Below are 54,541 nucleotides of genomic sequence, written 5' to 3'. Positions count from 1 at the left end.
AGACCGGCAGCACATGGACCCCGTGGACCTACCTCACGGTCCGCCCCGGCAGCCTCTCGTAAGCGGGAACACCTCAGACAGTTGCTGGGCGGTGCGGTTGTGCGTCCTCGGACAAGAAGATCTCGTCCTCTCCGAAGTCCGGGGCCTGGAAGGGCGCGGTCGTCGGAGGCGGTGATACGGCGGTGGAACGGCGAGGTTGCCCTTCCGGAGCGGAGAACAGCGACGTCGGTTCGATGAGAGGTCTGCCTTTCGTTACAGGTCCCCGACGGGGCCTGGCGTGCCGTGACCGGGCACGGCGGTCCTACAGCTAGGTCATTTTGGCGTACACGTCATGGGTGACCTGGCCGCCCACGGCGAAGAGCTTGGGAGCCGGTGTCCCTAGGCTGTCGGCAGCGAAACGTCAAAGGCCCCGGAGTAACCCGGGGCCTTTGACCTGTGTGCACTCGGCAGGATTCGAACCTGCAACCTTCTGATCCGTAGTCAGATGCTCTATCCGTTAAGCTACGAGTGCTTGTTCTCTTGTTTTCTGTCTTCGCTCCCGGCCCTTCTGGCCCGCTCGCGGCGACAGGAAGAACATTACATGACTGCCGCCGCCATGTGAAATCCGTTAGGTGCACCCCTTGTGACCTGCGGAAACGCCATATCTGAGCGGTCTTGCGGGCAACGGTTGGCCGGCTGTCGGGAGGTGGTGCCCGGCGGTCCGGGACGCCGACAGGCGGTAGGAGTTGCCGGGATCACAGCTGGGCGAAGGCGCGGCAATACGGACCCGTAAAACGAATCAGGGAGCCCAGACCGAAAATGGTTGAGCTCCCTGAGTCAGGTGCGGAGGCGGAGGGATTTGAACCCTCGATGGGCTTTAAGGCCCAAACCGCATTAGCAGTGTGTTGGGGTTCGTCTGACGGCGTCGGCCGTGGACTCCTCCAGACGTTCCGCCGCAGGTCAGGCCCATTTCGCCATCCGGCCCCGTTGATCCTCGCCGGAACGCGTATCGGCCTCTTGGTGCCATCGCCGTGCCATCTGTGCCAGCACCCGAGGCGCCCGAATGTCGCTACTTCTTGGGGTCGTTGGCACGTCCCGGCGGTCGGCCGCCTTTGCGTGCTCGGCGCTCGGCGATCTCCTGCTCGGCGCGTTCCAGGTCTGCCGCGTCCTCGTCGGTGCCGTGCTCCCGAATGCGGTCTCTCATGTGGTCGAGCAGATCCTTCGTGCGGTCCGTCTCAAGCCGCTCACAGACGCGCCCGTAGGCCTTCCAGAGGGGTTCGGGGACCCGGATCGGCTTCGCCGTCGTGTGCCGCTTCGGCCCCGCCTCGGGCTGCTCGGTCATCGCTCTCCCTATCTCCGTAGACACACGGATCCTCCCATGGGTCTTGTGTATCTACAAGGTTCCGGATACTCTGTATCTACAAGGTTCGGTCATCCGGAAACGGAACGGCCCCGGCTCGGTGCTACCAACACCGGCCGGGGCCTGACGGAACAACCTGATCTCGACAGGAGTCCGCTGTGACGCATCCTTCCATTCGCCGTGAGCGCCGCGCCAACCGCCGCTCGCTCCGCGCCACCCTCCGCCTCCGCGCCGCCGCCGGCCGCCTCGCCACCAGCTGCCACCGTCGCCCCCGTTCCCTCGCCACCGTCGCCATCGCCTCCGGTGTCGCGAAGGACGCCGTGACCGGTGTGGTCAACGGCCTCCGCTCGGTGGCGAAGCGGCTCGACGTCTCCCCCGCCGCGCAGTCCCGCACCCGCCGTACCGTCCAGGGTGGCCGCGCCCACCAGACGCGCGCCGTCGGGCACTGGACGCTCGCGCAGGTCGGCCGCCTGGTCGCCGCCTACCGACCGCGTAAGGCCGAGTACGTCGCCGCCGTCGCCCTGATCGCCGCGTTCGCCGGGGGTGCCCGGTGACCGCCACCCTCAGCCCCGCCGCCCACCGGATCATCGGCCAACTCAACGCCAACCACACCGCGAACACCGCGGCCGGGCTCGGCAGCCCCGCCCTGGACGACTTCCACAACCTGGTCATCGAGCTGATCGCCGAGGCTGCCGACCCGAAGGCCCGCATGCGCGAGATCGCCGATCTCATCGCCAGCCACCGCACGGCCAGCACCGGGGGTGCCCGGTGACGAACCAGTCCGAGACGGCCCGCACACAGCGGGCCGTCCCCGGCCGGCGTCTCATCGCCGCCGGGATCATCAGCCGCAAGGTCACCGTCCGGATCACCGAGGCCGGCGTCACCGGCACCATCCGCAAGGGGGTCCGCCGATGACCGCCACCGACATTCCCGAGCCGGTCCGTGACCTGCTCGCTGCGATCAGCGAGACGCTCACCCTGCCCGACCCGGCAGGCGACCGAATGGACCTGGTCCGCTACGAGGGCTGCATCTCGGAGCGCGTCCACCTGATCCAGCTCGCCATCAGGGACGTCCTCAGCGGCAAGGCCACGAATGGCTTGGAGTGGGAGGCCGCCTTCCTGCGAAAGCAGAGCACGGCCCGGCCGCCCCGCTACCGGACCTCCGAGGAATACCTTGCGGACCTCCGCGAGATCGCCAGCGGGGGTGAGACCCGGTGAGCACCGAGCCCCGCACCGTCACCCTTCCCACCGAGGACTTCGGGGACGTCACCCTTCCCGAACCCGCCTGGTGCGCCGGCCACCAGCACCACGACCCCGAGACACAGCGGGCCGACCTCATCCACGCGGGCCACCTCGTCGAGTGCGTCTACCTCGGCAGGGACCTGCTCGCTGCGGAGATCGTGCAGTCCCCCTTCGCCACGTCGTCCGCCCCCGAGCTGGGCGGCCGGTCGGCCGGCGTCTCGGTCTTCCCTCTGGGCAAGACCCTCAGCCCGGTCCAGCTGTACGACCTCGCCGCGGCCCTCGACGGGTACGCCGACCGGCTGCGCGACATGGCCGACCAGCTCGCCCGGATCCTCGACGGGGGCACGCAGTGAGCCGCACCTCGCACGTCCGCCGTCCGACCGAGCGCGCCGCCATCCGTGCGGCCGCCCGGTCGGCCCGGCCGCTCCCGCCCGTCCCCGCCCTCATGGCCGCGCTGATCGAAGCCAACGACCGGCGTGACCGCGAAGGCGTCCAGCTGTGCGCGCACCGCATCGTCCGCACCTCCGAACCCCAAGTCGGTGAAGCATGAAGCACGTCAAGAAGGCAGCCCCCTGGGTGCTGCCCAGCATCCTCACCGCGGTCGCGGTCGTGTGGGCCGTCGCTGCAATCGGCGGCATCCTCACCGCCACCGCCCAACCCGCGTTCGCCTACAGCGTCGCCGTCCTCTACGACGCGGTGTGGCTGTACGCCCTTGCGCAGGAGACCGCGCACCGCCGGCAGGGTTCCAGTGCTCGGCTGCCGGAGGTCATCGGCTGGGTGTTTCTGCCCCTCACTGTGGCGATCCTCGTCACGCGCGGGCTGCTCGCCGGTGACGTCCTCGCCGCGGTCGTGGGCGGTCTGGTCCCCGTCCTCGCCAAGATGACGCTCGTCATGGCGATCGACCGGGACCGCACCCGGATCAGCCCGAGGGCGCAGGCCGCCATCGACCGGACCCGTGCCGGCACCCGTGACCGGATCGCCGTGTCCCGTGCCGTCGCCGCGGCACGCGCCGACGAGACGAAGGCCGCCGCCGAGATCGTGAAGGCCTCCCGGGAGGCTGAGGCGGACGCCATCACCACCACCCACGACGCCTACGAGAAGTACGCGGAGATCGTTGACGGTCACCCCGTGCCGGACTGGCACACCGACCTGCCCGCCCTGGTCTCCGACCACGACCTTGAGGCCCTCCTCGCCGGGGGTGTGCCGGATGCTGATTCCGCAGGTGGCACGGGGGAGTTGGCTCTTCCCGGCACACGTGACGGTCACGGTGGCGGCACACCCCCCGCCGAGGACCGGTACAAGGCTCTCGGGATGCTCGCCGCCGAGCTCTACGCGACTGATCCGCCGCCGTCGAAGCGGAAGTTCCGGGAGGCGATGCGGGCGGCGATGAACGCGCGCGGCCTAGTCGGCGGCTGGGATGCGATCGATGCCCTGTACGACCGTGAGAAGGCTCTCGCCGAGGGCGGTGAGCCGTCGTGAAGCCGCTCCTGTTCGGTGCCGTCCTGGCCCTGCTGTGGGTCCTGTTCCCGTCCGTCGTCACGCTGGCCGCCGCGGTGGTCCTGGCGGCCGCGGTGAAGGCCGTACCCGCCGCCGTCGTCCTCGCCCTGCTGGCCCGCACGCTGCTGCCCCGGCTGTGGAGGTGGGCGCGATGACCGAGCCGTCCAACGTCCCTGAGCCGTACCGCTCCTACGTGGTCCCGGCCGCCGAGCAGGCGCCCGCCCACCACCGGCCACCGAACGTCCTGTACGACCAGCAGGGTCGACCGGTCCACTTCACCATCGGCCAGCCCCCGCCCCCGGTCGTGGTGCAGATGCCGGTGCAGCAGGGCCTGTCCCCGGAAATGCAGCGGCTGATCATCATCACGTTCCTGATCCTCGCCGTAGTCGTCGTCTGCACGGCCGCCGTCTGTGCGGTCGTGGTCCTGGTCGGCGGCACGCTCATGGGGATCATCGGCACCGTCTCCGCCAACGCCCCATTCGTGGGTGTCTCGCTGGCCGGGGTGATCCTCGCCGCCGGTTGGGCCGCCTCGAAGATCCGGCCCGTCGTGAAGCGCAAGACCGACTGACCTGCACTTCCGTCCCACAGACCTCCTTCAAGGAGGTCTGTCGGGCGGTGGAGCCGGACCGTCCGGCCCGCCACCAGGAGGATCACGTGACCCGAGCACAGCACCTCGCCCTCGCCGACGCCGCCGTCACCAAGGCCGAGCAGCTCGCCGACGCCGTCGAACACCTCGCCAAGAAGACCGACTGCACCGGGGACGCCGTCGCCGCCCTCGCCGCGGCCGGCTCCCTCTGGAACGACATCGCCAGCACCCACACCGCCCTCGCCGCCGCCCTGCTCACCGAGGACGTGCGGACGCCGGAGCAGGCCCATGGCTGAGCCGAAGCTGACGCTCGCCGACCGGCTGGCCATCGCGCGGATCGAGGCCCGCGGGGTCCGCCGCGCCATGGCCGGTATCACCGTCCAGCCGGACGTAGACCGCGACATCGAGCGGGTGAAGGAACGCGCCCGCAAGCGCCAGGCCGAAACGAAGTAGCGCCCCCGGGGCGGCCGCCAAGGCCTGAGAAACCGCCGGCCGCCCCGGGTCCCGGATCCGCAAGGCAGCACGCCACGAACCACGGAGCCACATCATGACGGACACCGCACCCGAGCGGGTCAACGGGCACACCGCACCCGCGGTCTCCCTGCTCAAGTTCGCCCCCGAACAGCCACCCACCACACCTGTCCCCGAGCCAGCGGCTCCCGAGACGGAGCGTGCGCCCCGCCGCCGGGTACGCATCGACTCCCTGCGCCGCGTCGTCGTCGAGGCCCGCGAACACGACTCCTACCGCGTCGTCGTCCGCCACGGCTCCTACCTGCTCGGCGGGGCCCGCGTCCTCACTCGGCGTGCCTGGGACTCCCGCACCACCGCCCGCCACGAACGGTTCATGCGAGCCGCCGAAGCAGCAGGTCAGGAAGACGTGGCCCGGGACTGGGAGCAGCGGGCGTACATCTTCCGGCAGTCCCGGCACCGCCGGCGCATGGAACTCCTCCAGCTGGCCATCAACGCGCCGAAGGCCCTGTTCATGGGTACCGCCACCGGCGCCGGGATCCTGCTCGGCCTCGGGATCCTGCTGGCCTGCGCCAACCACGACGCCCACGACGTCCTCGCCCCGATCAACGCGGTCATCGAGTTCGTCGCCTGGGCCGCGTTCATCGCCGGCGTCGTGTGGCAACCGGTCCTGTACGCGCTGCCGTGGCTCGCCCTCACCGGCGTATGGGCTGTGGGCAGGCACCGGCAGACCGCCCCCACGTGGGCGCTCCCCTCGGGTGGTGAAGGCCGCGACGTCGTCCCCGACGAGGGCGCCATCATCAAGGCCCTGGGCAACCTGGGGATCGCCCCGCTGAACAAGGCGCTCAAGGACGGTTGGCAGCCGCGGTGGGAGCAGCCGACGACCAGGTCCGGGAACGGGTGGCACACCCAGCTGCAGCTTCCGATGGGCGTCACCGTCGAGATGATCGCTGCGAAGAAGTCCGTCCTCGCGCACAACCTGCTGCGCAAGCCGGTCGAGGTGTGGCCGACCGAGCCCCCGAAGCAGCCCGGCACCCTCGACCTGTGGGTAGCCGACCAGGGCTCCCTCTCTGGTGCCGTACCTCCGTGGCCGCTCCTGCACGAGGGCGTCACCGATTACTTCAAGGGCGTGCCCGTCGCCGTGTCGCAGCGCGGCGAGCCCATCATCGGCAAGCTCATGGCGGCCAACTACATGGTCGGCGGCATCATGGGTTCGGGTAAGTCATCGCTGGTCATCGCCCTGCTGCTGGGTGCGATCCTCGACCCGCTCGTCATCGTCGAGGCCTACGTCATGGCGTACAACACCGACTACGACCCGCTGAAGCCACGCCTGCGCACGCTCGTCAAGGGCGACGACGACGAGGACATCAAGGCCGCCCTCGACGCCCTGCGGGAACTGCGCGACGAGGTCACCACCCGCGGCAAGTTGCTGGAGGAACTCGGCGACGGAGCCACGAAGGTGACCCGCGAGCTGGCCCTGAAGGACCCGCGGATGCGGCCCAAGGTCGTCGTGTTCGACGAGTGCCACGAACTCTTCATGCACAAGGAGTACGGCAAGGAAGCCGCCGAGCTGGCCATCAAAGTCATGAAGAAGGCCAGGAAGACCGCCATCACCCTCGTATGGGTCACCGTCTCCCCGACCGCGGACAGTCTCCCTCGCGACGTCACGAGGAACACCTCCCACCGGGTGGCGTTCGCGGTCGGTGACCACGTCGCCAACGACGGTCTCCTCGGCTCCGGCCGTCACAAGGCCGGCGTCACCGCGACCACGCTGATCCCCGGTGAGGACGTCGGTACCGCCGTGACGGTCGGGTTCAGCAGCAAGCCGTTCGAGGTGGTCCGAGCCCACTACGTGGCCCGCGACCCGGACACGGGCGTCGACGAGGTCACGCCGGTCGTCGAGCGGGCGATGGCCCTGTACGACGGCACCACCGCCCCGGAGGCACCCGCGTTCGAGGCGGTCGACCACCTCGCCGACATCCTCACCGTGCTCGGTGCAGCACCCCGTCTGCGGACGCAGGACGTCATCCACCGGCTCACCGACCTGAACCCGACGGAGTACGGCGACTGGTCGTTCCGGGACCTGCGCCGGGTCCTCGACGAGTGCGGGCACGGCGAGTACAAGACCGGCGGCGGTGTGATGCACGTCAGTCGGCAGCGGATCGTGGACGCCATCGCCGACCGGGAGGACGACGATTTCGAGGAGGGAGGCGCCGAGGACTGAGGGAGTTCTCCCCACCCGCCTCCCTGCCCCGCCTCCCTGTACATGAGCTGCGGAAACGCCCATTCAGGGAGGCAAGGGAGGCACACTCCGTGACAGCGGAGAACCCTGGAAACCGGCGCTTGCGCCTCCCCTGCCGTGCCTCCCTCCCTGCGTGATACATCTGATGCCCGACTTGGTGGGAGGGGAACGTATGCCGTACGCCGAAGACCCGAAGCGGCTGGCGCGCCTGCTGCGAGACCTCGCAGACGCGCTGGAGGCCACCGGGGTCAACCCGTCTGGAGCTACCAACGAGCGGCACCTGATGGACGATGCCCGGTCTGCTGCTCGTGAGCTGGACCCAGACACTGGACGTAGGAAGCCCGGCGGGTTCGCCAGCTTCTGAGCTCAGGCTGCGGCGGCCTGCTCTCTCAGTGGTCCCAGGTGCGCGGGCCGCCGCCGCGCCACTCGATCAGCCCGGACGCCTCGACGTACGACTCGTCGACGTCCTCGATCCCGGCCCGACGCAGGAACTCGGCGACGTCCCGCAGCCCGTACGCCCGGCCGAGGATCTCCCCGTCGACACGCACCCGCCGACCGCCGGCCTCATCGGGCGGGTACACGATCACGGGCATCACAGAAGCCATGTCGCCAGCCTCACCTCGGAGGGCGCGGTACGCATCCGCACCCATCCGGCCGGGCGACGAGAGCCGTGCCAAGCAAGTGCCATCACCGCTCAAACTCGCAGCTCATAAGACCTCACATCGCATCCCCTATGCGGTTAGAGGGTCCCCGGCGGGCGCCTCCGCGGGGCACGTAGGCTGCGCGCCGTGTCCACCTTCAACACCGTATTCCCCGTCGCCACCTTCGTCCTCGGCGGCGCGTCTTCCTACATCCGCGACTACGTCACCGAACGCCGCCAGATAGCCCGCACCGTCAAGGCCCTCCGCGACGACCGCGCCAAGGCGATCACTGACCGCCGTGAAGCGTTCGAGCTGGACAACCTGACCAAGCTTGCCGCCACCCTTCAGCAGCTGGGGCGCGCCTCGACTCAACTGCACTTCGCTGATCTCCCCGACCGAGACGAACCGCGGGTGTACGGCGCTGGCCGCATCCCGACGGACCTCGGCGAGCAGCTGCGTGTGCTGAACACTGAGGTGCATCTCCAGCTATCCATGGTCCTGGGCACGCAACTCCGGGAGCAGGTTGCCGAAGCGTGCAAGGCCATCAACCGGACGGCGATGCTGGCGGGTGCCGACCCGACGGACGCCATCCTTGCCCACGAACGCGCGGTGACGGAGCTGGACGCAGCGATCACGGCTGTCGCCACCCGGATCCGGGAGATCTACGTAACGGCTGGCCCGCCCGCCCCGTAGCAAGTCGCCGCGTGTTCGCCCCCGTGGGTCACAACCCGGACACACGGCTCGCACACGACAGATCGACGCGGAATGCTCGGCCCCCTACCGACTCACCCAGGGGGCACCGTGGCCAACTACAGCGACGTACAGAGGGCAGTGCGGGTCGAGAAGTTCCGCATCTGGTTCGCGTGGGTTTCCGGCGGAATCATCATGCTGATCATCGCCAACGCCACCAAGAACATCTCCATCGTCAGCGTGATCACTCAGGTGCTGCTGGTGGTCCTCGGCGTCCTGTCCACGATCGCCGCAGTGCGGATGACGAATGCCCTCAACCGAAAGGCAGAGGCCGCCCGAGGGGAGGTCCTCGGCGAGCAGTAGACGGACCCAGGGCACCGACGTCTGCGCTCGCCTCGGCGCCCTGTTGCCAGGGCGACCTGAGCAACTACGGTGCCCGCCAGTCTCACCTCACCGAAGGGACACACGCCATGACCAGGCGACTGTGGAAGGTCGGCACCAACTCCGGCAACGACGGATGCCCCACCCTGTACACCGAGCCCGGTACGGACACCTACGTCGTACAGGGCGACCCGATCACTGATCCTGCCGAGCTGGAGCAGCTCGACCTCGCCGAGGGCGAGGCCGCGGTGACCGTGCCGCGCGAGCTGCTCGCGAACTTCGGTCCCAAGGAGCCTGTCCACGTGCCCCAGCCGATCAGCTTCGCCGAGTTCGGCGGCATGTTCACCACGCTCCGGCACTCAGCCTGGCGGCTGGAGACCCGTGGCCGGTACGCCGAGGACGAGGTCACAGACACCTACCGGCAGTTCGCCGCCGGCCAGCCGGTGACGTGGGACCTCGAGGACCCGTGGTGCACCAACCGGCGCGCGCAGACCGCGGCCGGCAAGCGGTTCGAGCGGGTACGGATCCTCGACCAGCCCCCGACCGAGGGACAGCGCTACCTACTCGACAACGCCCGCCGCAACACCGCCGTCGGCGAGACCATCCGCGTCCTCACCCGCGGCCGCGCCGAGGAACTCGGACTGCCCCGGGAGGACTTCTGGCTGTTCGACACCCGCACAGTGGCCCTGCTCCACTTCGACGAGCAGGACGTCATGACCGGGGTGGAGCTGGTCACCAACCCCGTCGAGGTGCTCCGGTACGTGCAGGCCCGCGAGGCTGCGTGGCACTTCGCCGTGCCGTACGACCAGTTCAGCGGGTAACTTCCCAAGGGTGAGCACGGACTTCCAGCAAGCCCGCGAGGCGCTCGGCCGCCGGCTCCGTGAGCTGCGCGGCCAGCGCACGCAACGGGACCTGGCGGCCCTGCTGGAGTGGCCGCAGGCCAAGGTCTCGAAGCTGGAGACCGGCCGGCAGACCGCCACCCCGGACGACGTCACCGCGTGGGCCGAGGCTGTAGGCGCCCCGGAGGCGGCCGGGGAACTCACCGCCCGGCTCCAGGGCCTGGAGACGCACACACGGTCCTGGCGGCGCCAGCTGCGGGCCGGACACCGGCCCGTACAGGACGTCCTCACCATCGAGTACGAGCGGTCCACCGAACTCAGGGCGTGGCAGGGCTCCATGGTCGTCGGGATGCTCCAGACCCCGGACTACGCCCGGCACGTCTTCACCCGCTTCGCCGAGCTCCAGCAGTCCCCCAAGGACGTCGAGGACGCCGTCAGGGCCCGTGTACGCCGCCAGGCGCTGCTGTGGGAGCCGGACCGGGTGTTCGACATCCTCATGTGGGAGGCCGCGCTGCATGCCGCTGTGGCACCCCGCGAGGTCCTCGCCGCGCAGATGGACCGGCTCATGTCCGTCATCGGCCTGGACACCGTCCGGCTGGGCATCGTGCCCCTTGGCGCGCAACTGGGGATCCCGCCGGCCAACGCGTTCTGGCTGTACGACGACCGGCTCGCGATCGTCGAGGACTGGCACGCCGAGCTGTGGCTGGACGACACGGACACCGTGGCCGTGTACCGGCGGGTGTGGGACACCCTCGCGGCCGCTGCGGTGTACGGGACGCACGCCCGGCGCCTGATCGCGAGGGCGCGCGCCCAGGTCTCCGACCTCGCGTGAGCATCACCGCGAATCAGCCGAACCTCCGGGCGAATATTCGCGAATCAGACCGGGCGCTGATTCTCGCCCGTCCCTAGCTTTCCGGTCATGGCCCAACCCACCAGCACTGCCCTGCGGTACGAGGCCGGCGATACGTGGCTTTCCAGTTGTGCCCCGCACCCGGAACTCGTACGTGAAGCCTGGGAGAAAGACACCCTGGCCCCCATAACGTCCGGCGCCCACTGGCTCATCGCCGAAGCCCGGCTCGTTTACTCGATGCCCGCCCTCACCCGCATCCCCGAGGGGCAGCGCGGCCCCGTCCTCGCCGACAGCCAGGGCGATAGCGCATGGTGGCTGGTCCCCCTCGACGCCGCCGAGGAGCTCGCCGACGTCCGGGCGGTGTCCGTCAAGCCGCCCGGCTGGAGCCTGGACTGTCCGCCCTCCGGCCGGATGCTGTTCGGCCACTTGTGGCTGAACCACCCGGACGGGACGGGCGTTCTTACCGACCCCGCCGTCCTCGCGGCCGCGCTCGGCCCGGGCGGCTACAGGTTCCGGACGGGGGTGCAGGGATGACCGCAGACGCGACCATGACCGAGGCGCAGGACCGCCTTGCGCCGGACATCGAGACGATGCGCAGAACCGCGCACCGGTTCCTCGCCCCGGACGCCCGCCCCATCCCCACCGGCGACCTGGTGACGCTGCGGGCCACCATGCGCGGGCAGCTCGAGGAACTCATCCCCACCATCGAGGCGATGACCCGCGCCTTCCCGGCCGGCGACATCCCGAGCGCGTGCGCGCTGGCCGGTGTCGGGGAGGCCCGTATGCGCCTCGGCCTGCGCCCCGGCTTCAACAGTCCCGGCCAGATGACGGTGGCGATGAAACTCGCCCGATCCGTGAACGCCCTGTGTGACCACTTCGAGAACCTGCGCGGCCGGTAGTCCACCCCGCCTCTCTGAGACGGCCCGAACTCCCACCCAGCTCCCCGCCGGACAGGTCGAGCAGCCAAGCAAGACTCCCAACTACCAGGAGGAAACACGGAATGACCATCGCCCCCGAACACCCGACCCGTGTGGGAACACCCGAGTTCATCGAGCTGGAGATCACGGGCCGCTGCCAACTCACCTGCTCGTCGCACTGCTACGCCGAAGCGGGCCCGACGCGCGACCATGGCAGCATGACCGCCGACGACTGGACGCGCGTCCTCGACCAGGCCGCCGCCGGCGGAACAAAGACCGTGCAGTTGATCGGCGGCGAACCCACCCTTCACCCCGCCTTCGCCGAGCTCGTCGAACACGCCCTCAGCGTCGGCCTGCGGGTGCAGGTGTTCAGCAACCTCTACCGGGTACGGCGCGAGCACTGGGAGCTGTTCTCCCGCCCCCTGGTGAGCCTGGGAACCTCGTACTACTCCGACGACCCCGCCGAGCACGACGCGATCACCGGCCGGACCGGCTCCCACGACTCCACCCGGGCCAACATCGCGGAAGCCGTCCGCCGAGGGATCCCGGTGAAGGTCGGCATCATCCATATGCGGGACGGCCAGCGCTCGCAGGAAGCCCTCGCCGAGATGCGGGAACTCGGGGTGCACCGGGTGCACATTGACAACGTCCGCGCCGTCGGCAACGCCGCGAAGGCGGGTATCCCGATCCCGTCCACGTCGGAGTTGTGCGGGCGGTGCGCGGACGGCAAGGCGGCGATCCTGCCGGACGGCACGGTCACGCCCTGCGTGCTGGGCCGCTTCCTGCCCGCCGGCGACGTCAAGGCGGCCTCCCTCGCCACGGTGTTCAGCAGCTCCCGGTGGGAGCAGGTCGCCGCGAGCATCCCCCGCCGACACCGGTCAGCGTGCACGCCGGACGAGGACTCCTGCATGCCGTCCCCCGGAAAGCAGCTCACCGCCTGCAACCCGGACCAGGACGGATCGGACTGCTCCCCGGCCGAGACGCCCGCCTGCGAACCGTCGTATGACGACTAGGAGACCCGATGGACTGGGAGACTCACGCGCGGCGCCTGGCGGCCGACGTGGTCCGGCCCGACTCGCGCTGGCATGAACCCCTCGCCGGCACCCCGCGGCATGTGTTCGTCCCGCGCTGGTGGGAGAACCTCGACGGAGCGTGGGAGCTGCGCGACGGCACGGCCGATCCCGAGGCGTGGATGCGGGCGGCCTACGCGGACCGGACGCTGGTGACTCGGGTTGGCCCGGTCCATGCCGACCGCGCCGAGCTGGGGACCACCGCAGAGGGGAAGCCCACGTCGTCGTCGACGCTGCCCGGCCTGGTCGTCTCGATGTACCGGCACGCGATGATCACTGATGAATCACGGGTCCTAGTGACGACCGGTACCGGCTATGGCACGGCGCTGCTGTGCCAGCGGCTCGGCGACTCGGCGGTGACCAGCGTGGACGTTGACCCGCACCTGGTCGACGTCGCCAGCGAGCGGCTCACCTCGATCGGCCTGAACCCGCGGATGGCCAGCACGGATATCACGGGGCCGCTGCCCGGCTCGTTCGACCGGATCGTGTCCACGGTGTCCGTACGACCGATCCCGGCGTCATGGCTGGGTGCGCTCCGTCCCGGCGGCCGGCTCGTCACCACGATCGCGGGGACCGGGCTGGTCCTCGTCGCGGACAAGACGCGCGACGGCGGCGCCACGGGCCGGATCGCTCCGGACGCGGCCGGCTTCATGCGCACCCGCCACGGTGACGACTACGAACACACCACGGTGGAGGTGTGGGAGAAGGCGCAGGCGGCCGACGGCGACCAGGTGAGCACCAGCCGATATCCGCTGCTGTACGTGCCGGACTCGTGGGAGGTGATGTCGATGCTCGAACTCCTGGCGCCGGGCATCGACCACCGCGTCACCCAGCAAGGAGACGAGCGGACTGTGTGGATGCTCCACGGTGACGGCTCCTGGGCGCGCGCTACCACGGCCGGGTTCCTCGACTCGCCGACGGTGCATCAGGGCGGCCCGCGTCGGCTGTGGGACGTCCTGGAGAAGGTCCGGCACCGGCTCAACCGTGAGGGCGGTCTCCCGGTTTACGGGGCCCGAGTGTCCATTGATCCGGACGGCACGACCACCCTCACGCGCGGGTCATGGAAGGCCACTCTGTAGCCCCCCGATCGCCCGCCCGTCTCCGCACCTCATTTCCAAGGAGCGGGCGGGTTCCTGGCCCCGGCCGAGCGCGTCCGGCCGGGGCTGCCCCATGCCTGAACGGGCCTGTGCGCCTCGTTCCCGACCTCCCGGAGGAACTCGTGCCCGACAGCCACTCCGAGGGCGTCGAGGGGCCGCTGACGCCGTTGCAGCGGACCCGCGTCGACTTCGCCCGCGCGGAACTCCTGCGCATCCGCGAAACCGATCTGCCCGAACTGGACGAGGCGCACCTGATCCTGCTCGTCGAGCGGCTCCGCGGCCGTCTCGATGACGTGCTCACCGTCCTCGACGAGATGGCGTCTGCGCCCTGAACGCCGCGAGGGCCCCGGCCGGTACGCAGATACCAGCCGGGGCCCATTGGGCACTGGACGCGCCCTCGCTCCTTACGGTGTTTTGCGGCCTGCCAGGACCAGCTGGACGTTGCCGCCGCGGACGCGGATGGATTGCCGCATGATCTTCAGGAATGCCTCTTGGATGGCGGAGTCGCCACCGCGTGGCGGCACGATCTCCACCTCCACCCTGATCACCTGCTCACGACCAGGCGCTGCCCCGGGGCCGTATGAGCGCCTGCCATGTGACCCGGTGAGCATCGACGCCCACGGCGCGTCCACCATTCGCCGACTGTCCGGGTTCGACAGCACCCGGGAGCCGACCGGCAGGTCCAGCAGCTCCGGGCCGTGCTCGCCCACCCAAGTCAGATCCGACCGCAGCCCACCCGAGGCGGCCGCCCCGACGATGCCGCCCGTGGCCTTACCCTTCAGCGCCTTGGAGATCAGTTTCTCCATGGTCTTCGCCAGATTGGCCATGGTCTTTTCGAGCTTCTCCTGCTGCTTCGTCAGCCGGTTCACGCTCGCCGTCTGCGACTTGATCGCCGCCGCGTACACACTGTCGGCCGTCGTCTTCCCCGCGCTGCCGGCCGCCGAGTTGATCTGCCCCTGCAAGCTGTTCAGCGACTTGATCTCCGACGACGACGCGCCCAACAGCGCGCCCGCGGTCTCCAGACCGCCACCGGAGACGCCCGCCTCGCCGATCTGCTGAATCAGACTGGAAGACAAGCCCTTGGCCTTGAGCTGCTCCAGCGCGCTGGCGAACGCGGTGTCCTTGTCCCGGCTTGCCGTGAGGCCGCCCATGATGGACGCCACCGTCGGCGTGCTGTCACTGGCGCCGGAGGTGATGTTTGCCGAGGACAGGATCCCGGACTTCACCGACGAGGCGAGCTGGCTGGAGGCGTCCTTGAGGCTGCTGAGCTTGTCCTTCGCCGACGCCAAGCTCTTGGTCACCGAGTTCAGCTGCTTCTCGTAGCTGATCAGCGACTTCCCCACCGAGCTCAACCGGTGCAGCAGCGACGACTCCGTCCGGCCGGTGAACGCCGCCCGGATCTGTGATGCCACCCCGTTCAGTGCCGACACCAGCGAAGAGACATCCCCTGGCGCGCCCAAGTTCTTCTCGAACGGCGTCCTCTGGTAGCCGGCCATCCTGCCGAACGAGCTGATCCCGAAGCTGCTCCCGAGCTGTCCCCGGGCGTCCTTCATCGCCTGCGGCATGCCGCCCTTCGCCAAGCGCGCGACCGGCAGGCGCCCCTCGTTCAGGGCGTCCATCATCTTCACGCCGTACTTCCGCACGGCCGCGGCCTTCATCACGTACTCGGTATTCGACACCATCGACTCCGCGCCGGAGGCGAAAGTGGCATAGATGCTGTCCGAGGTACCGCTGCCGGGCCCCTGGACGTAGCCGCCCTCATCGAAGTGCTGCACCGGGCCGCCACCCGCACGGCGCAGCAGGCCGCCGTGCGCGTGGCCGCCCTTGGGTAGCTGCACACCAACCGAGCTGTCGCCGGACTGGACTTTCTTGTAGTACTCGGTCGTGTAGACGCCGATGCCCACCGTTTTGCCGTGCATATTGTCGACGGCGTTCTGCACGTTGTTGATCGCGGACAGTGCGGCGCCGGTAGTCGCCGTGATTTTGACGCTGCCGCCCTTGAGGTGCTGGACCTTGAATCCGAACGCTTCCAGTACCGTCTCCGCGGTCTTCGACAGCGTCGTCAGCGTCACCGACTTCGCGCCCGGCGTCTTCTTGACCGCCGCGTTGAACGCATTGAGGTCCTGCTCGGCCGTCTTCTTATCCACGCTGAACTGGAACTTCTTAGCCGCAGGGGCCTTCAGTAGCTCATCCGCGAGTGCGGTCGCCTGCTTCTTCGTGTCGCCCATCGCCTCCGCAGTGTCGATCAGAGACTGACGGCCCTGCTTGTAGACCTTGTCGACCTTGTCCCACGCGACGTGCTGCTTGTTCATCTTGTCGACGTAGTCCTCGGTCTTCGCCGCCAGCTGGGAGAGGACGTCGCGGTTCTTCCGACCAGCGTCCGAGTTGAGGCTGAGGGTCTTGCCGTTCTCCTTGACCGCCTTCGATGCATCCGACATCGCCTGATGGAACCCGGTCTCCGCATCGAACGCCGCGCGGTGCACCGCGTTCAAAGCCATGATCGACTGCTCAAGGCCCTTCGCTGCCTGGCTCTCCGCGTCGAGGGCGGCCTGCGTCTCCACGGCCTTCTGCCCGAACAAGCCCATGCTCTCGGCCGTGAGCTTCTGCTCTGTCGCCTGGCTCGCCAGCGCGGCCGTGTACCCGCCGAGCTTGCCCTTCAGTTCTGTCGCCGTCATGCCCTGCTTCTGCATCGCCGCGGCAGTGTCGTTGAACGCAGCCTTGGCCAGGTCTGCCTTCCCGCCGTTGACCATGTTCACCAACGCCTGGTCGACGGCGTCCAGGTCCTTCTTCGCCTTCGCTACCGGCGTGGAGTCCATGCCGATCAGGGACGTGAGGAACTGCTGGGTCTTGTCCAGGTTGGACGGGCGGGCGAGTGTGCGCAGGCTGTCAGCGAGGCCGCTCAGGTCCGCGCCGTACGCCCGTACCGCCTCACCGCTGACCTTGCCCGTGTCGCCGAGCTTCATCAGCGACGTCGTCATCCGGTCGACGTCCGGGGGCGCCTTCTTCCCCATCTCCGACAGTTTCGTCAACCCCAGCGCCACCCCAGCGAGGACGGCGATCACGACCGACGCCTTCGCCACCGCGCCCAGCTCCATGAATGCGGCTTTCAGTCCGGCGACGCCGCCGCCGGCCGCGGCGAACGCCTCACGCATATACATGGCCTTGAGCGCCACCCCGTCGAAGATGCCTTGCATCGCGGCCACGGCCTTCCCGCCGGCCGACCAGAGCATCGTCGCCGCGGCGGCGACCTTCATCGCCGCGGACACGGCGACCGTGGCCGCTAGCAGACCGCCCAGGGCGGCGGCCGCGCCGATGGTGGCCGTCTTGTGCTGGAGCATCAGGTTGACGAATGACTGGACAGGCGGGATGAGCTTGTTCCCGACCGTGATCATCAACGCGTCGAACGACGCCTGAAGCGCCTTCGTCTGGAACGCGAACGTCTTCTGCGTAGCCGCCCACGCGTCCCCGAACTTGTTGGCACCAGCAGTCAGCGCCGGGTATTTCGACTCGAACTTGTCGAACGCCCTGACCAGCACGTTCAGGCCCGCTCCCGCCTTCCGACCAAACGCGTCCGTGATGATCTGGCCCTGCTGGTCGGCGCTGATTCCTGCCTTGTGCATGCGGCCGACCAGGTCCTCCATCGCGAGCTTGAGGCCGCCCTTCTGCATGTCCTTCGCGAGGGTGTCTTGCTTCAGGCCCAGCTTGTCGAGGGCTTCCTTGGCGGTGGAGACCGGCTTAGCCAGAGCCATCACCGACATGCGGAGCTGCGTGCCCGCATTCGCGCCGCGGATATTGGCGTCGCCGAACGTTGCGAGGGCGGCGCCTACATCCTTGATGCCGAGACCGAAGCCGGCCACCGTGGCGACCATGCCGGACCCGAATGCGGACGCGAGGTCCTGCATTTTCATGTCACCGGTGCCGACGGTGGCGTTGAGGACACCCATCGCCTTGTCGAAGTTCTCTACACCCGGAATGTTGGCGGCGACAGCGGCGGTGAGAGCGTTGGTGACGTCGACCAGGTTCGCGTGGCCGACCGTGGCGCCCTTCGCGGCGGTCTCGGTCAGCTTCAGCGCCTTCTGGCTACTGATGCCCATCGACTCGAAGTTGGACTCCACGTGGTACAGGGACTCGGCGAGCGAATCCGGGTCCTGGCCGACCTTCCCGGCGAGATCGAGGACGCCCTTCTTCAGGCCGGCCATCTTGTCCTGCGCCACACCCGCCTGCGTGTGCAGCAACGTCATGCTGGAGTCGAACTTGCTGGCCATCTTGACCGACTCGACACCGATCGCAGTCAGGGCGCCCCCGGCGATCAGCGCGGTCTTGTGGAAGGCCCGCATGCCCGCCCCGGCCTTGTTGACCTCGGCGTTGACACCGGCCATCGCCGGTCCGGTCAGGTTCTTAGCCGTGACCAGGATCTCCACAACATTCGGAGACACGATTCACCTCACCCCGCCAGCCGCCGACGACTGCCCCTCATGCAGCAGCACCGCCGCACACACAGGACACAGCCCCGCCACCAGAACCCACGACCCGAGCTCGACCGCGACCGGTCGCAGCAACGCCGGATCCACCGCCCCGTTGCAGCGCCCGCACTCCGCACCGATGTCCCCGTCGAGCATCCCCTGCACCGTCTCGGCGACCACGCGCTCCATATGGCAGTCCAGGCAGCGGCCATAGCCCTCAGTGCCTCGCACGTAGCCTGCACCGCAGCGCCCCCGAGACAGGTGCGCGCACTGCCGCAGGTCGCCAGCAGCCAGCTGCTCGGCCACGCCATCCACCCACGGCGAGTCCCCCGGCGTGTAGTCAGAGACCACCAACACCTTGATCCCGTCATGCAGACCACGAACGAGACGATCTGCTACCGCCCGCCGCCCGGGGCGACTCACGCGAGCCCTTCGGCGGCTCACCGGCCGCTGCCCGTCTCCAGGAACGCCACAGCACCGTCCAGCAGCCTCAGCCGCACCCGCCGTACATCCGCCCGCATCTCCGGCCGAGCCCGCCACCTGCGCACCGTACGGCCGCTCACGCCGACCTCGGGCCCGATCTCCTCCGTGGGCCGGCCCATCGCCAGCAGCACCGCCGCCCGCATCCTCGGGGGCAACTCCGTGCGTCCAAGACTGTCCATTGTTGTCCACCTCCTACAACAAGAGTAGAGGTGAAACCGCTCATTCACGGATGCGACAACTCATTGCTTTGTAGAGACTCCACAAACACGGCAGTGCCCGACCTCCCCACAGGAAGATCGGGCACCCACAACTGACAGACCAGTCAGTACGTCGCCACCCTCAGAGAGGGCAACTCCGGGAACTTCCGGACCTCCGGGGACTCCAACCCCGACAACAGGCCGTCCTCGCGTTCCTCCGGCACGATCCGGCCCATGTTGTACTGCAACACCCCCGCCATGTAGTTCGGCTGGGGCAGCCGGGCCTCCGCCACCTGGAACACGACGTGCGCCAGAACCGACCCGGAACCGGCCGTGTGATGGACGTCCCCCTTCACCTTCACGACCCCGCCGACGAACGTGTCAGCGCCACCCGACGCACCCGAAGCGTCCAGCCCGAGCGAGGACAGGATGCCGGCGTGACGGACCACGACCTCGTCATACGCCTCCGTCTGCCGCATCAGCTCCACAAGCGCCCGCTGCGCCGCCGTGGCCGCGTCCTCCAGCTTTCCGCGTGCCGCCTTCACCTCCTTCCCCGCCGCAGCGATCTCCTTCGCCGCAGCCTTCTCCAACTCCTCCCGCGTCGCCGCCGACCGCTCCGCCGCCACCTGAGCCTCGAACGCCTCCCGCAACTCCCGTACGTTCGCTCGGCACTGAGCCATCCGCTTCAGCGCGCCCGCCAACTCCGCAGCCTTGACTGTGCTGTTCGGCGCCGCCATCAACGCCTCCTCAGCCGTCGCCCGCCCGCGTTCGGCCTCCGACACCTCAGCCTCAGCCGCGGCAACCTGCTCTTCACTGATCGTGATCACTACGTCCTCCATCATCCTGATTTCCGATAGCCACCGGCACACTGCCGCCCGCGCTACTTCACACCCCCGGGAATACGCACAGGCCCCGAGCCGCCGGCGGCCCCCGCCCGCGTCGCGGCCTCGTCGACCCACACCAGCCCGGGCCGCTCACTCCCGCCCCTGCTCAAGGCGCCAGTTCAACGCCAGCACCGCCACCCCAGCGACCACCAAACCCGCCGTCACACACCACGCGAACGCCGCCGCCGCGAGCATCCCCAGCCCGACCGCGTCCATCACGTCCGACCGCGACACCGACACCGCCCCCAAGGCCTTCCGCGCGGCCCTCACCACTCGCCCCGCTTCTCCCGAGCCGCCCGGCTGGCCGCCTCGGCGATCTGCACCCCCAAGGGCGCCCGATCCGCCCGGTTGTGAGCCTGCACCGCCGCGAACTCCTCGCCCGCCGAAAGCCCTTCACCGCCAGCCGCCGCCCCACCGGCCTTCGCCGACTGCTGCCCGAGACGCACCATCGCCCACAGCAGCACGACCACCAGCACCGTCACGCATACGACGACCACCGCCGCCAGCTCGTACCCGTTCACCGCAGACCCCCCTCAACCGCCCGAGCGATCCCCCGCGCCAACAGCCGACGCCGTCGCCCCGCCGACGCGCCCGCCGGAATCGACACCACCACCGGACCACCAGCCGAACGCGCACCCAACCGGACCGCAACCTCGTCCATCACCGCCAGGACCGCCTCAGCATCGAGAGGCCTCCGCGCCGCAACCTCCTGCACCCGCGCCAACTCCTTCGTGAACAGCGGATCCTTCAGCCATCCGCGGACCGTGCTCGGATGCACACCCACACTCTCAGCAACCGCACGCTGCGACTGACCAGCCACAAGCGGCAAAATCGCATCCACACGCTTCGCAGGATCAATGCGAGTCATTCCGTTCCTCCTCGATGAAGCGGGCCACCAGGCCCATCCAGTTCCTCAATCCACGGCCGACCACGAGGACACGCCCGCGTCCCCCGCATCGGCGGCAACCGCAGCCGCCCCTTCACCCCCCACCGCCCCGGCAACAACCAATCCATGAGCCACCAGTAGCGACGCCACGCAGTCGTAGGACTCATCCCCAGCTCGGCACCGGCCTGACGAAACGTGAAGCCCCGCCCCAACACCAGCTCAAAGACCGCGAAGCCCTCAGCCGCCTTCACCGAGACGTCGAGACGCAGGTGCGGATACGGACCACCACGACGCGGCCGCCAAGCCACCGAAGAAGATGAAACAGACTTCGCCATACGACGGGGGCCAACCGGGCTCACCTGCACATCAGTCATACCGACACCTCTCAAGCGTTGGGGCGGCCGTCCGCCGGTCGACGGCCGGAAGTCTGGGGCAGCAGCGCGCGGGTCAGTTGAGGTTCGGGATGTGGTTGGCGCGCAGCGTCGCGGCAACAGCCGGATCGACAATCTCCAGGGCGTCGACGAACAGCAGCGGCCAGAAGATCGGCCCTTCACGGGGCATCAGGACGACGAGGTCCTGTGAGCCGTCCGCTGGGATGTCCTGGCCGACGACCTTGCCCAGCTCGGCGGCCGGGACCGTCTTGGGGACGACGAGGACTCCGGCGGTCTCCATGAGCATGTCGACGACGAGGAGCGCGCCGGCCCGGCCGGTACGGAGGACCACGGGGGTTCCGCTGTCGAGGTAGGCGCCCCACGACGAAAGGTTCTCGAGGCTGCGGCTGAGCCGCGGGAGGGCGTCGGGTGGGGTGGTGATGACGTAGGCGTCGCGGTCGGCGATGTGGGCGGCTATCTGCTGTACGGCCGTGTCGCGGTCGATGAGTTCGTTCGTGGCGATGGGCATAGCGCGCTCCGTTCGGGGTGGGTCAGTAGTTGCGGTGCGACTTGCGTGACTCTCTGTGGTGTCGGAAACGTGGCTGTCGGAAAGGGGACTTCCGACAGGGGTTCGCTCGGCGACCTGGGGGTTCGCGCGTTCCGCGAGTCTCATCTAGAAGTTTTTGTCTATGAATGTCCGTTCTTGGCGTGAGACGCTGTCGGAAAATCCGTTCCGACACTTCCGACGTTCCGACAGCACTTCCCGTGACCACAGCTACTCCGGAGCAGCCGAGCCAGCGGCCAGCAAGCCACCGTCCAGCTGCACAAGCCAGCCCTGCTCGCACCCGTACCGGAGAGCCGCCGTCCACAGCGATTCCGTAGCCCCGGACGCCCGGTACTTCGCCCGGTCCGTCGTCGCCAGGCACGCCCTGTTGACGTCACGCATGGGGATTTCGCCGCCCTGCCGGGTGAGGTAGCGATGGGCCCGCTTGGCGACGTTCACGACGGACGGGTGGACGCCGTTCACGACCTCGTACACCGCGGCTTGAGACTCGGCTGCCGTCAGGACGGCCTCCGCGCGGCGCGCGTCCAGCTCGGCCTGCGTGCGCCGTCGTGCTGCTTCCTGGACGCGATCTCGGACTTTCCTCGAGGTCTGCCACATCACGCGGGCCATGTCCCAGTCGTCGACCGCGACGGCGGTGCGCCCGTGCAGGAGGGCCAGTAGCCCGGCGCACTTCAACCGCCACAACGGTTCGTGCGTGTCGAGCGGCGCCTCGGCACCCCGGCCGAAGGAGATCGCCAACGAGAGTTCGTCGAGTTCCTGCGTGACGTGTTCGGGCACCGGGATGGTGAGGTTGCGCAGCGTAGACACCCAGGTAGTGACGGGAGTGTCCTCGCCGGTCCTGGTGGTGACGGTGACGGGTCCCGTGGTCGTCGGCCGCTGCTTCGGGGTGTCTGGGCCGAGCGCCGCGTGAGCCCATGCGAGGCGCTGGGGGAGACCGATGGAGCCCATCTCCAGCAACTTCGCTGCGGGTTCCTCCTGCACGCCGAGCGACATCGACAGCGTGTATGAGCCCTTGGGCAGAGCGCGGCGCCGCTCGACCTCGGCGTTGCTGGTGCCCTGCCGTTCACTCATCCACGCCTTGCACAGGACGCCGTTCAGGGTGGCGGCGGCGGACATTTGGGCCATGGCCTCGAGGACGCTGCCTTCGGTGGCGAGGGCGTAGCCGCGGTGCCGGGTCTGCACGGGGATCTTCTTCTTTCCGCCGGGGTCATCGGGGTCGGTCTTGAGGTCCAGATAGGCGCTGATGGCGCCTTGCCCGGTGGAGATGTCGATGTACGCGAGGTCGATGCTCGGGAAGGGCGTGAGTTCCTCGGCGGTGTTCTCGGCGTTGCCCTTGCCGCTGCCCGGTGGGCCGAATAGGCCGCAGTACCAGCCGAGAGTTGTCGGCTGCTGGATGCCGCCGTCGACCCGGACGGAGGGGTGTGCCATGGCTGCAACGCGGGCGAGGACGGCGTGAACGACGGCGTCGGGAGAGGCGCGTCGGGCGCGAGCCATCTGCTGGATCTGGCTCAGGGACGGCGTGGCGTTCCAGAAGGTGCCGGGCAACCGGTCTGTAGGCGCTGCGCCGGCGGCCACGTCGCGGTCGGGGGCGTCCGGCGAGGACTCTTCCTGCGGCCCGTCCCACGGATCGTTGGCGAGCAGCGCACGAAAGCTGTCGGCGTCGTCGCGGCCGCGCTCGCTGTCCTTGAGGCACCGTCGCTTCACCTCGGCGAGGACGGCCGGGGCGAGCCGTGCGGCCGCGCCCTGAGCGGGCCTGCCGGCGGCTGCGCGCATGATGTCGCGCGCGGCCTCCGAGGTGTTCCCGGCGTAGTGGAGGTGGGCGTACAGGGTGCCGACCGTGAGCTTCTGCCCTCGGGGGAGGGCCCCGACGGGGAGGTCTGAGCGCTCGGACCAGTTCACGGCCACGTGGTCATCGCAGAGCAGGCTGTACGCGCTGCTCGGGGCTTCTCCTCCGGCGGTGGGGCGTAGCCACTTCTGCCGACCACCGGTCTGTCCGGCGTAGGTCCAGCCCTCGGGCTCGAGGATGTCGCGGAACGTCAGCATGTTGGCGAGGACATCGAGGGGGCCGTCGCCACTGTGCTGCCCGGCGCGGCGCTCCTTGTGCGGGGGCGGTACTGCCACGCCCTTGCGCTGCGCCTTGCGCTCCTGCTTCTCACGGGCCGCCTGGTCCAGCAACTCCCGTGCAGTGGGCGCGAGGTCGGCCACGGCCGCGGCGAGGTCGGCCAGCTCGAACACCTCGCCCGTCCCAGGCCCGATCGTCGCCAGCCGTTCCAGTCCTGCCTTCCGGTTGACGGTGGCGGGGATCTTCATGAGCCGGTCGAGGTTGCCGACCTCGACGTCCCACGACCAGCCATGCCGGTACGCCTCAGCTGCGAGGATCGCCTGAACGCCTGTGGTGACTTCCTTCACCCGGGCACGGTCCTCGGCGTCTTGGATCAGGTAGTTCTCGGCGAGCAGCCACACCGGGTTGTAGCCGCCTCCGGTGTTCACCCAGCCCGAGGGCGTCGGCAACCCCGACTCGGCGACGACTTTCGCCACCGCGTCCGCGTCCGGCGGAGCGGGGAGGTCGTCAGGGCTGGGCTTGTGCCCGATCGTGCCGAAGTCGCCGTCGGCCCACAGGTGGGTCAAGCCGTACGCCAGGTCTTCGCCACCGCGTCCCTCCGCGGGGCGTTCGAGGAGCGTCGTGCTCTGGGCATACACGCCCTTCGCCTTCCGGCGGTCCAGCGTTGAGACGTACTGGACCGCCGCCTCGACGCCGGCCTCGTCAGTCGCGAAGCGTTGGCCTGCCCATCCGTCCTTGTCCGAGCAGATGCTGATGTACCCGGGGCATCCGCCGTACAGGTGCGTCAGCCATTCCCGCACGACCTGGGGGTCTGCGGTGAGTGGCTGCTGCTCGTCGTTCACTCGTCGCGCTCCGGGGGGTGTGCCGTTGCTCCCGCGCGGCGGCGGGAGCAGCGGTGGGAAGGGTGGTTCAGCACGCGGGGGTGCCTCTGTCGGCTGCCGCCGCGTCCTCGATGGCCTGGCGCATCAGAACCAGGACACCGTCGGGGTTGTGGGCGCAGCCGCCTTCGACGTGTGGCGGCTCCCCGCAGGCTGCCGAGCTGATCAGGTACACCTCCGAGCAGCGGCTCACGGCCTCAGCGATCAGTACGGCGTCGTAGTCCGTCAGCAAGCTGCCCATGCCGAGGTCGATCTCGACGACGGATCCAGGCGCGTAGGTGTCGATGAACCCGTGGCGGTCGTCCGCCGACCGCGCGGCGATCCACCCGTGCGCGTCGACCTTGAGGCGGAGCCGATACCGGAAGTGCACCGCGGGGCTCCGCCCGGCCACGAGCGCCAGGCGGGGACCGCGGTTGCCGTGCCGGGTGGTCATCGGGCCGCTTCGGCGAGTTCGCGGATGCGCGCGGGCGCGGCGAGCGCGTCCCGGCGGATCATCCTCGGGTCAGCACCGGCCTTCAGGTTGTCGGCCAGTAGATCGAAGAGGTAGCCGACCTCGGCGTCTGCCGTCTCCGCGCGGGCGTGCTCGATCGCCGCGTACGCCTTGAGCGGGAGGACGGTGGCGGCGCGCAGGGCCTCGGTGAACTCGGCGCCGCCCTCGGCGTTCACGCCCTTGGCGAGTTCCTCCGCGATCTCGTCGACCGCCTCGGGCATCCGGTCGAGGGTGGCGGCCGGGTCGGGCATGCGGAGCGCCTCGGCGTATCCGACGGTCGCGAGGTACAGCCCGGCGGCCTCTGTGCGCGCTTCCGGCTGCGGGTCCGTGCTGATGGCGTTGGCTGCCGAGCTGGCCGTAAGCTGGTTCATGGTGATGGATCCGTTCTGTTCCGCGTAGCCCTGGGTCGCTGGCGAGCGATGAGCCCGGGGCTTCGCTGTGAGTGGGTCCTTGCTGGGCCCCTCCCTCGTCGGCATCTCTAGTGCCGGCGCGAGAGGGGTCGTTTCATGCGCCCCGGAGGGGACGGATCACGGCCGATTCCCCAACCCTGCAACCGCATTGGGTATGCGATGTCATGGCTTCTGAGCTGGGGATATACGGCCCTGATGCACAGTGATGCTCGGCCTCGTCGCGCGAGGGAGTGGCTGCGGGTTCGGGTGCGTAGAGCAGGGAGACCAGGTCCCGCGTCGGGATTTTCAACTTCCGGCCGAGGGTGAGCACTCGGGTCGCGGTCCACTCACCTCGGCGGATCTGCGCGTACACGGTGTCCTTGTTGACGCCGAAGATCGAAGCCACCGTGGGGACATCCATGGTGGGACCGAGCGCCTCGATCGCCTCGCGCGTCCACACGGCGCTCACGCTGACTGCCCCAGCAACTCGGGCACGCCGAGGGTGCGGCGTAGGTCGGTCGTCGGGACTCGGTACGCCGCCCCAGCCTTGATCACACGGCAGGGGTAGCGATCCTCGCGAGCGAGTTTGTAGCCGAGGCTGCGCCGGATGCCGAGCGCCCGGTTGGCGGTCTGCAGGCTGACTGTCGTGGTGGCGATCGACAGCAGTTCTTCATGGGTCATCGCAGGGCGGCTGTCGTCCATGACCCTCTCTCCATGTCGATATGACACGCACGATCGTGCACCGTGCGCACTAGACACACCATAACGACGCCCCATGGACTGTGCAACACGCATGGGCTAACTTGTCGATATGCACTCCACTCCGAGCGAGGTCATCGCGACCCAGGTCCGCAAACGACGACGCCAGCTAGACCTGAATCGACAACAGCTCGCCGAGAAGTGCGCCAGCATCGGCGCGCCGCAGCTCACCACCGCAGCCCTGACCAACATCGAGACCGGCCGGCCCGACAAGGACGGGAAGCGTCGGCGTGAGGTGACGGTGGAGGAGCTGCTTGCCCTCGCATGCGCCCTGAGCATCCATCCCGTGGACCTGATGGTTCCGGCAGATCTCGCCGACGACGCTCCGTACGAGGTCACAAGCGCCATTGCCACAACGGCAGCCACCGCCCGTGGCTGGATCAGCGGCACGGCGTTTCTGGTCCCGCCCGAGACCCCGATGGACTTCGCCGTGGCGATCCAGGCCATGCCGAAGGAGCGCGCGCAAGCCGTCTCCCGCGATTGGTTCACGCCTGAGCGTCAGCAGGAATGGAATCGCGCTGCGCTGGAGTACGACCGTCAGCAGCAAGAAGGCAGGGGGGATTCATGAAGCCGTACAAGGCCTGTTCGTGCCGGGACCCGGAGACGAAGCGGCTCCTCGGGAAGAAGTGCCCGGACCTCAGCAAGAAGGGGCACGGCGGCTGGTACAGCCGCTACGAGGCGCCGAAGTCCGCGGACGGGAAGCGCCGGCAGCCGCGCATCGGCCCGTTCGACACGGAGCGGGAGTGCAAGGCCGAGCTGGGCAATGTTCTCGGCACGGCCGCCAACCCGAAGGCGCACGACGAGCGGAAGACCACGCTCGGCCAGTACCTCGAACGCCGGTACGCGTGGCGCAAGTCGGAGGCCGAGACGGGCGAGGGCCTGAAGAAGAGCACGCTCGACGCCGAGCGCGAGGCCATCGATCTGTACCTGGCCCCGGGCCTCGGGCATATCAAGGTCGTCGACCTGAACGACGAGCACATCCGCGAGCTGTACGCGGCCATGCGGAAGATCAACCGGCCGGAAGAGCGCGAGGAGCGCACAGAGGTCGTGCGTCGGCTGCAGGAGGTGCGGGCGACCAGGCACGGCAAGCGGCTGCACAGCCGCCCTATCTCCGAGTCGCGCATCCGCCGGGTTCATGCGGTGCTGCACGGCGCGCTCACGGACGCCTCGAAGCTCTCGAAGATCCGGACGGACAACCCCGCTGATGGGGTCTGGCGGTCGAAGGGCGGGAAGCGAAAGCAGGGCCGCGCGAAGCCCCTTCTGTGGACGGCCGAGCGCGTCGAGCAGTGGGAGAAGACCGGGGTCATCCCGGCGAAGGTCATGGTCTGGTCGTCCGACCAGTGCGGCGCGTTTCTCGACTTCGCCGAGGCATCCGGCGAGCGGCTGTACCCGGCGTTCCATCTGGACGCGTACTACGGGCCGCGCCGCGGCGAGCTGGTCGGCGCGGCAGAGCAAGACCTCAGCCTCGCGCGCCGCCGGCTGCATGTCCTGCAGGCGCAGTCGGACGACGAGTTGGACGACACCAAGACCGAGGCCGGATACCGGCAGATCCCCCTCGACGACGAGACGGTGCGCGTCCTCAAGGCCTGGCACAAGCGGAAGCTTGAGGAGCGACTGGCGTGGGGCGAGGCCTACCAGGATGCGGGGCGCGTCTTCTGTTACGAGGACGGCACCGCGCTGAAGGCGGAGTACCTGTCGAGCCGTTTCCGGATCCTGATCGAGCGGTACGGCAACATCCGCGGGAAGGTCAAAGAGGGTTGGCCAGTCGAGCGGATCGCCCGGAAGTTCCGGACGACTGAGGCGGCCGTCGAGGTGGCCCTGCGGATCACGCTCCCACCCATCCGCTTCCATGATCTGCGTCACGGTGCGGCCACGATGTTGATCGCCGCAGGGGTCGACGACAAGTTCGTTTCCGAGGTGCTCGGCCACGCGTCCGTGTCGTTCACGAAGGACGTGTACGCGGTCGTTGCCGAGGAGCTGGCAGAGGACGCCACGCGGAAGATCTCGGCCTTCATTCCTCGCCAGAATCGCCTTTCGGCGGTTGGTGCCAACACCGTGCCATCAGGGGGCTAAAAGTGGCTCTGAAAGCAACTCAGGGAGCCCAGCCTCAATTGGCCGAACTCCCTGGTCAGGTGGCGGAGGCGGAGGGATTTGAACCCTCGATGGGCTTTAAGGCCCAAACCGCATTAGCAGTGCGGCGCCATAGACCGGACTAGGCGACGCCTCCCGCACAGCCGCCCGCGCGAGCGCGAGTGGTGCGTGCAGATGATGACACAGTCGAGCGTGCTGTCACCAATCGGCTCCCACGGTACTAGGCAGCCGGGCCGCAGGGCAAAGCCCTTCTCGTGGTCGGGGGCGCCGCGCAACGTCCGGGCGCGCCACGCGTTGGGCAGGGCATGTCTCACTTCGCCGTGCGGGGCGCCCTCGGGGCCGTCGCCGCCGTTCTCGGATCCCTCCCCGCTATGCCCGCCTCCGCCGCCATCCAGGGCGACCACCTCACCGTCACCGTGCGGCACACCGGCGACGGGCGGGACGGGACGTACGAGCTGTCCTGTCATCCCGACGCCGGCAGTCACCCGGACGTGGACGGGGCGTGCCAGGCGCTCGACCGGAACACGCGCTGGGGGCGGGACACCTTCGCCCCGGTCGCCCCCGGGACCGCCTGCACCATGCTCTACGGCGGCCCGGCCACCGCCCATGTCACCGGCACCTGGGCCGGCCGGCCGGTCGACGCGACCTACGACCGCAGCAACGGTTGCGAGATCGGGCGCTGGAACCGGATGGTGCCCCTGCTGCCCGACCTCGCTTCATAGACCCCAGGTCGTCGGGGTCCAGCCACCCCGAAAGACAGCACAGCCGTCTCATGGCGGAAGCCCCGCTCCCGTAAAAGTCTCGCGAAGTTAAAGCGGAGGTGAGGCATGTCGGTCACATGTTCGCCGTCACTTCGTCGTGCGACCTCCCTCTCATCCGGCGTCATGAGCGCAATCGGTGCCTTTAGACTCCCTCGCGTGACACGTCGCGGGCCGGTTGGCAAGATGGCCCGAGCGGTCGGCAAGGTGCGGTAACAGGGAGGAAGCGTCTCGTGAGCAGCAGGCCATCCCGAGGCGCTGCTCGCCTCGCAGCCATACTGGATGCGCTGCCGGATGCGTTGGTACTGGTCAACGCCAACGGAACCGTCGTCAACGCGAACACCATCGCCCTGGAGGCGTTCGAGGCGCCGGGCACCGCGCTGGTCGGGCGCGGGCTGCTCGATCTGCTGCCGCAGTTCGACTCGAGGCTCATCCCCGGATCCATGCGGCGGCCCGATCACATGGACCCGCGCGGGCGGACCAAACCGACCCGGATGATCGCGCGGCGGACCGACGGCTCGGAGTTCCCGGTCGAGGTCACCAGCGCCAACCTGGAGAACGGTCAGCAGGCGTACGACGGTTACGGCTACGGCGCCGACGAGCTGCTGATGCTCGTCGTGCGCGACCTGACCGGGACCGTGGACACCGAGGCCGAGCTGGCCCGCTCGCAGCGGCAGACCGAGATGATCCTGCGGGCCGCGAGCGAGGGTGTCGTAGGGACGGACACCGACGGGCGGATCGTGCTCGTGAATCCGGCCGCCGCTCAGATACTGGGATATCGGGCCGGTGAGCTGGGCGGCAAGGAGCTGCACAATCTGGTGCTGCACTCGCGTGCGGACGGCTCGCCCTTCCCGTACGCCGAGTCGCCGCTCGCCGACACCCTGCGCTCCGGGCGCAAGCACCGGGTGCGTGGACAGGTGCTGTGGGCCAAGGGCGACAAGAAGGTGCCGGTCGATCTGACGACCGCGCCGGTGCGCGACGGCGACCAGCTCGTCGGCGCCGTGATGACCTTCACCGACCGGCGGCCGTACGACGCCCTCGCCGAGGCGAAGGACGCCCAGGAGAAGGCGCACGCCGAAGAGCTGGAGAGGCTCTCCGAGGAGCACGCCTCCGACCTGACCGCACTGCGCCAGAAGCACGTCACCGAGGTCGAGGAGCTGCGCGAGCGGCACGCCGAGGAGCTGGCGTCCGGCGAGGAGCGGTACGCGGCCCTCGGTGAGCGCGAGAAGGACCGGTACGAGGCCCTCTCCGGGCGGCACGAGCAGCTGCTGACCCTGCTCGCGCAGTCGCTGCGCGGCCCGCTCGACGAGCTGCGCCGGGAACTGGCCGCGCTCGCCGCCGACGACGCCGGGCAGCTGTGGCCCGAGGCCAACCAGGTCCTCCATCACCTTTCGGCCGGTTACTCGCGTATCACCCAGCTCATCGACAACGTGCTCGGCTATCAGGCGCTGGACGCCGGGACCGAGGACGTCAACCGCACGAAAGTGATGCTGGACGCGGTCGTCGCGGCCGGTGTGGACGGGGCGGTGGAGCTGATCGGGCCCGGGCGGGTCCAGTTCGCCGTGCACGCGCCGCCCATCGAGGCCGAGGTGGATCCGCAGCGGCTCGCCGTCGCGCTCGCACATCTCGTCGCGGACGTGGCGGGTGTCGACGCGACCGGCAACGCGCCCGTCTCCGCCGGCGGCTACATGGACAACACGGTGGTGGTCGCGGCGGCACAGCGCGGTGAGGTCGTCCGTATCGAGGTGCGGGGGCCGTACCCCGGGGGCGACCCGGTGCACGAGCCGATCGTGCGCGGGATCGTACGCGCGCACGGCGGTGTACTGCAGACGCACGAGGTGCCGGGCATGAGCGGCAGCGCGTTCGTCCTGGAGGTGCCGATCGGGGGCGGCGCCGGGGCCGTACCCCCTCCGCCCGGTACGGCGGTGGCTACGATCCCTGCCGCCGACGACACCGGTGCCGGCGGACGGCGGCGGGCCCGGCGGTCCTCCGTGGACGCCTTCCTGGAGAGCGACTTGTCCGGCGGCGACGCCGGCGAGGGCGAGGTGCCGGGCGCGGCGCCGACCGGGCGGCGACGTCGGCGTGCCGCCGATGTGGCAGCCCAGGAGGGCGGCCCCGCCGCGATCGAGAGCGCCGAGAACGCGGAGTCGGGGTCAGGGTCGGGGTCCGGCGGTACCGGGCGGCGGCGCGGACGTCCGGCCGACGCGGACGCAGACCCGGGCGTCGCAGGTGTCGCCGGTGTCTCCGAGGGTGCCGTGGTGACGGCCGCCGAGCAGGGTGCCGGTACGGCCGCCTCGGGTACGGGGCTCGGTGGCACCGTTCCGCCGCAGGGCGTGCCCGCGCCGGCGGCGGGGCGACGGGCCCGGCGCGAGCCCGACGAGCGGCAGGCGCTGCCGGCGGCGTTGCCCGCGGTCGCTGCGCCTCAGGACGACGAAGGGCAGCCGAGCGGGCGTCGGCGCCGTGCGCTGGCCGCGGCTGCCGAGCGGGCGGAGCGGGCCGAGCAGCAGCAGGCGGGACCCCGCCCGGTGTTCGCGCTGCCGCCCGCCGAGGCCGACCGCACCCCCGAGCCGGCCGCGGCGGCGGGCTCGATGGCGGGTGAGGAGGGCCGGCACGACGCCGTGGCCCACGATCAGGCCGAGGACCACACCCCGCCGCAGCCGCACCCCACCGACGCGCCGACGGGCCGCCGTCGACGGGCCATGGGGCAGCCCGCGGAGGGCGCCCCGGCCGGGTCGCAAATGGTACCGACGGTGCCCGCGCAAGCGTCCGCCCCCGGTCAGCCGGTTCCGCCTGGTCAGCCGGTTCCGCCCGGTCAGCCTGGTCAGCCCGGCCAGCCCGGCCAGCCCGGCCAGGGCATCCCGGCGCAGGCCGGGCCCGCAGGCCCGGCCGCCGGACCGCAGCCCGTACAGGCGGGCCAGCCCGGCCGGCCCGGGCAGCCGGTTTCGCAGGCACTGCCGGGCGTGGCCGCCGTACCGGCTCGGGCGCAGGCACAGCCGCAGGGCCCCGCTCCGGTGGCCCCGGGCCAGCCGGTCCCGCCCCGGGCCGCCCCCGCCGCCCAATCCACCCCGGCCCCCGCCCAGCCGCTCCCGCTCCCGGCGGAGGCCGCTCCCGTGGCTCCCGTACCGCAGCAGTGGCCGGGCGGCGCCGACGAAGCGCCCCCGCCCGCCCCTCAACCCACGCGTGCCGCGCAGCCGTTGCCCGCAGAGGCGGCGGCGACGCCCGCGCCGGCCGACCCGGACTCCACACAGGGCAAGGCGTTCAGCGTGCGGACGCTGGGACAGGGGGTGCCGTTCTCGCGGCAGGCCGCTCAGGTGCAGCAGCCGACGGCGACCCCGCCCCCGCACCAGCCGGGCGGCAACGGACGGCGCCGCAAGCTGGGCACGCGCAACGAGCAGCAGCAGCCCGAGCAGGCGGCCCGGCCGCATCCGTCGGCCGAGCAGCCGGTGCCCCAGCCGTCGCCGGCCGGGCAGTCCCGGCTCACGGGCGCCACCGAGGGCGCCGGACGGTCGTACGCGATAGGCGCACCGGACGTGAACGCCGCCGAGGGCCCGGAGCCGCTGGACGGTCCGGGCGGGGCGGTCGAGGTCGCGGATCCGCCGCGCCCCCAGCCGATGGACGACGAGCTGCCCCCGGAGCCGCTGGACAACCCGCGCCGGCTGCTGGTGTGGCCCGCGCCGGACGTCACCACCCAGCAGGCGCTGAGCGACCGCGGCTACCGGCCGGTGATCGTGCACTCCCGTGAGGAGGTCGACGCGCAGATCGCCGCGTTCCCGGCGGCGCTGTTCGTGGACCCACTGACCGGGCCGATCACCCGGACCGCGCTGCAGTCGCTGCGGCAGGCGGCGGTGGCGGCCGAGGTGCCGGTGATGGTCACGGCCGGACTGGGGCAGGCGACGCGCGAGGCGGCGTACGGCGCCGATCCCGCCGTACTCCTGAAGGCGCTCGCGCCCCGGGACAGCGAGCAGCATCCGCCGCGGGTGCTGCTCATCGAGGAGCACGCGGAGATCGCCCTCGCCCTGACCGCGACGCTGGAGCGGCGCGGGATGCAGGTCGCGCGGGCGGCGAGCGACGCGGACGCGGTGACGCTGGCCGGGCAGTTGCGGCCGAACCTGGTGGTGATGGACCTGATGCAGGTCCACCGCCGCCAGGCCGGCATCATCGACTGGCTCCGCGCGAACGGGCAGCTCAACCGGACGCCGTTGGTCGTCTACACGGCAGCCGTCGACCAGGCCGATCTGCCTCGGCTGGCGTCCGGTGAGACGGTGCTGTTCCTCGCGGAGCGGTCGACGAGTACCGAGGTGCAGAGCCGGATCGTGGACTTGCTGGCACGGATCGGTACGAACTGAGGAAGCGCCATCGGGGAACTGACGTCAGCCGACTTGCGGTTGGACGTGGCTGGTCGCGCTCGCGCGGCGGTAGCCGCATTTCGAACACGATCCCGTGCCCCTGAAGGGGCGCTTCACAGGCTGGTGACGTCCAGCTGACCGTCGGCGTACTTCCGCCTGAGCACCTTCTTGTCGAACTTGCCCACGCTCGTCTTCGGCACCGACTCCACCACCGTCCAGCGCTCCGGCAGCTGCCACTTCGCGATGCGGCCCTCCTCCGCGAGGAACGTGCGCAGCGTCTCGAAGGTCGCGCTGGAGCCCTCCCGCAGCACCACGGTCGCCAGCGGACGCTCGCCCCACTTGTCGTCGGGTACGGCGACCACCGCGGCCTCGGCGACGTCCGGGTGGGACATCAGCGCGTTCTCCAGCTCGACCGAGGAGATCCACTCGCCGCCGGACTTGATGACGTCCTTCGCGCGGTCGGTGAGGGTGAGGAAGCCGTCGGGGGAGATGGTGCCGACGTCACCGGTCTTCAGCCAGCCGTCCTCGCTGAACTTGTCGGCGGGGCGCAGGGGGTCGGCGTCGGGGCCGTTGTAGTAGGCGCCGGCGATCCAGGGGCCGCGCACCTCCAGCTCGCCGGCCGACTCGCCGTCCCAGGGGAGGCGTTCGCCGACGGGGCCGGTGAGCCGGGCCTCGACACCGGCCGGGAAACGGCCCTGGGTGAGGCGGTAGGCGAACTCCTCCTCCGTGCCGACCACGTGGGCCGGCGGCCGCGAGACCGTGCCGAGCGGAGAGGTCTCCGTCATGCCCCAGGCGTGGCAGACCCGCATGCCCAGCTTGTCGAAGGCGGCCATGAGGGAGGGCGGGCAGGCCGAGCCGCCGATGGTGACCTGGGTGAGCGAGGCGACGTCCCGGGGGTTGGCGGTGAGTTCGCCGAGCAGGCCCTGCCAGATGGTGGGAACCGCGGCCGCGTGCGTGGGCCGCTCGCTCTCGATCATCGCGGCGAGCGGGGCGGGCTGGAGGAAGCGGTCTGGCATCAGCAGGTTGACGCCGGTCATGAAGGTGGCGTGCGGCAGGCCCCAGGCGTTGACATGGAACTGCGGTACGACGACCAGGGAGGTGTCCTGGTCGGTCAGGCCCATCGACTGGGCCATGTTGACCTGCATGGAGTGCAGATAGATCGAACGGTGGCTGTACACCACGCCCTTGGGGTCGCCGGTGGTGCCGGAGGTGTAGCACATGGCGGCGGCCTGGCGTTCGTCGAGCTCCGGCCAGTCGTACGCCGTCGGCTTGCCGGCGATCAGGTCCTCGTACTCGTGTACGGCCACGGTCGCGCCGTCCAGCAGGGAACGGTCGCCAGGGCCGGAGACCACGACATGCCGCAACGGCTTCAGGTGCGGCAGCAGCGGGGCGAGCAGCGGCAGCAGCGAGCCGTTGACGATCACGACCCGGTCGGCCGCGTGGTTCACGATCCAGGCGAGCTGTTCGGCGGGCAGCCGCAGGTTGAGCGTGTGCAGGACCGCACCCATGGAGGGAATCGCGAAGTATGCCTCGGTGTGTTCCGCGTTGTTCCACATGAGAGTGGCCACACGGTCGTCGTCCTGGACACCCAGGTCGTCGCGCAGGGCGTGGGCCAGCTGGGCGGCGCGGGTGCCGACCTCGGCGAAGCTGCGGCGGTGCGGCTCGGCCTCGCCCGTCCAGGTGGTCACCTGTGACTCGCCGTGAACCCTCGACCCATGCGTCAGGATCGTGGAAATCAGCAGCGGTACGTCCTGCATGGTGCTCAGCACGGCGTCCTCCCGGGGGCGACATTGCCCTACTCGGCGGTAAAGGTAAAAGGGGCTGCGCTGATTCTGCGCACATACCATGCGGTATGTCACTAGGGGAGAGCAGACCAACACCGTCCGGCGGCGGTCCGGCCGCTGCGGTCCGGTCTATCGGGCGACGTCCAGCTCGGGGTCCTCACGCAGCTTGCCGAGCGCACGCGACACCGCGGACTTCACCGTGCCCACCGACACCCCGAGCACCTCGGCCGTCTGCACCTCGCTGAGGTCCTCGTAGTACCGCAGCACGACCATCGCCCGCTGCCGTGCGGGCAGCTTCATGATCGCGCGCCACATCGCGTCGTGCAGCGCCTGCCGCTCGGCCGGGTCGTCCCCGCCGCCCGCCGGCTCCGGCTCGGGCAGTTCGTCGCAGACGAACTCGTCGACCCGGCGCTTGCGCCACTGCGAGGTCCGGGTGTTCAGCAGCGCCCGGCGCACATAGCCGTCGAGCGCCCGGTGGTCCTCGATCCGCTCCCAGGCCACGTACGTTTTGGCGAGCGCGGTCTGGAGGAGGTCCTCGGCGTCACTGGGGTTCGCGGTCAACGACCGGGCGGTGCGCAGCAGGACCGGCTGGCGGGCCCTGACGTACGACGCGAAGGACGGGTAGGGGAGCGGGTAGGCGCGGGTCTGCCTCGCCGAGACAGCGGCGTCCGAAGCGCTGGTGCAGACGGGTGTGGTCATGGCTCCACGCTATGAGCGAGCGGTGTTGCGGCGGATCGGCCGCAGGTCCCGAAGGAGAGTCCGCCTCAGGTTGTAGGGGTGGGGTTGGCTACACCTCCTGAAGGTGGAGGACGGGGGCGGTACTCCTGCGGGTTCACCCCTGAGGGGGCGGTACGGCGCAGGCGGCGGGCCGCTCCCCGGCCGGCTTCCGGTTCACACGTCCGAGGTCAGGACCAGCCCTGACGTCGGTACCCCGGTACCGGCCGTCACCAGGACCCGGTCCGCGCCAGGTATCTGGTTCGCGCCCGTGCCGCGCAGCTGGCGCACCCCTTCCGCCATCCCGTTCATCCCATGGAGGTACGCCTCCCCGAGCTGTCCCCCGTGCGTGTTCAGCGGGAGCCGCTCCTCGGCCACGAAGTCCGCCGCCTCCCCGCGTCCGCAGAACCCGAACTCCTCGAGCTGCATCAGCACGAACGGCGTGAAGTGGTCGTACAGGATCCCCACGTCGATGTCGGCCGGGGCGAGCCCGGAGGAGCGCCACAGCTGGCGGGCCACCACACCCACCTCCGGCAGCCCGGTCAGGTCGTCCCGGTAGAAGCTGGTCATCTGCTCCTGGGCCCGGCCGGCGCCCTGCGCGGCCGCCGCGATCACGGCCGGCCGATGCGGCAGATCACGCGCCCGCTCCACCGACGTGACGACGAGGGCCTGTCCGCCGTCCGTCTCCTGGCAGCAGTCCAGCAGACGGAGCGGCTCGACGATCCAGCGGGAGGCTGAGTGGTCGGCGAGGGTGATGGGACGGCCGTGGAAGTAGGCGGCCGGGTTGGTCGCCGCGTATCTGCGGTCCACCACCGCCACATGCCCGAACACCTCCGGGGTCAGCCCGTAGGTGTGCAGATAGCGCTGTGCCGCCATCGCCACCCAGGAGGCGGGGGTGAGCAACCCGAACGGCAGCGCCCAGCCGAGCGCCGCGCCCTCCGCCGACGGCTCCCGGTGCTGCACGCCCGAGCCGAAGCGGCGGCCGGATCTCTCGTTGAACGCCCGGTAGCAGACCACCACCTCGGCCACCCCGGTCGCGACCGCCAGCGCCCCCTGCTGGACCGTCGCACAGGCCGCGCCGCCGCCGTAGTGAACGCGGGAGAAGAAGGACAACTCGCCGATCCCGCAGGCCTGGGCCACGGTGATCTCCGGGCTGGTGTCCATCGTGAACGTCACCATCCCGTCCACGTCCGCCGGAGTCAGCCCCGCGTCGTCCAGCGCGGCCCGCACCGCCTCCGCCGCCAGCCGCAGCTCACTGCGCCCCGAGTCCTTGGAGAACTCGGTGGCCCCGATCCCCACGATCGCCGCCCGCCCGCCGAGCGAGTCCCGGCCCCGCACGCTCATGAGTCCACCTCGCCGGTGACCGTGGCCGTGGCCGTGGCCGCGGTGAGGGTGACGGTCACCGTGCCGGTCACATGGTTGCCGATGCCGTTGGCGCCGACCACCCGGACCGTCGCCATCCCTGTCACCTCGTCCAGCTCCTCGATCCGGCCGGTCAACACCATCGTGTCGCCCGGGTAGTTGGGCGCACCCAGCCGGATGGCGACCTTGCGGATCTCGGCCGCCGAGCCGAAGTGATCGGTGATGTACCGGCCGACCAGGCCGTTGGTGGTCAGGATGTTCATGAAGATGTCCGGAGAGCCCTTCCGGCGGGCCAGTTCGGCGTCGTGGTGCACGTCCTGGTAGTCACGGGACGCGATCGCGCCGGCCACGATCAGCGTCCGCGTGATCGGGATCTCCAGCGGCGGCAGCCGGGTGCCCACGCCCGGCCGTGTCGTCTCAGTCCCCACTCGCGATCAACTCCCCCAGTTCCTGCAGCACTTCGCTCCCACTGCCCAGATATGCGTCCAGCTGGCGCCCCCACAGGAAGTGCCGGTGCACCGGATGGTCGACGTCGGCGCCCGCGCCGCCATGCAGATGCTGGCCCGTGTGCACGACCCGCTGCCCCGCCTCGGACGCCCACCAGGCGGCGGTCAACGCATGCGTGACGTACGGCAGCCCCGCGTCCCGCCGCCAGGCCGCCTCGTACGCCGTCACCCGTATCGCCTCGGTGTCCATATGCGCGTCGGCGGCCCGGAGTTGGACGGCCTGCCGGGTGGCGAGCGGGCGCCCGAACTGCTCGCGGGTGTTGGTGTGCGCGACGGCCCGGGCGAGGGAGCCCGCGCAGACACCGGCCTGGAGTCCGGCGAAGGCGGTGCGGGCGGTGGCCAGGACGTCGGCGTAGGGGCCGGGGCCCCCGGGGTCAGGGTCGGTGCCGAGGGGCTCGGCGGGGGCGTCGTGGAACGTGAGGCGCCCCGCCGACCAAGGTGCGGTGAGCTCGGCCTCCTCGATGCCGGTGCCCTCCCCGAGCGGCACCAGCCAGAGCCGCCGGCCGGCGTCCGCGACCAGGACATGCGTGGCGTCGCGCAGCCACGGGACGACGGGGGCGGTGCCGGTCAGCCCGCCGCGCGCGGAGGGTCGTACCCCCTGCTGGGCAGGAAACGCCCCGGCGACGACCACCGATCCGTCCCCGATCCCCGGCAGCAGCCGCTGTCGCTGTTCGGTCGTGCCGTGGGCGGCGATCGCCAGCTGCCCGTACACACAGCTCGCCGCGTACGGCACCTGGGCCGTGGTGCGCCCCTGTTCCTCAAGGAGCAGCACCAGCCCCAGCAGGCCCAGTTCCTCCACGGCGGACACCAGCCCGGCCGCGGTGAGGGCCTTCCACAACTCCGGGTCGCTGCCGGTGCCGGCGGCCCGCAGCCGCTCATGGGTGGCGAGGTCGGCGAAGATCCTGGCGGCCAGGTCACGGGCCTCGGCCTGCGCCTCGGTGGGCGTGAAGTCCATGTCAGGCCTCCCCACCGGGAGCACCGGAAGCACCGAGAGCGGCGGGATCGTCGACGACGTCGAGAACGTCGACGACCCGGAAGACGGGCAGGATCAGCGCCCCCTCCTCGTCCTCGTACCGGCGGAACTCCACCCGCACCGGCAGACCGATCCGCACCTTGTCGTACGGCACGCCCACCACGTTGCTCACCATCCGCACGCCCTCGGTGAGTTCGATCAGGCCGACCGCGTACGGAGGGGCGAAGGCCGGGAAGGGCGGGTGGTGCATCACGACGTACGAATAGACCGTGCCCTCGCCGGCCGACTCGACCGTGTCCCAGTCGAGGCAGCCGCAGGCGTTGCAGCCCGGCAGCCAGGGGTGGCGCAGGGTGCCGCAGTCGGCGCAGCGCTGGATGAGGAGGCGGCCCTCGGCCACGCCCTCCCAGAAGCCGGCGTTGTCCCGGTTGACCACCGGGCGGGGGCGCCGGGCCTTCCCGGCGGGCGGGCGGCCGCTCGGCGCGTACTTGAGGATGCGGAAGCGGTGGGTGCCGGCCAGGTCGTCCCCGACGCGGACGTCCGTGCGGGTCGTGACGAAGTACCCCGTGCCCAGCTTGGTCCGTTTCCGCTCCGACACCGACTCGATCACCGTGTCGAAGACCACCTCGTCACCCGGCCGCAGCGGCTTCACGTACTCCTGCTCGCAGTCGGTGGCGACCACCGAGGTGCAGCCCGCGTCGTCGAGCAGGGTCATCAGCTCGTCGTACGCGCCGGTGCGCCCTGCGTGTCCCGACAGGCCGCCCATCGTCCAGGCCTGGAGCATGGTGGGCGGGGCGATCGCGTCCGGTCCCTCGTACACCGGGTTCGTGTCGCCCATCGCCTCGCACCAGTGCCGGATCATGGGGAGGTTGACCGGGTCCCGGCCCACGCCCGAGACCGCGGCCGGCTGTCCCTCGTACACCTTGAGCCGCACCCCCAGATCGTCCGTGGGAGGGCGCGCCCCCTGCTGTTCAGTCCCCCCGGCCACGGCCACCCCTCCTCATCCCGAGCCGCATCGTCGCGACGATCTCCCGCTGCACCTCGCTCACCCCGCCCCCGAACGTGTTGATCTGCGCCGCCCTGTTGAGCCGCTCCAGCTCGCCGTCCTCGAACGCCCCCGGCGATCCGGACCGGACCAATGCCGCCTCGCCGACTATCTCCTGACACATGCGATACGTCGCGACTGCCGATTCCGTTCCCGCGAACTTCACGCCACTCGCCTCCGCGGGGGCCACCCGACCGGCTCCCGTATCACCCGCCAAACGCCAGCTGAGCAGGCGGTTTGCCGCCAGCCGGGCATGCGCTTCGGCCAGCCGAAAACGCACCCAGGACTCGTCAACACGGCGGCGGCCCGTCACCGGATCGGGGGTGCGGGCGGCGGTGAGCGCGGACTGGTAGAAGTCCTCGGCCTGCATGGCGGTCGCGGCGAGGGCGACCCGCTCGTGGTTGAGCTGGTTGGTGATGAGCGACCAGCCGTCGTGTTCGGCGCCGACCAGGTTCCCGGCGGGGACCCGGACACCGTCGTAGTAGGTCGCCGTCGTGATCTGGCCGCCCACCGTCTCGATCGGGGTCCAGGAGAACCCGGGTGCGTCGGTGGGGACCAGGAGGATCGAGATGCCCCGGTGCTCGGGCGCCTCGGGGTCGGTACGGCAGGCCAGCCAGATCCAGTCGGCGTGCTGGGCGCCCGAGGTGAAGATCTTCTGCCCGTCGATCCGCCAGCCGTCGCCGTCCCGCACCGCCCGGGTCCGCAGTGCGGCGAGGTCGGTGCCGGCGGAGGGTTCGCTGTAGCCGATCGCGAAGACCAGGTCGCCGCTGAGGATGCCGGGCAGGAAGCGGGCCTTCTGTTCGTCGCTGCCGTACTTCATGAGCGTGGGCCCGACCGTGTTGAGCGTGACCATCGAGACGGGGGCGCCGGCCCGGTACGCCTCGTCGAAGAACACGAACTGCTCGTCGGCCCCCCGCCCTTGGCCGCCGTACTCGACGGGCCAGCCGAGGCCGAGCAGACCGTCCGCGCCGATGCGGCGCAGCAGGGCACGGCGTTCCTCGGGCGTCTCGGGGGCGGAGGACGGGATCAAGGACCGGAAGTAGGCACGGAGTTCGGCGCGCAGCCGCTGCTGGCGTTCGGTGGGGGCCAGATGCATGGTTTCTGACTGTCCGTCAGATACGGCTCACTGTCAAGGTCGAACAGGCGGCGCGGAGAGCCGGAAGAAGGAAGGCCGGAGGAAGGAGAGCTGCCGAGAAGCGGTGGACCGCAAGACGGTGAACCAGAGAACCGGAGAACCGGAACCGGAGAACTGCCGGGAAGCAGCGCGCAGGAAAAACGCCTGCGCGGCGGTACCGGAGTACCGCCGCGCAGGCGCGCTTCATCCCCACAGAGCACACCCCACCAGGTCTCAGGCGGGGCTTACCACAGCTCGGTGAAGTGGACGGCGACGTTGCGGTTGCCCTGCTGGATGGCCGTCCACGCGGAGCCCTTGACCTGCGCGGTGTTGCTCTGGTTCGAGGCGCCGTTGCCCACCGCGTTCTGCTGCGTGGTGGAGGAGTTGCCGTTGTTGTCGTGGCCGACACCGCTGCCGATGATGCCTGCCACACCGGCGTTGGCGCTCGATCCGTTGTCCGCGATCGCACCGTTGCCCGCGGCGGCGACACCGACGAAGAGAGCGGCGGCGAGCGGGAGGGCGGAGACGGCGGCGAGGACGCGGGCGGTACGGATGCTTGCCATGTTGTTTCCTCTCAGAGCCCGGCTAAGCCGGAAGTACGTCAAGTAAGGCTGTTTCCAAGGCAGTTGGCCGACCGCCTCGGTGGTTGTCATCGACGTCGCGAGATCAGAATTGCCCACCGAATCCCCGGCGAACCAGACCGGAAGGCCTCATTCGCCCTCAAGCGTGATGACAAGTCGATAAACCCCTTTCGGCATCTTTGGTCGACTCCAGCCCCAGTCATGACCACTCCGGACATCCCCTCTTCAAGCACCCCAAGGGGAGAACCGATCCAGCACCTTTTCCGGCCAAGCCGCCACCCCCGGCGTGTCACACCGGCCCCCTCTTCCCTTTTTCGAACGTACGTACGAACATGGATCCATGGCCACCACCGACCGGCAGGCCACGACGCTGGCCCTCGCACACGCCCTGTCAGCCGCCGAGCGCGGCCTGGCCGTCATCCCCCTGTCCCGAACCAAGCTCCCGGCCCTGCGCTCCCCGCACCGATCCCCCAACCCCGACGAGCCGGAACCGGCGCTACCGCCCTGCCACGGTGAGTGCGGCCGCCCCGGCCACGGGGTGTACGACGCCACCACCGACCCGGCCCGCATCCGCGAGCTGTTCGCCGCGGCGCCCTGGGCGACCGGCTACGGCATCGCCTGCGGACTGCCCCCCTACCGCCTCATCGGCGTCGACCTCGACGTGAAGTCCGGTACGGACTCCACCGCCGCACTGCGCGAACTGGCGCTGCGGCACCTGTTCACCATCCCGCCCACGGTCGTCGTGCTCACGCCGAGCGGCGGCCGCCACCTCTGGCTGACCGGACCGCCGGACGCCGTGATCCCCAACTCCGCCGGCCGGCTCGCCCCCGGCATCGACATCCGGGGCGCGGGCGGCTACCTGGTCGGGCCCGGCTCCCGCACCGACCACGGCGTCTACGCCACCGCCCCCGGCACCGAACACCTGGTCCCGGCCCCCTGCCCGCCGTCCCTCCTCCGTCTCCTGCTCCCACCCCCGCGAGCGCCCCACCCCTCGACCCATCCCTCGGTCGGCAACCGCGGCCAGGGCCTGGTCCAGTTCGTCCTCGCCGCCCACGAGGGCCAGCGCAACACCCGCCTGTTCTGGGCAGCCTGCCGCGCCTACGAGAACGGCATCGGCCGTGCCCTGCGGGCCCCGCTGATCGACGCGGCGGTCCACACAGGCCTGACGGAACGTGAGGCCCGCGCGACGATCGCGTCAGCGGCCCGCATGACCGGCCGCCGCCCCTGAAAACCGAACACGGACAGAGCCCGCCCCTCTAAGAGGACAGCGAAAGCCGCGCGACGCCGCCGTTGTCCGGACAGCAGGTGCGGTCCCGGAGCCGTGTCCCGATCACGTCCTAACCGGCTTCCGGGGCGGTGTACGAGAAGTCGTAGACCGCCCAGTCCGTGACCCGGACGTATCCGAGGCGTTGGTAGAGGGCGTTGCTGGTGGGGTTGGCCGCGTTCGTGTAGAGCACGACCTCTCGGGCGCCCGCGGCGCGCGCTGCCCGGCTCACCTCGGCGGTCACGGCGCCCGCGTAGCCGCGACCGCGCAGGTGGGCCGGGGTGTAGACGGGGTCCACCCGGACCATGCCGGCGACCATCGGGTTCACGCCCGCCATGGAGACGGGTGTGCCGTCCGGGGTCTCCCACAGGGTGTAGCGCTTCTCGGCGAAGCGGGTGCCGGCCCAGGAGTCGGCGTCGACGGTGACGTCCTCCCCGACGTCCACGGCGAACTCGCGGCACCAGCGCATGAGGTGCTCATGGTCCCGCTCGCCCATGAGCCGGCCCTGCCCCGAGGGGAACGGCTCCGGCGGGGTGAGCGTGCCGAGCCGGTACAGGTGCATCCGAACCCGGAGTGTCGGCGTCGCACCGGTGTGCCGCTGCCAGGCCTCGGCGAACGCGGTGGCGGTGTCGTGGTCCGCGCTGACGGAGGGCAGGGAGTGCCCGAGGGCGACCAGGTGGGCGGCGAGGGTGTCGGCCTGCTCGGGCGTGAGAGAGGAGACCGTCAGGCCGCCGGGCGGAAAGCGGTAGAACAGGGCACCGACCTCACCCGCCCGCTCCAGCCGGCCGAGCACGGGGACCCGGCCGCCGAACCCGGCCGTCCCGAGGGCGCGCAGTTTCTCCATCACCGACAACGGCGAGGTGTGCAGGACGGGACGCGAACGCAAGAAGTCCCCGGCCCGGGCAAGGAACTCGTCGACGTCTTCGGTCAAGTACCAGTCAGCTGAGCGCATGCCCGAAGCCTTCCCAAGCCGAAGACCCCCGTCCAGCCCCCCCATGCGTAAGGGGTTCGGGGCATGCCAGACCTCCGCAGGAGCCCCGAGCAGCATCAGAAGTGGGATCTCAGATTCCGTGGCCAACTCTCACGACCGGCGGCCACCCGGTGGGCAATCGGCCACGAACCTGAGACGGGGCTGGTCAGCCTGCTCACTCTTTCGAACGCGTCAGACCCAGACGTCACCCTCAGTGTCCGCTGCCGCGACGGTGCGGTTCTGGGAGATCGAACATGGTCGGCGGTTCCATCGGCTTGATCGCCGATACCCACCTCAGGGCACTGAGCCGGACCGAAGTCATGGACAGGGGCGACGTATTGATGTCCGGCCTCACACGGGGATCGGACAGCGTGTGTTACGGGTACAGCAGGAGCTTGCCGCTGGTCGTCCGGGACTCGATGTCGCGGTGGGCCTGGGCGGCGTCCTTGAGCGGGTAGCGACCCCCGATGTCGGGGACCAGGACGCCCTGCCGCACCAGGTCGAAGACGTCTGAAACCGCAGGCCGCGGCAGCGCCGTAGGACACGACCGAGGAGATCCCACATCAGCCACAGCCGCTGGTCTCCGGGCCCCAGTGCTCCGGCCCCACTCCACGCCACTCGATCCACGGTGACTCCGCCACCTCCGTCGAGTCGATCTCCAGCCCAGCTCGGCGGAGGAACTCGGCGACGTCGGCCACATTGTGGGCCAGGCCGAGGATCTCGCCATCGACGCGTACGCGCCGGCCACCCGACGGCGACGGCGGGTGGACGATCACGCGAATCGGGCCGGACATGCCTTCAGGATCATCCGGGACATGCGGCCCCGCATTCCAGCCCGTCATCGGCGAAGCCGCCCACTCACGTCTACGTCTGACCGTCCGAGGTCCCGGAGTTCCCACCACGCCGCAGGACTTGGGCGCCGTTGCTGCCAGTGGGGATGGAAGAACAGCTGAACCGACAGCCGGTACAGACGCCGACGCAGCTCGGTACGGCCCGGCCGCTCGGCGAGCTGCCGGTAGGTGGCCCGCCACTCCTGCTGCGCCTGGGCTAGGTCGTCGGGAAACGGTCGCATGACCAAATTCAAGCATGTGTTCGATTTTTTAGGCCAGCGCGGACACCGGTTCGGCGACATGCCGGTAATCCAGCACTTCAGTTGCCCTTGAGTACCTCAGTTGGCCGCCCTGGTGCTCAGGGCCGTTGATCAACACCTGACGGCGCTCAGCCTCGTCGGATCGCCACAACCAGCGGAGGGCATCGGGGAGCAGGACGCCGCCGTGGTTGGAGCTGTTACCGCCGGTGCACTGGAACGAGCCCGAGGGGAACTTGCCGGCCCCCTTGTCGTCCTCCCAGAGGGAGGCCCGCACGCCGGGACAGGCGTCGTGAACCGCATGGCCGTCATCGGGATCACCGTCAGCCACGCCGTGGAGCAGCCCGAGCCCCGGCAGGCCAGCGAGATCCCCATCAACCGGTGGGCGACAGCCCCCTCAGGCCATCCCCAAGCCCCCAGGCCATGCCCCAGCCGTGCCCGACAGGGCGGGAAACCGGGGGGACGGCGGTGTCCGGCGGGCAGCGGGCACGGCAACGGCCCCCGACCGTCTTACCTGGTCAGGGGCCGCCAATGTCACGCGGTGGGTGTGGGATTTGAACCCACGGTGACATCACTGCCACGACGGTTTTCAAGACCGCCGGGCTGTCACCATCGAAACACCTTCTGACCTGCCCAACAGCACCATTCTTGAGCTCCTGCCCTGGCACTGGCCCACAGATGGCCCACAGAACATCGGATCAACGGTACAAACACTGGTGCGCCATGAGTTGCGTCTGGGCGGGGCACGATCTCGTTAGAATCGCCCCCAGTGTTCGATGTGGTGATGCTCGGGGGGCTACATGTTGTTTGCCGACAGTCCAGTCGCGTGGGTAGTCGGGGCTGTCGCGTCTGCTGTTTTGCTGCCAGTGATCGGAATCTTGTTCAAGCTCCAGGATCGCGCCTTCGAACGCCAACGCTCGGCTAGCGCCGTGCGCCTGCAGAGGCTGCTGACCGGTGAAGTCACCTTCAGCCGTCTCGACGGTGAACCCGGCAACATCGTGCCCGATACGGGTGTGTCAGACACCGGGGATGCCCGGTTGGCTGCCACTGACCGTAATGATCAGTTCGCGGCCGTTTTGATCGAGTACTACTCGTACGCGCTGACGCAGACCCGACGTAGTTTCTACTCCAGCCAGGTGATCTCTGCCGTCGGCGTAATGGTGATTCTATTCGGCGTCGTTCTGGCGATAGTGCGGGCGGAGACCACCGGAGAGATGTTTGCCTCGATCGTGACGAGCTGTGCCGGTATTGTCTCCACTGTCATCGGCCAGTTGGTGCATCGGCGAGCCGATATAGCTCTGAAGCATATGGCCGATCAGACCGATTCTCTTCGCGCCGACATGCGCGCCGAGCGGTCCGGCGATCAAGCGATCGCACTGCTTGCGGATGTGGCGGACCCTGAGGTAAGGACACGACTGCAGGCCGGTCTAATCATGAAATTGTCGGGGGCGACGCTGCCGGAGATCGGCACGCCCTCACCCGAGGGCGCCCGACCAGCACCGGAAGAGGTCACGGAGCGCTGAAAGCCTGCCGCCCCAACCTCCCCTATCATCAGCCCTTGCCGGGCCTCATCTGCTCCGGCGTCGCCACGCAGCGGAAGCCTGTGTCGTCGTCATGCATCGTGTCGTCGGCGTCGTTGGGAATGGCCGGCACTCCCCGGAACAGAGGACTCGTGAAGGCGCTCCCCCGAAGTTCGTACCGCCCGGGCTCGGTCAGCGTGGCAAGCCATTCCCACACGTTGCCCACCATGTCGTAGACCCCGTACGGCGAGACACCGCTGTGATACCGCGATACGGAGGTCGTACGCTCCACTCCGGTCTCTCTGACGTTGCACTTCGCGGCAGTCTTCTGGTCGCCCCATGGGAACGTGCGGCCGGAGGTTCCGCGCGCCGCCTTCTCCCACTGCTCTGCTGTGGGCAGTGACTTCCCCGCCCACGTCGCGTAGGCATTCGCGTCTCGCCACGTCACGTGGACAACGGGGTGGTCGTACAGCTCGCGCGGACAACGACCGTTCTCCCAGTGCTCGGGCACCGGGTGTCGAGTGGCCGCACAGAACCGCGCGTAGTCGGCGTTCGTGGTCGGGAAGGTGTCGATGTGGAATTCATCCACCCACACCGGTTCGTCGTCCTCTCCAGATAAGAAGATGCCTTCGGGCACGCGCGCCATGAGCTTTCCGTCTCCGGGATGCTTCACGTACTCGCCACTGCTCGTCTGGTCTTCATCGGGCTCGATGACCGCTTGGGTCGGTATATCATCCGCCGCGAGGATGCCGACGAAGCGGCCCTGGGCATCCTGGTCGGCCTTGGCGAGCAGGGTGTCCAAAGCCGCCTGGTTCACCATGCGCAGGGTGGCTCGCTCGCCGTCCGCTTCCCACCGCGACACGATGCGGTCGGACACCCCGAGTTTCTCGGCAAACTCCATGAGGCTCATCCGTACGGCTTCACGCAGCGCCTTGACTTCGCGGCCGGTCCATTTCGTAACGAGTGGCATGGGCTACCTCTGTCGTGAATCGCCGCCCCAAGGGGCAGTGGATCGCGCTTACAGTCGGTCGCCGGGAATTCCGGTGTAGCCGACGCGCAGCGCTTCGAGCACCGGGTGATCCTGTGGGAACTGCACGTCGTCAATCGCGCTGACGGAGCGCACGCCGATCGTGGTGTTCGTGGCAAAAGCGGCGGCCATGTTGGGAAGGTCGGCAAGCTGCACCGGTGCTGTGACCTGCTTGGGAGCGTCCAAGCTCTGGAGTAGGAGCATCGTCGTACCGGGGAGGACGGGGGCGTCGGGCCAAATGACAGTCCCGTCCTGGTCGACGAAGCCCAGGTTCCACGTGCCGCCCTCAGAGACGCGGCCGTCCGGTTCGATGAACACCGCATCGTCGAAACCGGCGAGCTGTGCCTCGCGCCGAATCCGGAGCTGCGAGTGAAGACCGATGTGCTTCACCGCCGCACTGTCCCGGGTGAAGGTGAAGGACTTGGCGGTGAGCGGGGGCGGGGGCATGGCGCCCGCCGGCCGCAGGTTCACGAGAATGTGCGGGTCTTTGGCGTCGCTGGGACGCCCCATGTCGATGCCAGGGTCGAAGACTGTGACTCGGAGACCGGCAATCCCGGTGACGCCTTCCGCTGCCTTACGGATGTAGCTCAGCGTCCGTTCGCGGTCCAACTCCACCCCGAAGACGATGCGGCAGTCCCGTACCAAGCGATCGAGGTGAAGCGACAGACCACGAATCGTGCCGTCCTCCATGCGCATGGAGGTGAAGTGGCCGTAGTTCGTGAGGGCAAGGCTCTGGAGTTCGTCCAGGGTGACGGATTTCCCGTTCAGTTCTGCCATGGGACCAGTCTTACAGCCCCTGACGGTCCACCAACACCCGGCTAAGCAGCCAAAGTTCGGATTAGTTCGGTGCGGGGGCGGCGAGAGTACGTACTCACGGAGCGCTCGCCGGGACACGCTATGAGCATGATGGCGGACACACCCCGAGAGACGCTAAGCGCCAGGCTCCTCCTTGACAGGACCCACGACCGCTTCAAGCTGTTTGACGCGCTCAGCAAGACCGGCCAGTTCGGTCGAGACGCGCGCGACCTCGGCTTGCAGCTCGGTCAGGCGCTGTGCGGCCTCACGGGGCGCCTGCTCGCCGGGGGCGGGCTCGCGGACGTAGGTGCCGCTCCCCGTGCGGCCTTCGACCAACCCTTCTTCCTGGAGTTGCGCGTAGGCGTTCTGCACGGTCATCAGGGAGACGCCAAGTTTCTTGGCGTAGATGCGGCCACCAGGAAGACGGTCACCAGGGCCGAACGTCCCGTCGGCGATCTCGTCTCTGAGCCTGGCGGCGATTTCGCGGGCGTTGGGCTTCCGCTTCGGCTGTGAGTCCACTCGGGAAGCGTACTTGACCTAGGTCGCTTGAACCCAGATCGCGTAAGCCCTTGACGACCCACAAGCGACCTAGGTAGCTTTCTCATCGATGGCGAGCGACCTAGGTCGCTTAGCCTCGAAGCTCCTTGACCTGCACTAAAGCGCTTGGCGAGTCCCGTGAGGACGGGAGCCCCGACCCGGGCTACCGCGCTCGCCGAGGAGCGACTGTGGCGCCCCTGGCGTCTTGAGAACTCAACAGCGTGCGGACCCAGCCACCTGAACACGGGTGGTCGATGGGTCCTGAGGAAATCCCGCCTCGCCTCTACAAGGGGGCGGGCGCGTACGGGTTCTGTCCCGTGCGCGGTACAGCGCAATCAACCCTTTCGCAGCTCAAAGGCTGCGGCCGGTTGCCTCTCCTCGCCCGTCCGGCCCGCACCTGATGCGTCGGCTGTACGGGCGGGGCGGGGGGAGCCGGATGACCCGGCACCAAGCGGTCCCCCGGGGTGCCACCCGAGGGACCGGTACAGGCACCTGAGTGGAGGCACCTGTGATCACCAGTCTGACAGACGCGGAGCGGGACGAACTGTCCCGTAAGAACGCCGCCGCGAACAAGCAGAGCCAGGACAACGCCCGCGCCCGGGGCGACCGTTGATAGCCGACTCCGAGCACGAGAAGACGAAGCCGCCGCTTCCCATTCGTCCCCCTCGCCCGCACCCCTACCCGGCCGCATGCACCACGTACGCGGGGGCGTGCTGATGGCGACCGATCCGGCGGCCTGGCACATGGAGGCCCGCGCAGACGCGTGGGCCGCTGACCTCGGCCGACAGGACCCTGCTCCGGTCGCGGCGGAGTTGGCCTGGCAGCAGCAGGAGATCCGCACCGCCTACGAGGACGCGGCTCACCTGACCGAGCAGCCCCGGTAACACCCACCACCTCCTCTACAGCCCCGGCAACTACGCCGTGAAGGGCGCCGGATCGGATCCGGCCCGGGGCACTGTGGCCCGCCGCGCTCGCGGTGGTGACCGCCTGCGCCGGGCCGCCTGTTCTGCGGTCCCTGGCCTCTTCCTTCCCTTCGAGCTGGGAGCTCCCATGCGTTCTTTCGTGTCTGGCCACCGGGCCGACAGTCCACAGGATTTCCTCGAACTCGCCCTCGGTACGCCCGTCGAACTCTGGCTCGGAGTGGAGGGTGAGAGCGAGGTGGAGCGTGCGGCGCGTCTGGACGCGGCCCGCGACATCCTGACCGACCCCGAGTTCGCGAGCGGGCCGGACGACCTGATCCGGCTGGCCGCGCAGGTCGTCGACGACCACCCGGAGCTTTTCAACGTGGTCCCGCTGCCCCGCCCCGCCCGCCGCCGTCCGGTACGCCGGGGGGCCGCGGCATGAGTCAGAACCTGACGCTGGATGGCCTGGCCGTGCCGCTGCGGGTGCTGCGCCTGCTCGCCGCAGACTTCGGGCACCTGCCCGCGCCGGACGTCGACGTGTCGACCGTGTTCCCGGACCGGTTGCGGCTGAGGTTCCACGAGGACCTGGCCGACTTCGAGACCTGGCGGGACGCGCTGGGCATCGCCCCGGACGACGTCGCCTACCGCGAGCAGGGCGGGGGCCGCACTCGGGTGCTGGAAGCGTCCATCGACTACGAGGGCGCCGTGCTGGAGCTGACCGGCTACGGCGACTTACCCTCCCCCGCCCCGGTCGGGACCGCGGCCTGATGGCCGCGTGGGGCAAGTGCTTCGACCCCAACGGCGCCCGGCACGGCATCCCCACCTACCCCTGGCGCTACGCCCCGGACGGACTGGCGACCAGACGGCAGTTACGGGCCCGCGGGCTGCGCCCGGGTGGTCAGCCGGTGGCCGGGCAGATCCTGCGCCCGCGCTACCGGCGCGGGCCGCTGGTCGCCTACCTGTACCGGCTCGACAAGGCCCTGCCGGTCCGGCCGATGACGCCGGCCAGGCGCCGCGCGCTGGAGTGCGCGATGCGCGCCCGCCGGACCTGCCCGAAGTGCCGCACCGACGCCGGATACGTCATCCCCGCCTCCCTGGGGGTCTGCGTCCCCTGCGCCTACCCCGACGACCAGTAGAAACGGAGTGAAGAACATGAAAGCCAAGCACGTACTACGGCGCGCGGCTCACTGGAGCCTGCCGGTCGCACTGACCGGCATGTCCCTCGGATGGACCGTCTACGCCGTGGGAGAGATCCTCTCCCGCCAGGCCCCTGCGGCGCTCGCCATGACGGTGGCCGGCATCTACGACGCGGTATGGCTGTACGCCCTGGCCATGGAGACCGCGCACCGCCGCCAGGGCTCCAAGGGAACCCTGCCCGCGGTTCTCGGCTGGGTGTTCCTGGTGACCTCGGTCGGCGTGCTGTTCACGCACGGCCTGATGTACGCCACCCCGGCCGTCGCCGTCATCGGCGCGGTCGTCCCGGCCGCCGCCAAGGCCACGCTCATCATGGCCGTGGAACGGGAGGCCACCCGGATCTCTGCCGGAGCGCAGCAGCAGATCGACGCGGTCCGCAGCGCCACCCGGGACCAGGTCGCCATCGGCCGCGCAGTCACCCGCGCCAAGGCAGACCGGCACACCACCGCGGCCGTGCTGGAGCGCGAGGAGCGCAAGGCCCGCGGCAAGGCACAGAAGGTCCGCCACGAAGCAGCCCAGGAACTCGCCAAGCTCACCTCCGAACACCCCGTCGACGACGACGTGCCCGAGGTCCCGGCGCTGTTCTCGGACGACGACCTGGCGCAGGTGCTGGGCCGGTGGACACAGGAGGGTGTGTCCCCCGTGTCCCCGCAGGTCGCCCCCGTGTCCCCGACGCCGCAACTCCCCGCCCCGCACGGTGCGGGACACACCCCTCTCGACTGGGCGGCGCTGGCCGGGGTGGCGGCCGTGGCGGGGGTCGAGACTCCGGAGCCGGGCGGGCCGCTGACCGAGGAACAGCTCACGGTCGTCCTGCGGTGGCTGCGCCACTCGGAGAACCCCCCGCTGTCCTACCGCAAGGCCCTGGCCGCCTACCGCGCAGCAGGTTTCTCCGCGAAGGAGGAGCGGGTGCGCAAGGCGTACGCCGCGCTGATCGACGCGGAGGACGCACAGCCGTAACCGAGCGTCCGGCACACACCAATGACGGCCAGCCCAGGACTAGTGGGCTGGCCGCCGTTGCGACTGCCGGAAGCAGTCGAGCACCAGTGAAGCAGACCCGGTGAGCCCCGCGAGCGGCACCTTCGCAGACCCGGCGCAGACCCGGTGAGCCGGTCCGGCTACCACCCGATTCGAGCAAGGAGCGGCACGTGAAGTGCGAATTCTGCAACGAGGACGGGCCGGACGTGAGCGTCCGGCAGGACCCGTTCGCCGCGGAAGTCAACGACGAGGACTAGCGCGTACCGATGTGTGACCCGTGCGAGCAGGACCGCGCGGACGACGTCTGACCAGCACCTACTTACACGCACAGGCCCGGACGCCAAGCCGTCCAAAGCACGCGTCCGGGCCTGTGCCCTACTCCCCAAAAGGAGTGCTCACAGCATGACGGAACTCAGCACTGAGCCGGTAGCCGTCGAGGCTGCCCCGACCGTACCGCCCCCGCCGCCCGAAAGCCCGCCGGCCGCGGCGAAGGATGGGAAGGAGGTGGAGCACACGCCCGGTGGGTGGCCAGTCGTCCCGCTCGCCCTGTCTGGGGCGAACAGCACGGCGGGTGCGATCGCCGCCGCTTCCCTGGTCGGCGGGCCGATCGCTGCGGTGGTCGCCGCGACCGGGATGGTGGTACTCGGCACGTTCGCCGCCACCCGCTCCCGCACTCCCAACGCTCGCCGGGAGGCTCGCCGTGCCGCGGCGCGCGCTGCCGGCCGTTCCGCTGCCCGCAGCGCCGGTCTGCGGAGCAGTAAAGCGGGCACTCGCGGGAGCTCCGGGAGCCGTTCGGGCGGTTCGCGTGCCGGTCGCTCCGGTGACCGGTCGGGCCGGGTGCCCGGCCAGCACCGCCGTAACACCGCTACTTCCGCCCGCCATGGCAGCACCGGTCACAGCTCGCCCACGCAGGCGGGCCGCGGTGTGGGCAGGGCCGGGCAGGTCAAGGCGCTGCGTGCCGCGCAGCGCGCTGCGGCAGGCTCGCGTGCCGGGCAGCGAGCTCAGACCACCAACGCGCGGCGCGCGGTCGCCGATGCCCGCCGCAACGCCAAAGCCCAGGCCGGCCACAGCAAGTTGGGCAAGCGCGCCGGTCTGACCGGCCGCCTGCTGGGTGGCGCCGCCCGCAAGGCCCGCGCCGCTCGGGATGGGGCGATCGCCAAGCAGCGCGCCAAGCGCGACACGAAGAACGGGCGCGCCGTTGCCGCGCAGCGTGCGCAGGTCCGTAAGGCTCCGGCCCGTAAGGCGGCACGCAAGGCGTTGCGGAAGTCCGCGGCCCGTTTCCACGGCCGGCGTCTGCTCGCCGCCCTGCTCGCGCTGCCGGTCGGGCTGCTGGGCTGCGTGTCCACGTGGATCGGCCGCAAGCTCAACATCCCTGCCCTCATGCACCCGGGCCGCCGCCTGTACCGGCGCATGGTGCAAACAGCTGGCGAACAGCGCGCTGAGCGCGACGAGACCACCCGCAAGACCCTGTACGAGCAGGAGGCCGCCGCCGACGCGGAGGCCGAACAAGACGGCACGGACGGCTTGGGCCAGCAGGTCGAGCGCCCGGCCGTCGACGTTCCCACCTGCACGATCCCCGAGGTGAGTGAAGGAGAGCACGTGTCCGGATTCCGGTTCGAAGAGGCCGCTGAGGAGATGGAGCAGGCGGCCAACTCCTACGAGCCCGAGAACGCCATGGAGATCCTCGCCATGGTCGAGGGACTGCCCGCCGCCCTGACGTCGGTGGCGAACGTGATGAAGATCCTCGCGGAGCGCTCCGACAACGAGTTCCCGCTGGAGAAGGAGGTCGCGGACGGCTTCAACGACATCTTCGGCGCCCTGATGAGCGCCGTCGCGGTCGCCGAAGACATGGGCCCGCTGTTCCGGCAGGCGCATGAGCAGGACATCGCCCGTCACGAGGACCCCCGCAACGGCCACGACGCCGAGAAGGGCTGGAACGTCTGAGATGAGCACCACCGCCACCGCCAAGAAACAGCAGAGCAGTGGCCCGGTGCTGGACTGGACCGCCGGTCACGGACCCGTGACCGGCGCCCTGTCCGCGACCACCGGAGCCTTCGCCATCGCCACCACCGGCGCCGCCACCGCCATGCCGCCCGGATGGGCCCTGGCCGTGGGCGCCGCGGGCGCCCTGGGACACACCGTGGCTGGGCTGCGCGTGCGCAACGCCGGCCGCACCCTGGCCACCCGAGCGGCCTCCTGGCTCATCGGCGCCGGTTGGACCACATGGGCCATGACCCACGGGCCGCTGACGTGGGCCGCGCTCGGCTCGCTGGCCACCATTGGCGTCGGCATCGGCGCCGCCACCCGCTCCACCAACCTCTACGAAGAGGCGAGGGAAGAGGAGGCCATTGCCGCGGAACAGCGTCAGATCGCCGCGGAGTTGTCCGCGGAGCGCCGGGCGATTGCCGCGGAGTGGGTGGAGCGCATCCAGCGGATCTGCAACATCACCGTGCGCGTGCTCGCCGTGGAGATGTGGCCGACCGGGACCGGCTATTCGCTGGATCTGGAGCCGCAGGGCGGGATCACCTACGACCGCATCGCGCAGTACTCCGTGGCGCTGTCCGCGGATGCCAAGCTGCCGCACGGCTGCACCGCCGCGGCCACTCCCGGTATCCACCAGGGCCGCACCATCCTGGACGTGACCACGGTCAACGTCCTCAAGGAGGACTGCCCCTACCCCGACGACTACGGGCGCCTGTCGATCCTGACCGGCC

64 protein-coding genes, 4 tRNA genes and 1 pseudogene (2 of these 69 only partly in view) are annotated in these 54,541 nt (G+C 69.9%); 36 read left to right on the top strand and 33 right to left on the bottom strand.

What is annotated here, in order from left to right:
• Positions 1-62 carry the 3' end of a TolB-like translocation protein gene (locus ABTY98_RS21920; RefSeq protein ID WP_352222603.1) on the top strand. 2,245 nt of this gene lie to the left of the window's left edge, so the window shows 62 of its 2,307 coding nt (coding positions 2,246-2,307); its start codon lies beyond the left edge, outside the window; it ends in the stop codon at positions 60-62.
• 376 nt (positions 63-438) lie between these two features.
• Here the strand turns inward: ABTY98_RS21920 and ABTY98_RS21915 are convergent.
• The 3 genes from ABTY98_RS21915 to ABTY98_RS21905 all read right to left on the bottom strand — a co-directional run bounded on the left by ABTY98_RS21915 (position 439) and on the right by ABTY98_RS21905 (position 1,321).
• Positions 439-511, bottom strand: a tRNA-Arg gene (locus ABTY98_RS21915).
• 312 nt (positions 512-823) lie between these two features.
• A tRNA-Ser gene (locus ABTY98_RS21910) sits at positions 824-922 on the bottom strand.
• Between the two features lie 126 nt (positions 923-1,048).
• Complete coding sequence (locus ABTY98_RS21905; protein ID WP_352222602.1) at positions 1,049-1,321, bottom strand: hypothetical protein; 273 nt, start codon at positions 1,319-1,321, stop codon at positions 1,049-1,051.
• Between the two features lie 176 nt (positions 1,322-1,497).
• Between ABTY98_RS21905 and ABTY98_RS21900 the strand changes: the two genes are divergently transcribed.
• The 12 genes from ABTY98_RS21900 (at position 1,498) to ABTY98_RS21845 (ending at position 7,355) form a co-directional block, all read left to right on the top strand.
• Positions 1,498-1,893, top strand: coding sequence for a hypothetical protein (locus ABTY98_RS21900; protein WP_352222601.1), 396 nt, complete (start codon positions 1,498-1,500; stop codon positions 1,891-1,893).
• Complete coding sequence (locus ABTY98_RS21895; protein ID WP_352222600.1) at positions 1,890-2,111, top strand: hypothetical protein; 222 nt, start codon at positions 1,890-1,892, stop codon at positions 2,109-2,111. Before ABTY98_RS21900 ends, ABTY98_RS21895 begins: the two co-directional genes overlap by 4 nt.
• A complete protein-coding gene (locus ABTY98_RS21890; RefSeq protein ID WP_352222599.1) occupies positions 2,108-2,254 on the top strand; it encodes a hypothetical protein in 147 nt (48 codons plus the stop codon). Before ABTY98_RS21895 ends, ABTY98_RS21890 begins: the two co-directional genes overlap by 4 nt.
• Positions 2,251-2,556, top strand: a complete 306-nt coding sequence (locus tag ABTY98_RS21885; RefSeq protein ID WP_352222598.1) for a hypothetical protein — start codon at positions 2,251-2,253, stop codon at positions 2,554-2,556. Before ABTY98_RS21890 ends, ABTY98_RS21885 begins: the two co-directional genes overlap by 4 nt.
• A complete protein-coding gene (locus ABTY98_RS21880; protein ID WP_352222597.1) occupies positions 2,553-2,933 on the top strand; it encodes a DUF6907 domain-containing protein in 381 nt (126 codons plus the stop codon). The genes ABTY98_RS21885 and ABTY98_RS21880 overlap by 4 nt, the downstream gene beginning before the upstream one ends.
• Entirely contained in the window at positions 2,930-3,130 is a 201-nt protein-coding gene (locus ABTY98_RS21875) for a hypothetical protein (protein WP_352222596.1), read from the top strand. The genes ABTY98_RS21880 and ABTY98_RS21875 overlap by 4 nt, the downstream gene beginning before the upstream one ends.
• Positions 3,127-4,059 (top strand): hypothetical protein, encoded by a 933-nt coding sequence (locus ABTY98_RS21870; RefSeq protein ID WP_352222595.1) that lies wholly within the window; start codon positions 3,127-3,129, stop codon positions 4,057-4,059. The genes ABTY98_RS21875 and ABTY98_RS21870 overlap by 4 nt, the downstream gene beginning before the upstream one ends.
• Positions 4,056-4,232: a hypothetical protein gene (locus ABTY98_RS21865; RefSeq protein WP_352222594.1), complete on the top strand. Its 177-nt coding sequence runs from the start codon at positions 4,056-4,058 to the stop codon at positions 4,230-4,232. The genes ABTY98_RS21870 and ABTY98_RS21865 overlap by 4 nt, the downstream gene beginning before the upstream one ends.
• The gene (locus ABTY98_RS21860; protein WP_352222592.1) at positions 4,229-4,645 is read left to right on the top strand and encodes a hypothetical protein; all 417 of its coding nucleotides are present in this window, start codon (positions 4,229-4,231) and stop codon (positions 4,643-4,645) included. The genes ABTY98_RS21865 and ABTY98_RS21860 overlap by 4 nt, the downstream gene beginning before the upstream one ends.
• Positions 4,646-4,731: 86 nt before the next feature.
• Positions 4,732-4,959: a hypothetical protein gene (locus ABTY98_RS21855; protein ID WP_352222591.1), complete on the top strand. Its 228-nt coding sequence runs from the start codon at positions 4,732-4,734 to the stop codon at positions 4,957-4,959.
• The gene (locus tag ABTY98_RS21850; protein ID WP_352222590.1) at positions 4,952-5,116 is read left to right on the top strand and encodes a hypothetical protein; all 165 of its coding nucleotides are present in this window, start codon (positions 4,952-4,954) and stop codon (positions 5,114-5,116) included. Before ABTY98_RS21855 ends, ABTY98_RS21850 begins: the two co-directional genes overlap by 8 nt.
• Positions 5,117-5,210: 94 nt before the next feature.
• Entirely contained in the window at positions 5,211-7,355 is a 2,145-nt protein-coding gene (locus ABTY98_RS21845; protein WP_352222589.1) for a cell division protein FtsK, read from the top strand.
• A 407-nt stretch (positions 7,356-7,762) separates the two neighbouring features.
• Here the strand turns inward: ABTY98_RS21845 and ABTY98_RS21840 are convergent, their stop codons facing one another.
• Positions 7,763-7,978 carry a hypothetical protein gene (locus tag ABTY98_RS21840; protein ID WP_352222588.1) on the bottom strand — a complete coding sequence of 72 codons (216 nt, stop codon included), beginning with the start codon at positions 7,976-7,978 and terminating at the stop codon, positions 7,763-7,765.
• 183 nt (positions 7,979-8,161) lie between these two features.
• Here ABTY98_RS21840 and ABTY98_RS21835 point away from each other — a divergent pair, with 183 nt between their 5' ends.
• From ABTY98_RS21835 to ABTY98_RS21795, 9 genes are all read left to right on the top strand, one after another.
• A complete protein-coding gene (locus ABTY98_RS21835) occupies positions 8,162-8,707 on the top strand; it encodes a hypothetical protein (RefSeq protein ID WP_352222586.1) in 546 nt (181 codons plus the stop codon).
• Between the two features lie 108 nt (positions 8,708-8,815).
• Complete coding sequence (locus tag ABTY98_RS21830; protein ID WP_352222585.1) at positions 8,816-9,067, top strand: hypothetical protein; 252 nt, start codon at positions 8,816-8,818, stop codon at positions 9,065-9,067.
• Between the two features lie 107 nt (positions 9,068-9,174).
• Positions 9,175-9,906: a DUF6879 family protein gene (locus ABTY98_RS21825; RefSeq protein ID WP_352222584.1), complete on the top strand. Its 732-nt coding sequence runs from the start codon at positions 9,175-9,177 to the stop codon at positions 9,904-9,906.
• Between the two features lie 10 nt (positions 9,907-9,916).
• Positions 9,917-10,756, top strand: coding sequence for a helix-turn-helix domain-containing protein (locus ABTY98_RS21820; RefSeq protein WP_352222583.1), 840 nt, complete (start codon positions 9,917-9,919; stop codon positions 10,754-10,756).
• 87 nt (positions 10,757-10,843) lie between these two features.
• On the top strand, positions 10,844-11,308 hold the full coding sequence (locus tag ABTY98_RS21815) for a hypothetical protein (protein WP_352222582.1): 465 nt from the start codon (positions 10,844-10,846) through the stop codon (positions 11,306-11,308).
• Positions 11,305-11,673, top strand: coding sequence for a DUF6415 family natural product biosynthesis protein (locus tag ABTY98_RS21810; protein ID WP_352222581.1), 369 nt, complete (start codon positions 11,305-11,307; stop codon positions 11,671-11,673). The genes ABTY98_RS21815 and ABTY98_RS21810 overlap by 4 nt, the downstream gene beginning before the upstream one ends.
• Before the next feature lie 101 nt (positions 11,674-11,774).
• Positions 11,775-12,704: a radical SAM/SPASM domain-containing protein gene (locus ABTY98_RS21805; RefSeq protein ID WP_352222580.1), complete on the top strand. Its 930-nt coding sequence runs from the start codon at positions 11,775-11,777 to the stop codon at positions 12,702-12,704.
• 8 nt (positions 12,705-12,712) lie between these two features.
• Entirely contained in the window at positions 12,713-13,840 is a 1,128-nt protein-coding gene (locus ABTY98_RS21800; RefSeq protein ID WP_352222579.1) for a methyltransferase domain-containing protein, read from the top strand.
• A gap of 140 nt (positions 13,841-13,980) precedes the next feature.
• A complete protein-coding gene (locus tag ABTY98_RS21795) occupies positions 13,981-14,190 on the top strand; it encodes a hypothetical protein (RefSeq protein ID WP_352222578.1) in 210 nt (69 codons plus the stop codon).
• Positions 14,191-14,262: 72 nt separating this feature from the next.
• Here the strand turns inward: ABTY98_RS21795 and ABTY98_RS21790 are convergent, their stop codons facing one another.
• The 12 genes from ABTY98_RS21790 to ABTY98_RS21730 all read right to left on the bottom strand — a co-directional run bounded on the left by ABTY98_RS21790 (position 14,263) and on the right by ABTY98_RS21730 (position 26,228).
• On the bottom strand, positions 14,263-18,279 hold the full coding sequence (locus ABTY98_RS21790) for a phage tail tape measure protein (protein ID WP_352222577.1): 4,017 nt from the start codon (positions 18,277-18,279) through the stop codon (positions 14,263-14,265).
• An 18-nt stretch (positions 18,280-18,297) separates the two neighbouring features.
• Positions 18,298-18,627: a hypothetical protein gene (locus ABTY98_RS21785; protein WP_352222576.1), complete on the bottom strand. Its 330-nt coding sequence runs from the start codon at positions 18,625-18,627 to the stop codon at positions 18,298-18,300.
• Positions 18,628-18,761: 134 nt separating this feature from the next.
• Positions 18,762-18,983: a helix-turn-helix domain-containing protein gene (locus ABTY98_RS21780; RefSeq protein ID WP_352222575.1), complete on the bottom strand. Its 222-nt coding sequence runs from the start codon at positions 18,981-18,983 to the stop codon at positions 18,762-18,764.
• Between the two features lie 143 nt (positions 18,984-19,126).
• A complete protein-coding gene (locus tag ABTY98_RS21775) occupies positions 19,127-19,843 on the bottom strand; it encodes a hypothetical protein (RefSeq protein WP_352222574.1) in 717 nt (238 codons plus the stop codon).
• Positions 19,844-19,975: 132 nt separating this feature from the next.
• Positions 19,976-20,119: a hypothetical protein gene (locus ABTY98_RS21770; RefSeq protein ID WP_352222573.1), complete on the bottom strand. Its 144-nt coding sequence runs from the start codon at positions 20,117-20,119 to the stop codon at positions 19,976-19,978.
• Between the two features lie 32 nt (positions 20,120-20,151).
• A complete protein-coding gene (locus ABTY98_RS21765) occupies positions 20,152-20,406 on the bottom strand; it encodes a hypothetical protein (protein ID WP_352222572.1) in 255 nt (84 codons plus the stop codon).
• 812 nt (positions 20,407-21,218) lie between these two features.
• Entirely contained in the window at positions 21,219-21,671 is a 453-nt protein-coding gene (locus ABTY98_RS21755) for a hypothetical protein (RefSeq protein ID WP_352222570.1), read from the bottom strand.
• A 246-nt stretch (positions 21,672-21,917) separates the two neighbouring features.
• The gene (locus tag ABTY98_RS21750) at positions 21,918-24,611 is read right to left on the bottom strand and encodes a hypothetical protein (protein ID WP_352222569.1); all 2,694 of its coding nucleotides are present in this window, start codon (positions 24,609-24,611) and stop codon (positions 21,918-21,920) included.
• Positions 24,612-24,678: 67 nt separating this feature from the next.
• Positions 24,679-25,080 carry a hypothetical protein gene (locus ABTY98_RS21745; RefSeq protein ID WP_352222568.1) on the bottom strand — a complete coding sequence of 134 codons (402 nt, stop codon included), beginning with the start codon at positions 25,078-25,080 and terminating at the stop codon, positions 24,679-24,681.
• Positions 25,077-25,508, bottom strand: a complete 432-nt coding sequence (locus tag ABTY98_RS21740) for a hypothetical protein (RefSeq protein WP_352222567.1) — start codon at positions 25,506-25,508, stop codon at positions 25,077-25,079. Before ABTY98_RS21740 ends, ABTY98_RS21745 begins: the two co-directional genes overlap by 4 nt.
• Positions 25,509-25,641: 133 nt before the next feature.
• Positions 25,642-25,986 carry a helix-turn-helix domain-containing protein gene (locus tag ABTY98_RS21735; protein WP_352222566.1) on the bottom strand — a complete coding sequence of 115 codons (345 nt, stop codon included), beginning with the start codon at positions 25,984-25,986 and terminating at the stop codon, positions 25,642-25,644.
• Between the two features lie 5 nt (positions 25,987-25,991).
• A complete protein-coding gene (locus tag ABTY98_RS21730; protein WP_352222565.1) occupies positions 25,992-26,228 on the bottom strand; it encodes a hypothetical protein in 237 nt (78 codons plus the stop codon).
• 109 nt (positions 26,229-26,337) lie between these two features.
• On the opposite strand from ABTY98_RS21730, the gene ABTY98_RS21725 reads away from it, so the two are divergent.
• Together ABTY98_RS21725 and ABTY98_RS21720 are read left to right on the top strand one after the other, a co-directional pair.
• Positions 26,338-26,853 (top strand): helix-turn-helix domain-containing protein, encoded by a 516-nt coding sequence (locus ABTY98_RS21725; RefSeq protein ID WP_352222564.1) that lies wholly within the window; start codon positions 26,338-26,340, stop codon positions 26,851-26,853.
• The gene (locus tag ABTY98_RS21720; protein WP_352222563.1) at positions 26,850-28,358 is read left to right on the top strand and encodes a tyrosine-type recombinase/integrase; all 1,509 of its coding nucleotides are present in this window, start codon (positions 26,850-26,852) and stop codon (positions 28,356-28,358) included. Before ABTY98_RS21725 ends, ABTY98_RS21720 begins: the two co-directional genes overlap by 4 nt.
• A 60-nt stretch (positions 28,359-28,418) precedes the next feature.
• Here the strand turns inward: ABTY98_RS21720 and ABTY98_RS21715 are convergent.
• A tRNA-Ser gene (locus ABTY98_RS21715) sits at positions 28,419-28,512 on the bottom strand.
• 169 nt (positions 28,513-28,681) lie between these two features.
• On the opposite strand from ABTY98_RS21715, the gene ABTY98_RS21710 reads away from it, so the two are divergent.
• Together ABTY98_RS21710 and ABTY98_RS21705 are read left to right on the top strand one after the other, a co-directional pair.
• Complete coding sequence (locus ABTY98_RS21710; protein ID WP_352222562.1) at positions 28,682-29,098, top strand: SSI family serine proteinase inhibitor; 417 nt, start codon at positions 28,682-28,684, stop codon at positions 29,096-29,098.
• A gap of 269 nt (positions 29,099-29,367) precedes the next feature.
• On the top strand, positions 29,368-33,480 hold the full coding sequence (locus ABTY98_RS21705) for a hybrid sensor histidine kinase/response regulator (protein ID WP_352222561.1): 4,113 nt from the start codon (positions 29,368-29,370) through the stop codon (positions 33,478-33,480).
• A gap of 113 nt (positions 33,481-33,593) precedes the next feature.
• Here the strand turns inward: ABTY98_RS21705 and ABTY98_RS21700 are convergent, their stop codons facing one another.
• From ABTY98_RS21700 to ABTY98_RS21665, 8 genes are all read right to left on the bottom strand, one after another.
• On the bottom strand, positions 33,594-35,237 hold the full coding sequence (locus ABTY98_RS21700; RefSeq protein WP_352222709.1) for a long-chain fatty acid--CoA ligase: 1,644 nt from the start codon (positions 35,235-35,237) through the stop codon (positions 33,594-33,596).
• A 156-nt stretch (positions 35,238-35,393) separates the two neighbouring features.
• Complete coding sequence (locus ABTY98_RS21695; RefSeq protein WP_352222560.1) at positions 35,394-35,963, bottom strand: SigE family RNA polymerase sigma factor; 570 nt, start codon at positions 35,961-35,963, stop codon at positions 35,394-35,396.
• Positions 35,964-36,155: 192 nt separating this feature from the next.
• A complete protein-coding gene (locus ABTY98_RS21690; protein ID WP_352222559.1) occupies positions 36,156-37,322 on the bottom strand; it encodes a lipid-transfer protein in 1,167 nt (388 codons plus the stop codon).
• The gene (locus ABTY98_RS21685; protein WP_352222557.1) at positions 37,319-37,768 is read right to left on the bottom strand and encodes a MaoC/PaaZ C-terminal domain-containing protein; all 450 of its coding nucleotides are present in this window, start codon (positions 37,766-37,768) and stop codon (positions 37,319-37,321) included. Before ABTY98_RS21685 ends, ABTY98_RS21690 begins: the two co-directional genes overlap by 4 nt.
• Positions 37,758-38,801, bottom strand: a complete 1,044-nt coding sequence (locus tag ABTY98_RS21680; protein WP_352222556.1) for an acyl-CoA dehydrogenase family protein — start codon at positions 38,799-38,801, stop codon at positions 37,758-37,760. Before ABTY98_RS21680 ends, ABTY98_RS21685 begins: the two co-directional genes overlap by 11 nt.
• Position 38,802: 1 nt before the next feature.
• Positions 38,803-39,804, bottom strand: a complete 1,002-nt coding sequence (locus ABTY98_RS21675) for a bifunctional MaoC family dehydratase N-terminal/OB-fold nucleic acid binding domain-containing protein (protein ID WP_352222555.1) — start codon at positions 39,802-39,804, stop codon at positions 38,803-38,805.
• Positions 39,788-40,957, bottom strand: a complete 1,170-nt coding sequence (locus tag ABTY98_RS21670; RefSeq protein WP_352222554.1) for an acyl-CoA dehydrogenase family protein — start codon at positions 40,955-40,957, stop codon at positions 39,788-39,790. The genes ABTY98_RS21675 and ABTY98_RS21670 overlap by 17 nt, the downstream gene beginning before the upstream one ends.
• Before the next feature lie 263 nt (positions 40,958-41,220).
• Entirely contained in the window at positions 41,221-41,538 is a 318-nt protein-coding gene (locus ABTY98_RS21665) for a hypothetical protein (protein WP_352222553.1), read from the bottom strand.
• Between the two features lie 358 nt (positions 41,539-41,896).
• Here ABTY98_RS21665 and ABTY98_RS21660 point away from each other — a divergent pair, with 358 nt between their 5' ends.
• Entirely contained in the window at positions 41,897-42,784 is an 888-nt protein-coding gene (locus ABTY98_RS21660; protein ID WP_352222552.1) for a bifunctional DNA primase/polymerase, read from the top strand.
• 109 nt (positions 42,785-42,893) lie between these two features.
• On the opposite strand, the gene ABTY98_RS21655 is transcribed toward ABTY98_RS21660, so the two are convergent.
• From ABTY98_RS21655 to ABTY98_RS21640, 4 genes are all read right to left on the bottom strand, one after another.
• Entirely contained in the window at positions 42,894-43,772 is an 879-nt protein-coding gene (locus tag ABTY98_RS21655) for a GNAT family N-acetyltransferase (protein WP_352222551.1), read from the bottom strand.
• A gap of 394 nt (positions 43,773-44,166) precedes the next feature.
• Complete coding sequence (locus tag ABTY98_RS21650) at positions 44,167-44,352, bottom strand: zinc-binding dehydrogenase (protein WP_502994301.1); 186 nt, start codon at positions 44,350-44,352, stop codon at positions 44,167-44,169.
• A 1-nt stretch (position 44,353) separates the two neighbouring features.
• Positions 44,354-44,584, bottom strand: a complete 231-nt coding sequence (locus tag ABTY98_RS21645; protein WP_352222550.1) for a hypothetical protein — start codon at positions 44,582-44,584, stop codon at positions 44,354-44,356.
• Positions 44,585-44,628: 44 nt separating this feature from the next.
• A complete protein-coding gene (locus ABTY98_RS21640) occupies positions 44,629-44,862 on the bottom strand; it encodes a DUF8825 domain-containing protein (RefSeq protein WP_352222549.1) in 234 nt (77 codons plus the stop codon).
• Positions 44,863-45,115: 253 nt separating this feature from the next.
• Between ABTY98_RS21640 and ABTY98_RS21635 the strand changes: the two are divergent.
• Positions 45,116-45,241: pseudogene (locus tag ABTY98_RS21635) on the top strand (GntR family transcriptional regulator); the annotation flags it as partial.
• 178 nt (positions 45,242-45,419) lie between these two features.
• Here the strand turns inward: ABTY98_RS21635 and ABTY98_RS21630 are convergent.
• Positions 45,420-45,540 (bottom strand) — tRNA-Ser (locus ABTY98_RS21630).
• Between the two features lie 215 nt (positions 45,541-45,755).
• Between ABTY98_RS21630 and ABTY98_RS21625 the strand changes: the two genes are divergently transcribed.
• Positions 45,756-46,400, top strand: a complete 645-nt coding sequence (locus ABTY98_RS21625; RefSeq protein WP_352222548.1) for a TRADD-N-associated membrane domain-containing protein — start codon at positions 45,756-45,758, stop codon at positions 46,398-46,400.
• Between the two features lie 28 nt (positions 46,401-46,428).
• Here ABTY98_RS21625 and ABTY98_RS21620 read toward each other — a convergent pair whose 3' ends face one another.
• The 3 genes from ABTY98_RS21620 to ABTY98_RS21610 form a co-directional block, all read right to left on the bottom strand.
• Positions 46,429-47,367 carry an SUMF1/EgtB/PvdO family nonheme iron enzyme gene (locus ABTY98_RS21620; protein WP_352222547.1) on the bottom strand — a complete coding sequence of 313 codons (939 nt, stop codon included), beginning with the start codon at positions 47,365-47,367 and terminating at the stop codon, positions 46,429-46,431.
• Positions 47,368-47,415: 48 nt separating this feature from the next.
• Positions 47,416-48,201 (bottom strand): aminotransferase class IV family protein, encoded by a 786-nt coding sequence (locus tag ABTY98_RS21615; protein ID WP_352222546.1) that lies wholly within the window; start codon positions 48,199-48,201, stop codon positions 47,416-47,418.
• Between the two features lie 153 nt (positions 48,202-48,354).
• The gene (locus ABTY98_RS21610; RefSeq protein ID WP_352222545.1) at positions 48,355-48,738 is read right to left on the bottom strand and encodes a GntR family transcriptional regulator; all 384 of its coding nucleotides are present in this window, start codon (positions 48,736-48,738) and stop codon (positions 48,355-48,357) included.
• A gap of 707 nt (positions 48,739-49,445) precedes the next feature.
• Here ABTY98_RS21610 and ABTY98_RS21605 point away from each other — a divergent pair.
• From ABTY98_RS21605 to ABTY98_RS21575, 7 genes are all read left to right on the top strand, one after another.
• Complete coding sequence (locus ABTY98_RS21605) at positions 49,446-49,640, top strand: hypothetical protein (protein ID WP_352222544.1); 195 nt, start codon at positions 49,446-49,448, stop codon at positions 49,638-49,640.
• A 166-nt stretch (positions 49,641-49,806) separates the two neighbouring features.
• The gene (locus ABTY98_RS21600) at positions 49,807-50,100 is read left to right on the top strand and encodes a hypothetical protein (protein ID WP_352222543.1); all 294 of its coding nucleotides are present in this window, start codon (positions 49,807-49,809) and stop codon (positions 50,098-50,100) included.
• A complete protein-coding gene (locus ABTY98_RS21595; RefSeq protein WP_352222542.1) occupies positions 50,097-50,426 on the top strand; it encodes a hypothetical protein in 330 nt (109 codons plus the stop codon). Before ABTY98_RS21600 ends, ABTY98_RS21595 begins: the two co-directional genes overlap by 4 nt.
• Positions 50,426-50,794: an RRQRL motif-containing zinc-binding protein gene (locus ABTY98_RS21590; protein WP_352222541.1), complete on the top strand. Its 369-nt coding sequence runs from the start codon at positions 50,426-50,428 to the stop codon at positions 50,792-50,794. Before ABTY98_RS21595 ends, ABTY98_RS21590 begins: the two co-directional genes overlap by 1 nt.
• A 16-nt stretch (positions 50,795-50,810) precedes the next feature.
• Positions 50,811-51,809, top strand: a complete 999-nt coding sequence (locus ABTY98_RS21585) for a hypothetical protein (protein WP_352222540.1) — start codon at positions 50,811-50,813, stop codon at positions 51,807-51,809.
• A gap of 942 nt (positions 51,810-52,751) precedes the next feature.
• Positions 52,752-53,771 (top strand): hypothetical protein, encoded by a 1,020-nt coding sequence (locus ABTY98_RS21580; RefSeq protein WP_352222539.1) that lies wholly within the window; start codon positions 52,752-52,754, stop codon positions 53,769-53,771.
• Between the two features lies 1 nt (position 53,772).
• Positions 53,773-54,541, top strand: partial view of a hypothetical protein gene (locus ABTY98_RS21575; RefSeq protein WP_352222538.1) — the 5' end (the start) only. 1,313 nt of this gene lie beyond the right edge of the window; the window shows 769 of its 2,082 coding nt (coding positions 1-769); its start codon is at positions 53,773-53,775; its stop codon lies beyond the right edge, outside the window.

Source organism: Streptomyces sp. NPDC096040 (assembly GCF_040303265.1).
Lineage (GTDB): Bacteria > Actinomycetota > Actinomycetes > Streptomycetales > Streptomycetaceae > Streptomyces.
This window is presented reverse-complemented; position numbering and strand designations above follow the sequence as displayed.

Excerpts from the sequence above, each read along its gene's own strand:
- ABTY98_RS21615 (WP_352222546.1), bottom strand. The coding sequence starts at position 48,201 with ATGGCAGAACTGAACGGGAAATCCGTCACCCTGGACGAACTCCAGAGC.
- ABTY98_RS21720 (WP_352222563.1), top strand. The coding sequence starts at position 26,850 with ATGAAGCCGTACAAGGCCTGTTCGTGCCGGGACCCGGAGACGAAGCGG.
- ABTY98_RS21680 (WP_352222556.1), bottom strand. The coding sequence starts at position 38,801 with ATGGACTTCACGCCCACCGAGGCGCAGGCCGAGGCCCGTGACCTGGCC.
- ABTY98_RS21585 (WP_352222540.1), top strand. The coding sequence starts at position 50,811 with ATGAAAGCCAAGCACGTACTACGGCGCGCGGCTCACTGGAGCCTGCCG.
- ABTY98_RS21780 (WP_352222575.1), bottom strand. The coding sequence starts at position 18,983 with ATGGACAGTCTTGGACGCACGGAGTTGCCCCCGAGGATGCGGGCGGCG.
- ABTY98_RS21730 (WP_352222565.1), bottom strand. The coding sequence starts at position 26,228 with ATGGACGACAGCCGCCCTGCGATGACCCATGAAGAACTGCTGTCGATC.
- ABTY98_RS21905 (WP_352222602.1), bottom strand. The coding sequence starts at position 1,321 with ATGACCGAGCAGCCCGAGGCGGGGCCGAAGCGGCACACGACGGCGAAG.
- ABTY98_RS21850 (WP_352222590.1), top strand. The coding sequence starts at position 4,952 with ATGGCTGAGCCGAAGCTGACGCTCGCCGACCGGCTGGCCATCGCGCGG.
- ABTY98_RS21670 (WP_352222554.1), bottom strand. The coding sequence starts at position 40,957 with ATGCATCTGGCCCCCACCGAACGCCAGCAGCGGCTGCGCGCCGAACTC.
- ABTY98_RS21600 (WP_352222543.1), top strand. The coding sequence starts at position 49,807 with ATGCGTTCTTTCGTGTCTGGCCACCGGGCCGACAGTCCACAGGATTTC.
- ABTY98_RS21815 (WP_352222582.1), top strand. The coding sequence starts at position 10,844 with ATGGCCCAACCCACCAGCACTGCCCTGCGGTACGAGGCCGGCGATACG.
- ABTY98_RS21690 (WP_352222559.1), bottom strand. The coding sequence starts at position 37,322 with ATGAGCGTGCGGGGCCGGGACTCGCTCGGCGGGCGGGCGGCGATCGTG.
- ABTY98_RS21840 (WP_352222588.1), bottom strand. The coding sequence starts at position 7,978 with ATGGCTTCTGTGATGCCCGTGATCGTGTACCCGCCCGATGAGGCCGGC.
- ABTY98_RS21810 (WP_352222581.1), top strand. The coding sequence starts at position 11,305 with ATGACCGCAGACGCGACCATGACCGAGGCGCAGGACCGCCTTGCGCCG.
- ABTY98_RS21745 (WP_352222568.1), bottom strand. The coding sequence starts at position 25,080 with ATGACCACCCGGCACGGCAACCGCGGTCCCCGCCTGGCGCTCGTGGCC.
- ABTY98_RS21725 (WP_352222564.1), top strand. The coding sequence starts at position 26,338 with ATGCACTCCACTCCGAGCGAGGTCATCGCGACCCAGGTCCGCAAACGA.
- ABTY98_RS21645 (WP_352222550.1), bottom strand. The coding sequence starts at position 44,584 with ATGTCCGGCCCGATTCGCGTGATCGTCCACCCGCCGTCGCCGTCGGGT.
- ABTY98_RS21885 (WP_352222598.1), top strand. The coding sequence starts at position 2,251 with ATGACCGCCACCGACATTCCCGAGCCGGTCCGTGACCTGCTCGCTGCG.
- ABTY98_RS21605 (WP_352222544.1), top strand. The coding sequence starts at position 49,446 with ATGCACCACGTACGCGGGGGCGTGCTGATGGCGACCGATCCGGCGGCC.
- ABTY98_RS21695 (WP_352222560.1), bottom strand. The coding sequence starts at position 35,963 with ATGACCACACCCGTCTGCACCAGCGCTTCGGACGCCGCTGTCTCGGCG.
- ABTY98_RS21805 (WP_352222580.1), top strand. The coding sequence starts at position 11,775 with ATGACCATCGCCCCCGAACACCCGACCCGTGTGGGAACACCCGAGTTC.
- ABTY98_RS21755 (WP_352222570.1), bottom strand. The coding sequence starts at position 21,671 with ATGCCCATCGCCACGAACGAACTCATCGACCGCGACACGGCCGTACAG.
- ABTY98_RS21800 (WP_352222579.1), top strand. The coding sequence starts at position 12,713 with ATGGACTGGGAGACTCACGCGCGGCGCCTGGCGGCCGACGTGGTCCGG.
- ABTY98_RS21825 (WP_352222584.1), top strand. The coding sequence starts at position 9,175 with ATGACCAGGCGACTGTGGAAGGTCGGCACCAACTCCGGCAACGACGGA.
- ABTY98_RS21710 (WP_352222562.1), top strand. The coding sequence starts at position 28,682 with ATGTCTCACTTCGCCGTGCGGGGCGCCCTCGGGGCCGTCGCCGCCGTT.
- ABTY98_RS21700 (WP_352222709.1), bottom strand. The coding sequence starts at position 35,237 with ATGCAGGACGTACCGCTGCTGATTTCCACGATCCTGACGCATGGGTCG.
- ABTY98_RS21660 (WP_352222552.1), top strand. The coding sequence starts at position 41,897 with ATGGCCACCACCGACCGGCAGGCCACGACGCTGGCCCTCGCACACGCC.
- ABTY98_RS21620 (WP_352222547.1), bottom strand. The coding sequence starts at position 47,367 with ATGCCACTCGTTACGAAATGGACCGGCCGCGAAGTCAAGGCGCTGCGT.
- ABTY98_RS21870 (WP_352222595.1), top strand. The coding sequence starts at position 3,127 with ATGAAGCACGTCAAGAAGGCAGCCCCCTGGGTGCTGCCCAGCATCCTC.
- ABTY98_RS21640 (WP_352222549.1), bottom strand. The coding sequence starts at position 44,862 with ATGCGACCGTTTCCCGACGACCTAGCCCAGGCGCAGCAGGAGTGGCGG.
- ABTY98_RS21665 (WP_352222553.1), bottom strand. The coding sequence starts at position 41,538 with ATGGCAAGCATCCGTACCGCCCGCGTCCTCGCCGCCGTCTCCGCCCTC.
- ABTY98_RS21845 (WP_352222589.1), top strand. The coding sequence starts at position 5,211 with ATGACGGACACCGCACCCGAGCGGGTCAACGGGCACACCGCACCCGCG.
- ABTY98_RS21775 (WP_352222574.1), bottom strand. The coding sequence starts at position 19,843 with ATGATGGAGGACGTAGTGATCACGATCAGTGAAGAGCAGGTTGCCGCG.
- ABTY98_RS21860 (WP_352222592.1), top strand. The coding sequence starts at position 4,229 with ATGACCGAGCCGTCCAACGTCCCTGAGCCGTACCGCTCCTACGTGGTC.
- ABTY98_RS21655 (WP_352222551.1), bottom strand. The coding sequence starts at position 43,772 with ATGCGCTCAGCTGACTGGTACTTGACCGAAGACGTCGACGAGTTCCTT.
- ABTY98_RS21595 (WP_352222542.1), top strand. The coding sequence starts at position 50,097 with ATGAGTCAGAACCTGACGCTGGATGGCCTGGCCGTGCCGCTGCGGGTG.
- ABTY98_RS21590 (WP_352222541.1), top strand. The coding sequence starts at position 50,426 with ATGGCCGCGTGGGGCAAGTGCTTCGACCCCAACGGCGCCCGGCACGGC.
- ABTY98_RS21740 (WP_352222567.1), bottom strand. The coding sequence starts at position 25,508 with ATGAACCAGCTTACGGCCAGCTCGGCAGCCAACGCCATCAGCACGGAC.